At 64.6% G+C, this 57,671-nt stretch carries 48 protein-coding genes and 4 tRNA genes (1 of these 52 only partly in view); 28 read left to right on the forward strand and 24 right to left on the reverse strand.

Features of this window, described 5'->3' with window-relative positions; genetic code table 11:
- From ASF04_RS20535 to ASF04_RS20570, 8 genes are all read left to right on the forward strand, one after another.
- On the forward strand, positions 1–508 hold the 3' end of the coding sequence (locus tag ASF04_RS20535; RefSeq protein WP_056146080.1) for a TonB-dependent receptor. Its footprint begins 1,904 nt before the window's first position; the window shows 508 of its 2,412 coding nt (coding positions 1,905–2,412); its start codon lies off the left edge, out of view; it ends in the stop codon at positions 506–508.
- A gap of 28 nt (positions 509–536) precedes the next feature.
- The gene (locus tag ASF04_RS20540; protein ID WP_056146083.1) at positions 537–1,574 is read left to right on the forward strand and encodes a LacI family DNA-binding transcriptional regulator; all 1,038 of its coding nucleotides are present in this window, start codon (positions 537–539) and stop codon (positions 1,572–1,574) included.
- Between the two features lie 25 nt (positions 1,575–1,599).
- Entirely contained in the window at positions 1,600–2,373 is a 774-nt protein-coding gene (locus ASF04_RS20545; RefSeq protein ID WP_056146086.1) for an SDR family NAD(P)-dependent oxidoreductase, read from the forward strand.
- A gap of 13 nt (positions 2,374–2,386) precedes the next feature.
- Positions 2,387–4,390 (forward strand): DUF4962 domain-containing protein, encoded by a 2,004-nt coding sequence (locus ASF04_RS20550; protein WP_056146089.1) that lies wholly within the window; start codon positions 2,387–2,389, stop codon positions 4,388–4,390.
- Positions 4,383–5,345, forward strand: a complete 963-nt coding sequence (locus tag ASF04_RS20555) for a sugar kinase (protein ID WP_056146091.1) — start codon at positions 4,383–4,385, stop codon at positions 5,343–5,345. The genes ASF04_RS20550 and ASF04_RS20555 overlap by 8 nt, the downstream gene beginning before the upstream one ends.
- A gap of 82 nt (positions 5,346–5,427) precedes the next feature.
- Positions 5,428–6,717, forward strand: a complete 1,290-nt coding sequence (locus tag ASF04_RS20560; protein WP_056146094.1) for an MFS transporter — start codon at positions 5,428–5,430, stop codon at positions 6,715–6,717.
- Positions 6,714–7,475, forward strand: a complete 762-nt coding sequence (locus ASF04_RS20565; protein WP_056146097.1) for a GDSL-type esterase/lipase family protein — start codon at positions 6,714–6,716, stop codon at positions 7,473–7,475. Before ASF04_RS20560 ends, ASF04_RS20565 begins: the two co-directional genes overlap by 4 nt.
- 102 nt (positions 7,476–7,577) lie before the next feature.
- Positions 7,578–8,471, forward strand: a complete 894-nt coding sequence (locus tag ASF04_RS20570) for an NAD-dependent epimerase/dehydratase family protein (protein ID WP_056146100.1) — start codon at positions 7,578–7,580, stop codon at positions 8,469–8,471.
- A 16-nt stretch (positions 8,472–8,487) separates the two neighbouring features.
- Here the strand turns inward: ASF04_RS20570 and ASF04_RS27630 are convergent, their stop codons facing one another.
- The 8 genes from ASF04_RS27630 to ASF04_RS20605 all read right to left on the reverse strand — a co-directional run bounded on the left by ASF04_RS27630 (position 8,488) and on the right by ASF04_RS20605 (position 19,429).
- Entirely contained in the window at positions 8,488–8,661 is a 174-nt protein-coding gene (locus tag ASF04_RS27630; protein ID WP_156368723.1) for a hypothetical protein, read from the reverse strand.
- 130 nt (positions 8,662–8,791) lie between these two features.
- Entirely contained in the window at positions 8,792–9,331 is a 540-nt protein-coding gene (locus ASF04_RS20575) for a GNAT family N-acetyltransferase (protein ID WP_056146101.1), read from the reverse strand.
- Positions 9,332–9,353: 22 nt separating this feature from the next.
- On the reverse strand, positions 9,354–10,658 hold the full coding sequence (locus ASF04_RS20580; protein WP_229205144.1) for a DUF945 family protein: 1,305 nt from the start codon (positions 10,656–10,658) through the stop codon (positions 9,354–9,356).
- A 97-nt stretch (positions 10,659–10,755) separates the two neighbouring features.
- A complete protein-coding gene (locus tag ASF04_RS20585; protein WP_056146107.1) occupies positions 10,756–12,540 on the reverse strand; it encodes a DUF885 family protein in 1,785 nt (594 codons plus the stop codon).
- 7 nt (positions 12,541–12,547) lie between these two features.
- A complete protein-coding gene (locus ASF04_RS20590; protein ID WP_056146109.1) occupies positions 12,548–14,731 on the reverse strand; it encodes a GGDEF domain-containing response regulator in 2,184 nt (727 codons plus the stop codon).
- Positions 14,732–14,782: 51 nt separating this feature from the next.
- Positions 14,783–16,993 carry a HAMP domain-containing sensor histidine kinase gene (locus tag ASF04_RS20595; protein ID WP_056146113.1) on the reverse strand — a complete coding sequence of 737 codons (2,211 nt, stop codon included), beginning with the start codon at positions 16,991–16,993 and terminating at the stop codon, positions 14,783–14,785.
- Positions 16,994–17,079: 86 nt separating this feature from the next.
- A complete protein-coding gene (locus ASF04_RS20600) occupies positions 17,080–18,735 on the reverse strand; it encodes a SulP family inorganic anion transporter (RefSeq protein ID WP_056146115.1) in 1,656 nt (551 codons plus the stop codon).
- A 109-nt stretch (positions 18,736–18,844) separates the two neighbouring features.
- Entirely contained in the window at positions 18,845–19,429 is a 585-nt protein-coding gene (locus tag ASF04_RS20605) for a TetR/AcrR family transcriptional regulator (RefSeq protein ID WP_056146117.1), read from the reverse strand.
- A gap of 161 nt (positions 19,430–19,590) precedes the next feature.
- On the opposite strand from ASF04_RS20605, the gene ASF04_RS20610 reads away from it, so the two are divergent.
- Complete coding sequence (locus ASF04_RS20610; RefSeq protein ID WP_056146120.1) at positions 19,591–20,610, forward strand: SDR family oxidoreductase; 1,020 nt, start codon at positions 19,591–19,593, stop codon at positions 20,608–20,610.
- 2 nt (positions 20,611–20,612) lie between these two features.
- Positions 20,613–21,587, forward strand: a complete 975-nt coding sequence (locus ASF04_RS20615; RefSeq protein ID WP_056146124.1) for a Ku protein — start codon at positions 20,613–20,615, stop codon at positions 21,585–21,587.
- 28 nt (positions 21,588–21,615) lie between these two features.
- Here the strand turns inward: ASF04_RS20615 and ligD are convergent, their stop codons facing one another.
- Entirely contained in the window at positions 21,616–24,342 is a 2,727-nt protein-coding gene (gene ligD / locus ASF04_RS20620) for a DNA ligase D (protein ID WP_056146128.1), read from the reverse strand.
- Between the two features lie 156 nt (positions 24,343–24,498).
- On the opposite strand from ligD, the gene ASF04_RS20625 reads away from it, so the two are divergent.
- Positions 24,499–24,849 (forward strand): hypothetical protein, encoded by a 351-nt coding sequence (locus ASF04_RS20625; RefSeq protein ID WP_056146131.1) that lies wholly within the window; start codon positions 24,499–24,501, stop codon positions 24,847–24,849.
- 100 nt (positions 24,850–24,949) lie between these two features.
- On the opposite strand, the gene ASF04_RS20630 is transcribed toward ASF04_RS20625, so the two are convergent.
- The 5 genes from ASF04_RS20630 to ASF04_RS20650 form a co-directional block, all read right to left on the reverse strand.
- Positions 24,950–26,458 (reverse strand): efflux transporter outer membrane subunit, encoded by a 1,509-nt coding sequence (locus tag ASF04_RS20630; protein ID WP_056146134.1) that lies wholly within the window; start codon positions 26,456–26,458, stop codon positions 24,950–24,952.
- 1 nt (position 26,459) lies between these two features.
- A complete protein-coding gene (locus ASF04_RS20635) occupies positions 26,460–29,654 on the reverse strand; it encodes an efflux RND transporter permease subunit (RefSeq protein ID WP_056146137.1) in 3,195 nt (1,064 codons plus the stop codon).
- A 5-nt stretch (positions 29,655–29,659) separates the two neighbouring features.
- A complete protein-coding gene (locus tag ASF04_RS20640; protein ID WP_019919913.1) occupies positions 29,660–30,910 on the reverse strand; it encodes an efflux RND transporter periplasmic adaptor subunit in 1,251 nt (416 codons plus the stop codon).
- A gap of 157 nt (positions 30,911–31,067) precedes the next feature.
- Entirely contained in the window at positions 31,068–31,964 is an 897-nt protein-coding gene (locus ASF04_RS20645) for an alpha/beta hydrolase (RefSeq protein ID WP_056146138.1), read from the reverse strand.
- Positions 31,961–32,170 (reverse strand): hypothetical protein, encoded by a 210-nt coding sequence (locus tag ASF04_RS20650; protein ID WP_056146142.1) that lies wholly within the window; start codon positions 32,168–32,170, stop codon positions 31,961–31,963. The genes ASF04_RS20645 and ASF04_RS20650 overlap by 4 nt, the downstream gene beginning before the upstream one ends.
- 147 nt (positions 32,171–32,317) lie before the next feature.
- Between ASF04_RS20650 and ASF04_RS20655 the strand changes: the two genes are divergently transcribed.
- From ASF04_RS20655 to trbK, 3 genes are all read left to right on the forward strand, one after another.
- The gene (locus ASF04_RS20655) at positions 32,318–33,283 is read left to right on the forward strand and encodes a LysR family transcriptional regulator (protein WP_056146145.1); all 966 of its coding nucleotides are present in this window, start codon (positions 32,318–32,320) and stop codon (positions 33,281–33,283) included.
- Positions 33,280–34,254, forward strand: a complete 975-nt coding sequence (locus ASF04_RS20660) for a D-2-hydroxyacid dehydrogenase (protein WP_056146148.1) — start codon at positions 33,280–33,282, stop codon at positions 34,252–34,254. Before ASF04_RS20655 ends, ASF04_RS20660 begins: the two co-directional genes overlap by 4 nt.
- A 68-nt stretch (positions 34,255–34,322) precedes the next feature.
- Positions 34,323–34,538 (forward strand): entry exclusion lipoprotein TrbK, encoded by a 216-nt coding sequence (gene trbK, locus ASF04_RS20665; RefSeq protein ID WP_156368724.1) that lies wholly within the window; start codon positions 34,323–34,325, stop codon positions 34,536–34,538.
- Between the two features lie 56 nt (positions 34,539–34,594).
- Here the strand turns inward: trbK and ASF04_RS20670 are convergent.
- The 5 genes from ASF04_RS20670 to ASF04_RS20690 all read right to left on the reverse strand — a co-directional run bounded on the left by ASF04_RS20670 (position 34,595) and on the right by ASF04_RS20690 (position 35,679).
- Positions 34,595–34,671, reverse strand: a tRNA-Arg gene (locus tag ASF04_RS20670).
- A 136-nt stretch (positions 34,672–34,807) separates the two neighbouring features.
- A tRNA-Arg gene (locus ASF04_RS20675) sits at positions 34,808–34,884 on the reverse strand.
- Positions 34,885–35,020: 136 nt separating this feature from the next.
- Positions 35,021–35,097 (reverse strand) — tRNA-Arg (locus tag ASF04_RS20680).
- A gap of 50 nt (positions 35,098–35,147) precedes the next feature.
- Positions 35,148–35,224, reverse strand: a tRNA-Arg gene (locus tag ASF04_RS20685).
- 227 nt (positions 35,225–35,451) lie between these two features.
- Positions 35,452–35,679 (reverse strand): hypothetical protein, encoded by a 228-nt coding sequence (locus tag ASF04_RS20690; protein WP_026636932.1) that lies wholly within the window; start codon positions 35,677–35,679, stop codon positions 35,452–35,454.
- 235 nt (positions 35,680–35,914) lie between these two features.
- Here ASF04_RS20690 and ASF04_RS20695 point away from each other — a divergent pair, with 235 nt between their 5' ends.
- The 3 genes from ASF04_RS20695 to ASF04_RS20705 all read left to right on the forward strand — a co-directional run bounded on the left by ASF04_RS20695 (position 35,915) and on the right by ASF04_RS20705 (position 40,361).
- On the forward strand, positions 35,915–36,742 hold the full coding sequence (locus ASF04_RS20695; RefSeq protein WP_056146152.1) for a response regulator: 828 nt from the start codon (positions 35,915–35,917) through the stop codon (positions 36,740–36,742).
- Between the two features lie 160 nt (positions 36,743–36,902).
- The gene (locus ASF04_RS20700; protein ID WP_229205145.1) at positions 36,903–39,128 is read left to right on the forward strand and encodes an ATP-binding protein; all 2,226 of its coding nucleotides are present in this window, start codon (positions 36,903–36,905) and stop codon (positions 39,126–39,128) included.
- Between the two features lie 258 nt (positions 39,129–39,386).
- Complete coding sequence (locus tag ASF04_RS20705; RefSeq protein ID WP_056146157.1) at positions 39,387–40,361, forward strand: diguanylate cyclase domain-containing protein; 975 nt, start codon at positions 39,387–39,389, stop codon at positions 40,359–40,361.
- A gap of 104 nt (positions 40,362–40,465) precedes the next feature.
- On the opposite strand, the gene ASF04_RS20710 is transcribed toward ASF04_RS20705, so the two are convergent.
- Complete coding sequence (locus ASF04_RS20710) at positions 40,466–40,879, reverse strand: hypothetical protein (RefSeq protein ID WP_056146159.1); 414 nt, start codon at positions 40,877–40,879, stop codon at positions 40,466–40,468.
- Between the two features lie 177 nt (positions 40,880–41,056).
- Between ASF04_RS20710 and ASF04_RS20715 the strand changes: the two genes are divergently transcribed.
- Complete coding sequence (locus ASF04_RS20715) at positions 41,057–42,673, forward strand: response regulator (protein WP_056146161.1); 1,617 nt, start codon at positions 41,057–41,059, stop codon at positions 42,671–42,673.
- 111 nt (positions 42,674–42,784) lie between these two features.
- Entirely contained in the window at positions 42,785–43,504 is a 720-nt protein-coding gene (locus ASF04_RS20720) for a sensor histidine kinase (protein WP_082488911.1), read from the forward strand.
- Positions 43,505–43,608: 104 nt separating this feature from the next.
- On the opposite strand, the gene ASF04_RS20725 is transcribed toward ASF04_RS20720, so the two are convergent.
- The gene (locus ASF04_RS20725; RefSeq protein ID WP_056146610.1) at positions 43,609–44,907 is read right to left on the reverse strand and encodes an NAD(P)/FAD-dependent oxidoreductase; all 1,299 of its coding nucleotides are present in this window, start codon (positions 44,905–44,907) and stop codon (positions 43,609–43,611) included.
- Between the two features lie 135 nt (positions 44,908–45,042).
- Here ASF04_RS20725 and ASF04_RS20730 point away from each other — a divergent pair, with 135 nt between their 5' ends.
- From ASF04_RS20730 to ASF04_RS20745, 4 genes are read left to right on the forward strand one after another with little or no spacing between them, the layout of a single operon-like run.
- A complete protein-coding gene (locus ASF04_RS20730) occupies positions 45,043–45,477 on the forward strand; it encodes a MarR family winged helix-turn-helix transcriptional regulator (RefSeq protein ID WP_056146165.1) in 435 nt (144 codons plus the stop codon).
- Positions 45,474–47,003, forward strand: a complete 1,530-nt coding sequence (locus ASF04_RS20735; protein ID WP_056146168.1) for an MDR family MFS transporter — start codon at positions 45,474–45,476, stop codon at positions 47,001–47,003. Before ASF04_RS20730 ends, ASF04_RS20735 begins: the two co-directional genes overlap by 4 nt.
- An 8-nt stretch (positions 47,004–47,011) precedes the next feature.
- On the forward strand, positions 47,012–48,448 hold the full coding sequence (locus ASF04_RS20740) for an efflux transporter outer membrane subunit (protein ID WP_056146169.1): 1,437 nt from the start codon (positions 47,012–47,014) through the stop codon (positions 48,446–48,448).
- Positions 48,449–48,463: 15 nt separating this feature from the next.
- The gene (locus tag ASF04_RS20745; RefSeq protein ID WP_056146172.1) at positions 48,464–49,615 is read left to right on the forward strand and encodes an efflux RND transporter periplasmic adaptor subunit; all 1,152 of its coding nucleotides are present in this window, start codon (positions 48,464–48,466) and stop codon (positions 49,613–49,615) included.
- A gap of 64 nt (positions 49,616–49,679) precedes the next feature.
- Here the strand turns inward: ASF04_RS20745 and ASF04_RS20750 are convergent, their stop codons facing one another.
- A complete protein-coding gene (locus tag ASF04_RS20750; RefSeq protein ID WP_056146175.1) occupies positions 49,680–51,266 on the reverse strand; it encodes a hypothetical protein in 1,587 nt (528 codons plus the stop codon).
- A 59-nt stretch (positions 51,267–51,325) separates the two neighbouring features.
- Positions 51,326–51,814, reverse strand: a complete 489-nt coding sequence (locus ASF04_RS20755; RefSeq protein WP_019919933.1) for an Lrp/AsnC ligand binding domain-containing protein — start codon at positions 51,812–51,814, stop codon at positions 51,326–51,328.
- Between the two features lie 111 nt (positions 51,815–51,925).
- Here ASF04_RS20755 and ASF04_RS20760 point away from each other — a divergent pair, with 111 nt between their 5' ends.
- From ASF04_RS20760 to ASF04_RS20770, 3 genes are all read left to right on the forward strand, one after another.
- Positions 51,926–53,209, forward strand: a complete 1,284-nt coding sequence (locus tag ASF04_RS20760; RefSeq protein ID WP_056146178.1) for a D-amino acid dehydrogenase — start codon at positions 51,926–51,928, stop codon at positions 53,207–53,209.
- Between the two features lie 114 nt (positions 53,210–53,323).
- Entirely contained in the window at positions 53,324–54,163 is an 840-nt protein-coding gene (locus ASF04_RS20765) for an HDOD domain-containing protein (RefSeq protein WP_056146182.1), read from the forward strand.
- 2 nt (positions 54,164–54,165) lie between these two features.
- Positions 54,166–55,191: a transporter gene (locus tag ASF04_RS20770; protein WP_056146185.1), complete on the forward strand. Its 1,026-nt coding sequence runs from the start codon at positions 54,166–54,168 to the stop codon at positions 55,189–55,191.
- Here ASF04_RS20770 and ASF04_RS20775 read toward each other — a convergent pair.
- Complete coding sequence (locus tag ASF04_RS20775; protein ID WP_056146187.1) at positions 55,139–55,690, reverse strand: hypothetical protein; 552 nt, start codon at positions 55,688–55,690, stop codon at positions 55,139–55,141. The two genes, ASF04_RS20770 and ASF04_RS20775, sit on opposite strands and share 53 nt — an antisense overlap.
- 114 nt (positions 55,691–55,804) lie before the next feature.
- On the opposite strand from ASF04_RS20775, the gene ASF04_RS20780 reads away from it, so the two are divergent.
- Both ASF04_RS20780 and ASF04_RS20785 read left to right on the forward strand, forming a co-directional pair.
- Positions 55,805–57,025 (forward strand): MFS transporter, encoded by a 1,221-nt coding sequence (locus ASF04_RS20780; RefSeq protein ID WP_056146190.1) that lies wholly within the window; start codon positions 55,805–55,807, stop codon positions 57,023–57,025.
- Entirely contained in the window at positions 57,022–57,657 is a 636-nt protein-coding gene (locus ASF04_RS20785) for a metalloregulator ArsR/SmtB family transcription factor (RefSeq protein WP_056146192.1), read from the forward strand. Before ASF04_RS20780 ends, ASF04_RS20785 begins: the two co-directional genes overlap by 4 nt.
- Positions 57,658–57,671 lie beyond the last annotated feature (14 nt).

The following is a 57,671-nucleotide window of genomic DNA, read 5'->3' on the forward strand; positions in this document are numbered from 1 at the left end:
GTCGGCCAACCTGGCCTTCACCCGCGCCACGGTGGTGAACTGGCGCCAGGGGCCGTGCTACAGCGGCGCCAAGGACTGCACCGTGCCGAACGAACTGGTGCCGGGCGCCTTCCTGCGCGACGCCAGCGGCGGCCTCATGCCCAACTCGCCCAAGTGGAAAACCAACGTGGGCGGCGAGTACACGCTGCCGATCAAAAGCTTCAAGACCGCGATCAACGCCAACGTGCGCGCGCAGTCCAAAGTGCAGGGCGCGATCAGCCAGGACCCGAGCCTGAAACGGCCGGGCCATGCTATCGTTGATCTGGGCGCCTCGATCGCCGGCCGCGGTGGAAAATACAAGCTGTCGGTCGGTGTAAAAAACCTGTTCGACCACCACTACTCGGTGGGCAACGGCGGCACCTTCCTGAACTTCAAGCAGACGTCGGGCCCCGACATTCGCTCGTATGGCTGGCAACCTGCGCGCGACGCATTCCGCTATTACACCGCCCGGCTGGACGTCAATTTCTGACCGGCCGCTTACCAGAATCAAGGACACCATGAGCGAACCAAAAATTCAGGATGTGGCACGCCTGGCGGGGGTTTCCCCGTCGAGCATCTCGAATTTCCTCAACAACCGCATGGGCCAGATGCGGCCGGATACGCAAGCGAAGATCCAGCAGGCCATCGAGCAGCTGGGCTACCGGCCCAACAACGCCGCCCGCCAGCTCAAAACCGGCGTGGCGTCGATGGTCGGCCTGCTGGTGCCGTCGCTGGCCAACCAGTTTTTCGGCGCGCTGGCCTGCGCGGTGGAGGCGGCGGCCGCCCGCCACCACTGCCACGTGATGACGTTCAGTACCTTCCGCGATCCCGAGCGCGAACGCGCCGTGATGGCCGACCTGCTGGCGTATGGCGTCAAGGGCATCATCACCGGCTCGGCCCTGAGCGATACCGAGCACCTGGCAGCAGTGACGTCGCGCTGCCCGGTGGTGGCGTTCGACATCAAGCGCGGCGACGAATCGCACCAGCGCATCGCCACCGTCTCGATGGACAACGCCGCCGCCACCACGCTGGCGGTGGAGCACCTGGCCATGCTGGGTCACCGCGCCGTGGCGCTGGTGACGCCGCCGCCGTACACCCTGAATCGCCAGGAACGCATACGCGGCTTCCAGCAGGCTGCCGCCGCTGCAGGTGTCAAGGGAGAGCTGATCATCGCCGACGCCACCGACGGCCCCACCGACCTGCACGGCGACACCCGGCTGTTCGAACTGGGGCGCAGCGCCGCCGCGCGCATCGTCACGTCGTCGGCGCACCCCACGGCGGCGATAGCGATCAACGACATGATGGCGATCGGCGTGGGCGTGGGCCTGAAACAGCTGGGACGGCGCATTCCGGCCGATATCTCGCTGATCGGCATCGACGATATTTTCTTCTGCGCCGCGCACGACCCGCCACTGACCACGCTGCGCCAGCCGATCCAGGCGATGGCCGACGCCGCGCTGCAACGCATCCTGACGCCGGACGAACCGGCCGACGGCGCGCTGTTCGCGCCGGAGCTGATCGTACGGTCATCCACCGCCACACCCCCGCAATCCTGAACCACCAACAAATACGGAGACAAGCATGGAAACCAAACAAAACACTGAACTGCAAGGCAAAAAAGCCCTCGTCATGGGCGGCGCCTCGGGCATCGGCAAGGCCACGTCGCTGGCCCTGGCAGCGGCCGGCGCCGACGTGGTGCTCACCTACTGGAGCAGCGCCGAAGAAGCCGAACAGGTGGTCACGCAAATCCGCTCCCTGGGCCGCCAGGCCCACGCCATCCGTGCCGACGTCGCCGACGCCGACGTGGCCGAGCAGGTGTTTGCCCAGGCGGAAAGTGCGATCGGCGAGATCGACACCCTGTTTGCCAACATCGGTGGCCTGATCCAGCGCTGCCGCGTGGTGGACATGCCGCTGTCGCTGTGGAACGAGTCGATGAACCTCAACCTCACCAGCACTTTTTTGATCTGCCAGGCCGCGCTCAAGCGCATGGAACCGCGCAAAGGCGGCACCATCGTCACCATGTCGTCGCTGGCCGCCTTCGACGGTGGCGGCCCCGGTTCGGCGCACTACGCGTCGTCCAAGGCTGCCGTGGCAACGTTTACCCGCGCACTGGCCAAGGAAGTCGGCCCGCTGGGCATCCGCGTCAACGGCGTGGCGCCGGGCCTGATCGCCACCCGCTTCCACGACACCTTCAACACGCCTGCCAACCGCGCCGCCATTGCCGACCGCACCCCGGCCAAGCGCGAAGGTCAACCGGCCGACGTGGCCAACGTGGTGGTGTTCCTGGCATCGGACCGCGCCGCCTTCCTTGCCGGTGAAATCATCCAGGTCAACGGCGGCCTCGCCCTCTATTAATCCGGGAATCCCCATGAATCCATCGATCACACGACGCCGTTTCCTGGGCGCCGCCGCCCTGGCTTTGCCCGTTTTTTCGTCAAGCAGCCTGCTGGCGCAGGACTCGCGCGAAGCGCTTGGCCCCAGGCAGGGCAAGGCCAGGGGCGGCCCGCACCCGCTGCAGGCACTGATGCAGGCCCACCCGGCGCCGCTGCGCGCCGAACTGCGCGGCGTACATCCGCGCGTCTTCATCACCAGCGCCGGCCTGGCCGACCTCAAGCAACGGGCTGCCACCACCCACAAGGCCGAGTGGCAGCAGGCGCTGGCCGGACTGGTGGCGATGAAGCAGGACCCGGCGCCCTCGCCCGCGCAAAAGCGCCGCGCCCAGAACACGGTGGCCATCGGCATCGCCGGCGCCGCCATGGCGTACCGTATCGAGGGCGACGAGCGCTACCTGGCCGCTGCCCGCAAGTACATGGAAGCAGCGGTCAGCTATCCGGTGTGGGGCTACACATTCAGCAAACCGAATGTGGACCTGGCCGCCGGCCACCTGCTCTACGGCCTGGGCATGGGCTACGATCTGCTGTTCGACGTGCTGACCGAAGACGAGCGCAAACGCTACCGCGACAAGCTGGCGCACCAGGCGCGCCTGCTGGCTGCGCACTTCGCGCCCAAGCCGGGCAAGACCTTCTCATATAGCCAGAACCACTGCTTCATCCCGATTGCCGGCCTGGCCATCGCTGCGTACGCGATCTGGGACGAGGTGCCGGAAGCTGCCGCCTGGGCCGCACAGTCGCGGGCGATCTTCTCGCGCGTGCTGGACGTGGCCTCGCCCGACGGCTATTTTTACGAAGGCGTGGAATACTGGGTGTTCTCGATGCCGTGGATTATCCACGCGCTCGACGCCTTTGCCCACGCGGCCGGCGACGACCTGTACGACCACCCGGCGCTGCGCAAGGCCCACCTGTACATGGCCCATTCGCTCACGCCCAACGGCCAGGACATCTTCGACTTCGGCGACGCCTTCGAGGGCCCGCTTACCCGCTCGCGCCACGGCGACGAGGCGGCGCGCACCCACCCGAACGGCAAGCTGCATTCCAACTACAACCTGATCTACCGCCTGGCCGCGCGTTTCAAGAGTGCGGAGGCGCAGGGCGTGGCGGACTGGATGAAGTCCCTCGGCCACGTATGCGCGGAAGACTTCTGGACCCTGCAATGGCGCGATGCGACCATCAAGGCCGCGCCGATCACCGCACTGGCGCCGCACCACCACTTCGACGACCTGGGCACCGTGTACTGGCGCAGCGACTGGACCGACCAAGCCACCGCGTTCGCCTTCCGCGCCGGCCCGCCCGAAGGTCACCACGCAGCCACGCTATTCGACAAGCTGCCCGACTGGCACCTGTCGATGGGCCACTCGCACCCGGACGCGGGCAGTTTTATCCTGTACGCCAACGGCACGTATCTATCGGGACCGATGGGCTATGCCGGCATCCCGCGCAGCAACCTCAGTAACACGGTGCTGATCGACGGCCAGGGCCAGGCCAACGAGGGCCATGGCCACGACGCCTTTGCCGACTACCCCTATGCGCGGCTCGACAGCATTCGCCTCACCACCGTCAAGCTGGCCGCCGACCGCGCCGAAATCGTGGCCGACCTCACCGGCGCGTTCCGGCAGGAGCTGGGCGTGGACAAGCTGGAACGCCGCTTCACGTACGAAGGCGGCGCCTGGACCACGACCGACCGCCTGCGCGCATCGCGCCCAGTCGCGCTGACGGCGCAAGTACACGGCGATACGACGATTGCCGCCGGCGGCCAGCAGCGCTACGTGGTGGCCGGCAAGCCGGCCGCGCTGCAAGTGGACGTCAAGACCGCCGGCGCCAGGGCAGTGATCGAAACAGGCGTGGTCACGGCGGCCGGCCCGCCGGGCAACGTGGACAAGGGCCCACGCGAGGAGCGCGGCTCGGTGCTGCGCATTTCGATGCCGGCTGCGCGCGAAACGTCGATCATCACCACCATGAGGCCTGTCAATGGATAAACGCACACCCGATGTTGTGACCGTAGGCGAAGCGATGGCCTTGTTCATCGCCCGCGAAGCGAAGCCGCTGGCAGAAGTGCGCGACTTCGAACGCGCCACCGCCGGCGCCGAACTCAATGTGTCGGTGGGCCTGTCGCGGCTCGGATTCCGGGTGGGCTACCTGTCCGCGCTGGGCGACGACAGCCTGGGCGCCAACCTGCTCGCCTTCATGGATGCCGAAGGCATCGACCGCAGCCACGTGCGCATCGATGCGGCGCACCCCACCGGCTTCATGCTCAAGGCAATGACCGACGACGGCAGCGACCCGCAAGTGGAGTACTTCCGGCGCGGCTCGGCGGCCAGCCGGCTGTCGCCAGCGGACCTGCGCGACCCCGATCCGTGGCAGCAGGCGCGCCTGCTGCACCTGACCGGCATCTCGGCGGCGCTGTCGGACGGCTGCCGCGAACTGGTGTTCGCCATGGCGCGCCAGGCCCGCGCGGCCGGCCGCCCGGTGACGTTCGACCCCAACCTGCGGCCGCGCCTGTGGCCCTCCGAAGCCGCGATGATCGCCACCATCAACGATCTCGCGAGCCTGGCCAACGTGGTGATGCCGGGACTGTCCGAGGGCCGCCTGCTGACGGGCCGCAATGACGCTGCCGGCATCGCCGATTTTTACCTGGAACGCGGCGCGCGCCAGGTGGTGGTCAAACTGGGACCGGACGGCGCGTATTACGCCGATGGCGACAATCGCGGCACGGTACCCGGCCAGCCGGTGGCCAAGGTGGTCGATACGGTGGGCGCCGGCGACGGCTTCGCTGTAGGCGTCATCAGCGCCCTGCTCGACGGCTTGCCGCTGGCGCAAGCGGCCGCGCGCGGCAACGCGATAGGCGCGCGCCAGGTGCAGTTCCGAGGCGACTGCGACGGCCTGCCCACGCGCGAACAGCTGGCGCACGCCATGGCACCACCGCCCGCCTGAAACATCAGCGCCCCAATAAGAACCTGAGCAGCGCCTCATTCCCTGCCGAGACAGGTTCTAAAACCAACAAGGAGACAAGGGCATGACAACCAAAAAAGGGCTGCGCTGGCTGGTGATCACACTGGTCGCCGCTGCCACCATCATCAATTACATCGACCGTTCGGCACTGGCGGTGATGTGGCCGGGCATCGCCGCCGAACTGGGGCTGGACAAGCGCGACTACGCCAACATCATCACGGTGTTCCTGATCGGTTACGCGATCGGCCAGTCGCTGTTCGGTAAAATTTTCGACGCGCTCGGCACCCGCATCGGCTTCCTGCTGTCGATCGTGGTGTGGTCGGTGTCGATCGGCCTGCATTTCGTCGCGCGCAGCGCATTGTCGTTCGCGCTGTTCCGCGCCCTGCTCGGCATCGGCGAGGCCGGCAACTGGCCCGGCGCCACCAAGGCCATCGCCGAATGGTTTCCGGTGCGCGAACGGGCGCTGGGCCAGGGCATTTTCGGCGCCGGCGCCTCGGTCGGGTCGATCATCGCGCCGCCGCTGGTCGCCTTCCTGTATGCGTACGTGGGCTGGAAAACCACGTTCATCCTGATCGGCGCGCTCGGTTTCATCTGGATCGTGCCTTGGCTGATCGTGTACAAATCCGGCCCGGATTCGCACCCGTGGGTCAGCGCCGACGAACGCGCGTATATCCTCGGCGGCCAAAAAACCACGCAAGCTGCCGCTGACGAATACGTGCCCACCATGGCCGAGTTGCTGCGCCACCGCCAGAGCTGGGGCGTGATTGCCGCGCGCTTCTTCATCGATCCCGTGTGGTGGCTGTTCGTGGGCTGGCTGCCGCTGTACCTGAACGAGAAATTCGGCTTCGACGTCAAGCAGATCGGCCTGTTCGGCTGGGTGCCGTACGTGGGCGCCGGCATCGGTGCGCTGGCCGGCGGCTGGTTCTGCGGCCGCCTGCTGCAGCGCGGCTGGTCGGTCAACCGGGCCCGCAAATTCGTCATCGCACTCGGCTTGATCGTGATGTTCCCCGCCCTGCTGCTCACCACCGTGGCCGCCACGCCACTGGCCGCCGTGCTGTCGATTGCCGTGATCCTGTTCGGCTTCCAGGCAGCGATCACCAACATCCAGACCCTGCCCAGCGACTTCTTCTCAGGCCGCACCGTCGGCTCGCTGGCAGGTGTGAGCGGCACCGCCGCCGTGCTGGGCGTGATCGGCTGCATGCAGCTGGTGCCGGTGCTCACGGCCGGCGGCAACTACACGCTGTTCTTTGTCCTCGGCGCCGCGCTGGTGCCGCTGGTGTACCTGTCGATCTGGCTCGGCGGCGCCGTGGAGCCGGTGCGTCCCCATGCCGTTCAAGTAAAGGAAAACCCATGATGTCGTTGACTTCCCGCGCACTGCTGCTGTCGCTGGCATTGCTCACCGCCCCTGCGCTGGCGCAAACCAATCCGCGTGAAAGCGCATCCATCGCCTCGCCCAAGCAGGACGATGGCAAGTTCCTCAAAAAGCACGAGATCAACCTGGCCCGCGCAAAGAGCGGCCCGGTGGGCCTGCTGTTCCTGGGTGACTCGATCACCGACAACTGGCGCAAGGCGCCCGAGATCTGGGAAAAATACTATGGCAAGTACCAGCCGGCCAATTTCGGCATCGGCGGCGACCGAACCCAGCATGTGATCTGGCGCATCGAGCACGGTGAGCTCGATGGCATCGCGCCCAAGGTCACCGTGCTCATGATCGGCACCAACAACAGTCTCGATTACAGCGCGGCCGATATCGCGGCGGCCAACCGCAAGGTCGTCGATATGGTACGCGCAAAACTGCCGGGCACCAAAGTGCTGCTGCTGGGCGTGTTCCCGCGCGGCCCGCGTGACCGCTTCGGCGGTCCGGTCACGCCGGCCTTCGTCGCGGAAGCGGCCAGGCGCATGGAGACCATCCGCGCCGTAAACCAGGAACTGGCGCGGATGGATGACGGCAAGACGGTGCGCTTCCTCGATATCACCGGCGTGTTCTTGGACAAGGATGGCAAGATTCCGGATGCCGTCATGCCCGACCAGCTGCATCCGAACGCTGCAGGCTACCAGTTGTGGGCCGATGCGATGGCGCCGCTGCTCGACGAGATGATGGCCACGCCGTAAGTGCATTGTTGCGCCGCAGTCAAAACAGCTTTGTGCGTGCGCACCTTGGTGCGCACCGCTATCGCTCCCATACTTGATCATTCAATCAAACGGGAGCACGGCATGAAAGTATTCGTCACAGGCGCGGCAGGTTTTATCGGCGGTTCGATCGCAGCGGGGCTGGTCAAGGCGGGCCACCAGGTGATTGGCCTGGTGCGCAATCCGGACCAGGTGGCGGAAGTGGCCAAAATCGGCGTGACCGGCATCGTCGGCACGCTGGCCGACCACGACCTGCTGGTGGCGCAAGCACGCGCGGCCGACGCCGTCATCAACGCCGCCAGCAGCGACAACCGCGCCGCGGTTGAAGCCATCATCGAAGGCCTGGCCGGATCGGGCAAGCCGTTCCTGCACACCAGCGGTTCGAGCATCGTCGGCGACGCTTCCGGCGGCCTGGGTACCGACAAGATCTACTACGAAGACCAGTTGCCGGAACCCACGGCCGACAAGACCGCGCGCGTGGCGATCGACAACCTGGTGCTGGCCGCTGCCGGCCAGGGCGTTCGTTCGGCCGTGCTGTGCAACACCCTGATCTACGGCCACGGCGCACTGCCGCGCGACAGCGTGCAGCTGCCACGCCTGCTCAAGCAGGCCAAGAAGAGCGGCATTGTGCGCCACGTCGGTCCGGGTCAGAACATCTGGTCCAACGTCCATATCGACGACGTGGTGGACCTGTATTTGCTGGCCCTGGAAAAGAGCCCGGCAGGCGCATTCTATTTCGTGGAAAGCGGCGAGGCATCGTTCCGCGACATGAGCGCGGCGATTGCCAGGGCGCTGGGCCTGGATGCGCCGCAAGACTGGCCACTCGAGGAGGCAAAAGAGGAATGGGGCTACGAGATGGCGTCGTACGGCCTCGGTTCCAACAGCCGCGTGCGCGGCAAAAAGGCGCGCGAGCTGCTGGGATGGCAGCCGCACGGGCCGTCGGTGATGGACTGGATTGCGAACGATATGCTGCGCTAAGCGGTGTCGCTCGGCATCAGCCGTTGAAGATGGTATTGAGCCTGGCACACCACCGTTGGGCGGCTGCTTCGCCCTGCATCGGGAACGTGAAGATCGGGTTCTTGACGTCGGCTGTCTCCAGCACCAGCTTGAAGTTCTTTTTATATTCGGTGTGGGAGGTGTCGGCCTGCGGCATCGTCAGAGCGAACAAGGCGGAGAAGCCGGCAATAGGGAGAGGTTGCGTGCAGTGGACATGGTGACCTGAGACAGTGAATTAATTGAAATTAATGCAATCCATAAGTAATAACATTCAAGTCACGCACCAGGCAAACGTGTTTGCCTTATTCCGGCACCAGCGAAAACACGTGCGCATCCACCGCACGGCCATCGATGCACAGGCGGTTGCGCGCCACCCGCTCGTCAAACGCACCGCACTTTGCCGCCACCGCCAGGCTGGCTGTATTGCCGACCGCAACCACGATCTCCACCCGGTGCAGCGCCAGCGCGTCAAACGCATGCGCGGCCAGCGCCTGCACACTGCGTGACGCCACGCCCTGCCCCTGGCGCGACTGCCGCACCCAGTAACCGAGGTTGCAAAACCGGTGCAGCGGTCGGATGTCGTTGAGACCCGCGCCGCCTAGAAAATCGCCCGTTTGTCCGCAAAAAATGCCGAACTCGAACGCGGTGCCCGCTGCTTCGCTGGCGCGGCACATGGCAAACCACTCCAGCGCATCGGCAGCGGTGTAGTCGCTGGCGCACCACGCCATCCAGGGCGATACCGAAGGCACCGACTCCACCACGGCCGCGGCAAAGGCGTCGGCGTCGGTATCGGCAAACGGGCGCAGCACGAGGCCGGAGAAATGGATGTGAGCGTCTGTCATGGTGGTCCTGGATCGGTCGGTGTTACCTGGCCTGCATCGGCATCGGCGTCGGCGTCGACGGCATCGGCAACTTGCCGTTCTTCAGGCCGAACATCGACGGCCCTTTGCCGTTCAGCGTGAGCACGCCATTTTTCAATTCGATCACCGTGCGCACCTCGTCCTTGTCCACGACCGCGAAGCCGGACTGGCGGATATCGGTCATCACCTTGTCGGCCATGTTCTGCTCCAAGGCAGCCATTTGCGCCGGGTTGGCGGCCTGCTCGGCGGGCGACCGGGCTTTGACTGCCTTGGCGGCGTTGGCCCGTGAAATTTCTTCGATGATCACCACCGGCACCCGCACTTCCAGCCGCACCGCGAGCTTTTTCACGATCGCCGGCAGCGAGTTCAATTCGGCGTCGGTGGCTTTGGCAAAATCGATGCGGCCCTTGATCGAGGCAACCTGGCCTTTCCAGGCGGCGCTGATGTCGTCGATGACCACACTTACGCCACCCTTGAGCAGCGCCACGCCCAGCTCCTTGAACTTGCGCAGCATTACCTGGGTTTGCGCCGCCGGGGCCAGTTGCTGCAACTGCGGCGAGCTGGCGAACCGGGTGAAATCGGCCATCACCTGGCCGTCCATGCCCAGCACCCGCGTGGCGACGTTGACGCGTTCGACCTTGTGCTCCCCCGCGCCGGCCGAGCGTATCGACAAACCGTACGCCAGGTCCACGGTCTTGCCGCGCCGTTGCATGTCCGTCTTGAACCGCAGGTCCTCCATCAGCAGCTTGCCGGTAATGCCGTCTTCGACAGCGATGCGGGCCACGCTCAAGTTCACCGCGCCATACCACATGCCATCGCTGGCACGCGCCTGACTGCCTCCCAGGCGCAGGTCGGACAGCTGCAGGCGGCTGGCGACGCCCACATTCAGCGACGCCATCTCGCCCGTGTAGTTCATCTGGTTGCCGGCCGCGCTGGTGTCGCCCTTGAGGATGATATCGCTCCACGCGGCATGGCCCTGCGCATCGGTATGGCTGCCGGCTTTGAGCACGCTCTGGTAATGCTGGCGCCCACGGCTGTCGGGCAGCCGCTGCGGCGCGAACGGTTTGTCGGTGCCAAAGACGGCTTTCAAGCGCGGCTTGAGTTCGGGCGAGAACGAGAATTTTTCGTAAGCGGCAATGCGCTTGTTGATGTTCGGTTCCGTGGCGTCGAGCGCGCTCACTTCCCTCGCTGCCTCGGTGTAGACCTGGGCGATCTCGGAAGGAGGTTCAGCCTTGTCCGGCTGCTGCGCCTGCGCGCCGAGACTGAAGAACAAGCTTGATACGGCGAGCGCAACGGATTTTTTATACACGGGGATGCCTATGAAAACGGATGAAGTCGGATTATTCAAAAGAACAATATTACTTCATCCGCCGTGATCAAAAATGCGCCAATTGTCACCGTTGGCGTTAATCCAGGTTCGGGTACGGGCTCTTGCCGCCTTCCTTGATGAACAGGTCGATGCGCGCTTCCAGCACCGGCAGCGGCACCGACCCCAGTTGCAGCACGGTGTCGTGGAAATGGCGGATATCAAACTTCTCGCCGAGCGCGGCTTCCGCCTTGCGGCGCGCCTTGATGATGCTCATCTGGCCCAGGTAGTACGACAGCGCCTGCCCCGGCCACGAGATGTAGCGATCGACCTCGGTTTCGATTTCGTGATCCGACAGCGCGGTATTGGCGCGCAGATAGTCCTGCGCCTGCTTGCGGGTCCAGCCCTTGCTGTGGATGCCGGTATCGACCACCAGGCGCGAAGCGCGCCAGGCCTGGTAACTGAGCATGCCGAAGGTTTCGTACGGGGTCTCGTAAATGCCCATCTCGGCGCCGAGGCGTTCGGTGTACAGCGCCCAGCCCTCGCCATAGGCCGAGATGTACGCGTTGCGGAACGACGGCCGGCCTTTCTGCTCCATCGCGACCGGCATCTGGAACGCGTGGCCCGGCGCCGACTCATGCAGCGTCAACGCCGGCATGCTGTACAGCGCGCGCGATGGCAGGTTGTAGGTGTTCACCAGGTACACGCCCGGACCGCCCCGGCCCGACGTGTAGAACGGCGCCTGGTCGGGCGGCACCGGGATGATGGCGAAGCGGCGGCGCGGCAGGTAGCCGAAGTACTGGGCCACCTTGCCGTCGAACTTCTTGGCCACCCAGGCCGAGCGCATCAACAGCTCTTCCGGGGTCTTGGCGTAGAAGCGCGGATCGGTGCGCAGGAAGTGCAAAAAGGCCGGCAAATCTCCCTCGAAACCGGTCTGCTTTATCACGTCCTGCATCTCGGCGCGGATCTTGGCCATTTCCGCCACGCCGATCTGGTGGATCTCGTCGGCGGTCAGATTGGTGGTGGTGAATTCGACGATCTTCGACTGGTAATAGGCTTTGCCGTCGGGGAGGTTCTCGGCAGCCAGGTCTTCGCGCGCCTTGGGCACGTACTCGTCGCGCATGAAACCGAGCAGCTTGACGAACGACGGCTGCACCGCCGTGGCAATGGCTTTCACGCCCTGCGCACGCAATTCGTTCTGCAGCGCCGCCGGCATGGTGGCCGGCATGGTTTTGAACGGCTCGTAGTAGATGCTGTCCTGCGGCGTTTTCGCGTCGGCCACCGAGGAGATCGACGAATCACGCCCCACCAGCGTCACCTTGGGCGGGGTGAAGCCGCGCGCCAGACCGGCGCGCATGTTGACGACTTCCTCGTCGAAGTAGCGCGGCACATCGTTCAACTGGCGGATGTAGGCGCGATATTCCTTCTCGGTGGTCATCGGGCGGCGCGCGGAATACGCCAGGTTGGACCAGAACGCGGTATCGGCGTTGAGCGGCTTTTCGTATTCGCGGAAGGCGATGTCCGCCACCAGCGCCGCAATCTGCGCCTTGTACACCTGGTAGTTGATATGCTCTTCACCGGACAGGCTGGCCGGGTCGATGCCGTCCAGCTTTTTCAGCACGCCCTGCCAGTAGGCCAGCCGTTTGGCCTGGGTGGCCGCGTCAATGCGCGGCAGCGCGGCGGTCACACCATTGTCGTCGTCCTCGTCGCTTTCCTGCTTCTGCGTCTGGCGCCACTTCAGTTCTTCGGTGTAGATGGCCTTGAAGCGGGCGTCGGCCGGTCCGGGCCTGGCGGCCGCCTGGGCGTTCATCGACAATACCAGGCAGGCGCCGGCAACCACGCCGGCAATGGTGCTGAACTCGATGGTGCTGAACTTCTTGTGCATAAGGCTCCTAGACGTCAAACAGATTGCGCCGCTCGCGCAGCAATTCGGTGAACTCGCCGGCGCTGACCGGCCGGCTGAAAAAGTATCCCTGCATTTCGTCGCAGCCGCGTTCGGTGAGGAACTGCACCTGCTCGCGCGTTTCCACGCCCTCCGCGATCACCTGCATATTGAGGTTGTGCGCCAGCGAGATGACCGACAGCGCGATCGCCGCATCGTTGGCGCTGGTGGTAACGTCGTCGACGAACGACTTGTCGATCTTGAGGGTGTCGATCGGGAAGCGCTTGAGGTAGCCGAGGCTCGAGTAACCGGTGCCGAAGTCGTCGAGCGAGATCGACACGCCGATGTCCTTGAGCCGGTGCAGCGCGGCCACCGCCTTGTCCGGGTCGCCCATCACGGTACCCTCGGTGATCTCCAGGCCCAGGCACGACGGCGCGATGCCGAAGTGGCGCAGCGTACTTTCCACGTACGGCACCGTGGCGTCATTGGCGAACTGGCCGGCGGCCAGGTTGACCGATACCTTGACCTCGCCGAGCCCCTGGTCCTGCCAAGCGCGAATTTGCGCGCACACGCTTTCCAGCACCCAGTCGCCGATCGAATTGACCAGGCCATATTCTTCGGCCAGAGGGATGAAACGGTTCGGCGGCACCCGGCCCAGCACCGCGTTATTCCAGCGCAGCAGCGCCTCGGCGCCCGCCAGCCGGCCACTGCGCAGGCACATTTGCGGCTGGTAGTGGACCTCGAATTCGTCGCGGGCGATGGCGCCGCGCAGCTGGCTCTGGATCGCCAGCTTGTCGCGGATCTCGGCGTCCATCCGCTCGGTGAAGAAGGCGTAGTTATCGCGACCGGTTTCCTTGGCACGGTACAGCGCGGTGTCGGCGCTGCGTATCAGTTCGTCGAAGCTGTCGCCGTCGGTGAGGCTGACGGCGATGCCGATGCTGGCGGTGACCGTGATCTGCTGGCCGTCGATCACCAGCTCTTTGCGCAAGCCGGCCAGGATTTTCTGCGCCAGCGCCATGGTGGCGCCCAGCTGGCTGTCGTCCTGCACCACGATCTGGAATTCGTCGCCGCCCTGGCGGGTGACGATGTCGCCCTCGCGCACGCTGTCGGTGAGGAAGTGCGACACCACCTGCAACGCCTTGTCCCCTACCTCGTGGCCGTACGAGTCGTTGATGCTGCGGAAGCGGTCGAGGTCGAGGCACATCACGGCGACGCAGCGGCCGTCGCGGCGGGCGCCGGCCAGCGACTGCTCGAAGCGCTGGCGCGCCAGCAGGCGGTTGGGCAGCCCGGTCAGTGCGTCGTGGTGGGACAGGAAGTCGATCAGGTGCTGCTCGGCCTTGCGCTCGGTGATATCGAGGAACAGCGCCACGTGGTTGGTGACCTCCCCCGCCGCATTGCGCAAGGTGGAGGCGCTGAGCAGGCCGGGATAGGTTTCACCATTCTTGCGCCGCGCCAGCAGCTCGCCCGACCAGTGGCCGCTCCTGGCCATGGCCTGCACCACCACGCCCAGGTTGGCGGCATCCTGTTCACCGGCATGCAGCATGGTGACATTGCGGCCCAATACTTCTTCCCGCGTGTAGCCGGAAATTTGCGTAAAGGCGGGATTGGTGGCGACGATGCGCGCCTCGGGATCGGTGACGACGATGGCGTCGCGGGTGGCCTCGAACACCTGGCTCGACAGGCGCATGAATTCCTCGTTGGCGCGGCGCTGCTCGATCTCGCGCGCCAGTTCGGCCGTGCGCTCGGCCACCCGCTGTTCGAGCGTGGCGCGCTCCTGCGCCAGCGCGTGCTGGGCGCGGCCCAGGCGCACGTGGGCGTCGGTGCGGGCCAGGATTTCCTCGGCCTGGAACGGCTTGGCGATGAAGTCCACCGCGCCCAGGGCAAAGCCGCGCACCTTGTCGTCGGTGTCATGCTGGGCCGAGAGGAAAATCACCGGCACCTGGCGCAGTTCCGGCGACTCCTTCAGGCGCCGGCATACTTCGAAGCCGTCGATGCCGGGCATGCGGATGTCTAGCAGGATCAGTTCCGGCGGGCGCGATTGCGCGGTCCACAAGGCCAGTTCGCCATTGGGCGCCTGCCGCACGGAGTAGCCCGCGTCGGTCAGCAGGTCGCTGAGGAGCTTGAGCGAGGCCGGCGTGTCTTCCACGATCAGCACTTCACCCTTGGTGTGTTGTTCCGATAAGTCCCGGTGCATGAATACTCTCTATCGCGCCAAATGCGTGTGATCCAAACGTCATCATATACCTCAACTGCCTTGTGCTCCAGCCTGGTCCAACAGCGTGCACAGTTGCGGGTACTGGTGCAGCCGTACCATGTGTTCGATGCCGTCGACCACGGCGTGCAGCTCGGGTGGCAGCGGCTCCAGCAGCAGCGCCACGCGGGCCAGGTTCAGATCCTGCAACGCCGCCTTGAGCTGGGCGCGCAGGTCCGGCCCCAGCTGCGCCAGGTCGGCGGCGGCCAGCGGCACGGCGGTGCGCAGACCGGCGCCCTCGGGCGGCGCGGTCAGCAAGCGGCGCGCACGCTGCATTTCCTGCGAGCTGATGCCGCCCGCCGCCGCCAGCTGCGCTGCGTCGGCGACCGGCGCGCAGATGGTGAACCGGAAGGTGGCGCCGGCGCCGCGCACCGACTGCACCGACAGTACGCCGCCCATCAGTTGCACGAATTCGCGCGAAATGGTCAGGCCCAGGCCCGTGCCTTCCTTGGCGCCCGGCCCTTCCGCCTGGATGAACGGCTCGAAGATGCGGGTCTGGTCGATGGGCGAGATGCCGGGGCCGTCGTCGATCACGGCAAACGCCAGCTCGCACTGGCCGCCATCGACCGGCGTGCCGGCCACGCGCAGCGTGACATTGCCCTGGCCGGTGAATTTGACCGCATTCGACATCAGGTTGAGCAGCACTTGCCGCAGCTTGGTGCCGTCCACCCGCGCGCCCGGCGGCAAACCGACGGCGTCCAGCGTCAGGTGCACGCCGGTCTGGCCCGCGCGCATGCTCACCATGTCCATCACTTCCTGCAGCACGTCGTCGATGCGCACCGCCTCGGTTTGCAGCGTGGCGCGCCCGGCCTCGATGCGCGAGAGTTCGAGGATGGCGTTGATCAGCGTGAGCAGGTGTTCGCCCGAGCGGTGGATGATGGCGAGATTGCGCTTCTCTTCGGGCAGCATGTGCTTGGAATCGGCCATCAGGCGCGAGAAGCCGATCACGGAATTGAGGGGCGTGCGCAGCTCGTGGCTCATATTGGCCAGAAAAATGCTCTTGGCCTGGTTGGCCGCCTGCGCCTGGCGCACTGCCACCGACAGCGCGTTGGTGCGTTCGGTGACCAAATCTTCCAGGTGGATGCGGTGGCGGCGCAGCTCCTGCTCGGCGATTTTCTGCTCGGTGACGTCGTAACATACCCCCACCATGCGCGCGGGGCTGCCGTCCGGGTCGCGGAAGATCACCGCCTCGCCGTGCAGGTAATGCAGCGAGCCGTCCGGCCACCGCACGCGGTATTCGCTGTCGAAGTCGCCGGCGCCGGCCAGCGCGCGCGTGAGCAGTTCGTGCAGCGGCACGGCGTCATCGGGGTGCACCATCAGCATCCAGTTTTCGACCGCCGACCGGTGCGGCCCGGTGTGGCCGTCCGCCACCCCGTAGAGCCGGTGCATCTGCTCGTCCCACACCATCTTGTCACTGTGGATATTCCAGTCCCAGATCCCGATCGAGGCCGCGCTGCTGGCGATCTGCAGCCGCTCCTCGCTGTCGTGCATGGCCTTGTAGCGGCTGTCCATCAGCTGCACCATCTCGCGCATCGAGGCGTTGAGGGTGCGCAGTTCGCCGAAGAACCAGTCGCGCGGCGGCAAGGCGCCCGGGTTCTGGCCGGCCTTGACGTTGGCGGCATAGCGTTCGATGGTGGTGATCGGCTTGAAGATCATGTGCGACAACAGCAGGTACAGGCAGAACACCAGCGTCACGTCGAGCACGAAAATCATGCCGGCAATAGTATAGAGGCGCTGGCGCAGCTGTTCGATCATCGCCTCCGGCGAGGCGTACACGGTAATGGCGCCGATCAGTTGCCCGGCGGCGACGATGTCGCGCCGTTCCGACAGCAGGTCGGGGTTGTCGGGCAGGCGCGTGGTTTCGTGCAGCTGCCCCTGCTCGTTGCGGGCAAGGATGAAGGCCTTGCCGCCGGTGGCCGGCGTGACCGCGCCGGCATACAGGTCGCGGTTGCTCAAGCCGCTCTTGATGATGGTGGTGATCTGGTTGTCGTCGAAGTTCCAGGCCGGCAGTGCCACGGCGGCCGCCAGTTCGTCGGCGCTGTTGGCCAGGGTCTTGTGCAACTGCTCCCAGCGCTGCGCGCGTTCGAGCGAATAGAAATACAACGCGAAGGTGGCCAGCACCACGGTGACGACGGCAGTCAGCGTCACGCTGACGAAGGTGGCAATCGAAATTCGTCCCGCACGGCGGGCAAGTCGGTGCAGCATCGGTAGATTATCAGCGGGCCAGCGGTGGGTGGATTTGGAACGTTGCCCTTGATCATATTGTCAATCCGGCCGGAAGTCCATGCGTATTATTGCTGGCCGGCCTGGATGTGGTCGCAGGCCATCGCCGTGCTGAGGAACAGTTTGCCGTTCAGGTCGCGCAGCAGGTCGCTGTGGCGCAGGCGGTCCATCACCGGCCCCTTCACCTCGGCCAGGTGCAGGCCGATGTTGCGCCGCTTGAGGCTCTGATTCAGTTCCGCCAGCGCGTACAGGGCGGTGGTGTCGATCGAGCTGACCGCCGTCATCACCAGCAGCAGGTCGCGCGCGCTCTGGTGGGTGCGCAGTTCGCACTCGATCCGTTCGCTCACCGATTCCACGTTGCCGAAGAACAGATTGGCGTCGATGCGCAGGATCAGCAGTTCCGGCTGGGTGGCGGCCGGATAGCGCTCGATATTGCGGAAATGCTCGCTGCCCGCGATGCGGCCCAGCACCGCGATATGCGGGCGGCTGGCGCGCCAGATCAGGGTGCCCATCGACAGCGCCACGCCCACGATCACGCCCGCCTCCACGCCCAGCACCAGCACGCCCAGGCAGGTGGCGGCCCACGCCAGCACGTCGCTGCGGTCGTACGACCAGGCGGTGCGCACGATGCCCAGTTCCAGCATGCCCAATACGGCAACGATGATGGTGGCGGCCAGCACCGGCAGCGGCAGCAATGCCAGCCAGCCGGTGGGCGCCAGCAGCGCGCAGGCCAGCAACGCCGCCGTGATCAGGCTCGCCAGCGGGGTGTTGGCGCCGGCCGCGAAATTGACGGCGGAGCGCGACAGGCTGCCGGTGACGGGAAAACCGCCGGACAGTGCGCTGGCCACGTTGGCCGCACCAAGGCCAATCAGTTCATGGTTGCTGACCAGCTTTTCATTGCGCTTGAGGGCCAGCGACTGCGCCGCCGACATCGACATCAGGAACACCATGAAGCCGATCAGCAGGCCCGGTTGCAGCAGCGCCGGCCAGTGCGCGCTGGACGTGGCGAGATTGAGCCCCGGCAGCCCGGCCGGCACCGCGCCGGTGGTGCGCACGCCCAGGTCGTGCAGGCCGGTAAAGGCCATCAGGGCGATCCCGCCCAGCACCACCAGCATCGGCGCGAGCTTGGTGCCGATGTCGGCCGCCAGCGGCGGCAGGCCGCAGGCGCGCAGCACGCCGGCCAGGTACCGGCGCGCCAGCAGCAGCAACGCCAGCGAACCCACGCCCAGCAGCGCACTGGGCAGATGCACGTGCAGCTTCAATACGTCGGCGATCGGGACGCCCAGCAGGGTATGTACCTGGTCGAACGCGATCACAATGGCCGAGCCGACGGTGAAGCCGCTCATCACGGGACGCGAAAAGAAATTGGCGAGAAAGCCCATGCGCAGCAGGCCGCACAGCAGCAGAGTGGCGCCGGCCACCACCGCCAGTTGGGCCGCCAGCACCGCAGCCAGGGTGGAACCGGGTACGGCCAGCGGGCCGATGGCGGCGGCTGTCATCAGCGAGATGATGGCCATGGGGCCGACCGATTGCGTCATGCTGCTGCCAAACAGCGCATACACCACGGGCGGCATGATGCTGGCGTAGAGGCCCACCACCGGCGGCAGCCCGGCCACCATGGCGTAGGCCATGCCCTGCGGGATCATCATCATGGCCACGACCAGGCCGGCGCTGATATCGCCGGGCAGGAGCGCGCGCCGGTAGTGCTTCAACCAATGCAGCATGCTGGAATTCGAAAAACGGGGAAAGCGACAGGGTACGCGATAGACCCGCGGCGGTCCAGCGCCAAATGCGTTTTTCGCATTTGTTAATACGGAAAACACATAAGCAGAATCAGCTCGCGTCGCTTGCCGATATTTGTGCGCGCACCGCCGCCAGGATTTCCTGCGACAGCGCTTCGTCATTGACCGCGCGGGCCAGTACCATCGCGCCCACCATGGCGGCGTAGGTGGCCAGTGCTTGCTGGCGAACGGCGGCGACATCGGCACCTTCCCCTGCCAGGCATTTTTCCACCACCGCGACCTGCCCCACCACGCCAGCTGTCATCGCACTGCGTGCGGCCGGCCCCAGCCGCGCCACGTCAGGCCCCAGCGCGGCGATGGCGCAGCCGTTTTCGGGATGGTCGCGGTGGCGCGTGGAGAGGTAACCGCTGGCGAGTTCGGACAGGCCGGCGACCGGATCACTGGCCGTCTTTTCCTGCCAGCGCTGCACCGACCGCTGCAAGGCGTGCGCGGTGGCCTCGGCCAGCAAATCCTCTTTCGAGGCGAAGTGGCCATAAAAGCCGCCGTGCGTGAGGCCTGCGCCTTTCATCAGGTCGGCCACGCCGATGCCGTCATAGCCCTTCTGGCGAAACAGCCGGGCGGCGGTTTCCACGATGCGCTCGCGGTTGAGCGCCACTTGTTCCCTGCTGACTTTCATGCGCGGCCTCCCGTTCAAGATGCTTCGATTATACATGACGAGGATAATCTATAGGCCGGCATGGCCGGCAGCGCCGCGCAAATCCGGGCTTATGTGGCGAAACGCACCGTCATCGTAAGGGACGGCGCCAATACTGGCAGTTCATTGCAATCGGAGGCAGCATGGACAACCAGCATAATCGAGGTAACCGCAGCGGTAGTACCAACGGCACCGCCAGCCAGCAGCGCGAGATCCAGCAGCGTCAGGACCAGGCCGACCAAAAGAAAAAACAACGTTCGGGCGGCAGCCAGTCCGGCGAGCGTCAGGGACCGGTGCAAACTACCGACCATGACTACCCCGGCACGCCCCTGCCCGCGCAGCACCTGGCCAAGCCGGGGCTCGAAGCCCAGATGGAACTGCAACCGGAATTCATGGCCCCCGACTACCAGGGCAGCGGCAAGCTCGAAGGCATGGCCGCCATCATCACCGGCGGCGATTCGGGCATCGGCCGCGCCGTGGCGGTGCTGTATGCCCGAGAAGGCGCCGATGTCGCCATCGTCTATCTCGAGGAAGACCAGGATGCGATCGACACGAAGCGTTACGTGGAAGCGGAAGGCCGCAGCTGCCTCCTGATGCGCGGCGACGTGCGCGAGGCGCAATTCTGCCGCGAGGTGGCCGAACAGGTGCACAAGCGCTTCGGCCGCCTCGACATCCTGGTCAACAACGCCGCATTCCAGGAGCATGCCGAGAAAATCACCGACCTCACCGAGGAACGGTTCGACATGACCATGAAAACCAATGTGTATGGCTACTTCCACATGGCCAAGGCGGTGGTGCCCTTCCTGAAAAAAGGCGGATCGATCATCAACACCGGTTCGGTAGTGGGCCTCAAAGGCTCGGCCCACCTGATCGACTACTCGACCACCAAGGGTGCGATCCACGCTTTTACCATGTCGCTGGCGTCGAACCTGCTGGAGCTGGGCATCCGCGTCAATGCGGTGGCGCCCGGCCCGGTCTGGACGCCGCTCAATCCGGCCGACCAGTCGCCCGACAAGATCACCGAATTCGGCGCGCAGGCCGACATGCGCCGTCCGGCCCAGCCGCAGGAGCTCTCACCCGCTTACGTGTTCCTGGCTGCGCCTTCATGCGCGAGCTACATCACCGGCATCGTGCTGCCGGTAACCGGTTCGGTGGGGAGCTGACCGTGGCCGCCCGCGCGTTGTGGAAAGGCGCCATCAGCTTTGGCCTGGTGCACATCCCGGTGGACCTGTACACGGCCGTGCAGGAGCACGACCTCGACCTGTCGATGCTGGACCGGCGCGACTTTTCGCCCGTGGGCTACAAGCGCTATAACAAGAAGAACGGCAAGGACGTCGATTGGGACGATATCGTCAAGGGCTACGAGTACGAAGACGGCGAGTACGTAGTGCTGTCGGACGAAGACCTCAAGCGCGCCAACGTGGAGGCCACCGGCACCATCGACATCCAGGCCTTTGTCGATGCGGCCGACGTGCCGCTCACCTATTACGAGCACCCCTATTATCTGGCGCCTTCTAAGGGCGGCGCCAAGGTGTATGCTCTGCTGCGCGAAACACTGCGCAAGGCCGGCAAGATCGCCATCGCCACGGTGGTGATCCGCACCAAGCAACACCTGTGCGCGCTGGTGTGCATGGACGACAAGATCGTGCTCAATACGCTGCGGTTCGAGACCGAGATCCGCGACAGCGAAGACCTCAAGCTGCCACCCGTCACGCTCAAGGGCGCCGGCATCAGCGACAAGGAATTGAACATGGCGCTGTCGCTGGTCGAAGGCATGACCGAGGAATGGAAGCCGTCGCAATACCACGACACCTACAAGGAAGACGTGATGGCGCTGATCAAGAAAAAGATCAAGGCTGGCCAGACCAAGACCCTCACCGCACCGGAACCGGAACGCAAGGCGCCCAAGTCGTCGAACGTGGTGGATTTGGTGGCATTGCTGCAGGACAGCCTGGGCAAGCGGCCGGGCAAAGCGCCCGCCAAGGCCAGACCGGCTGCTGCAGACGAAGATGAGGCGGAAGAAAAGGCGCCGGCGCCGCGCAAGCGGGCTGCCGCTGCCAAGTCGGCCCCTGCCAAAGCCAAGGCGGCGGCGCCTCGCAAGCCTGCGGCCAAGTCATCGACTGCGCGCAAGGCGGCTTGACGCAATGGCTGGACGAGAACGGTGCTCCTCACTTCTCCGGTTTAAAGTCGAGCATCTTCATCGCCGGCGCCAGTCCCTTGGCGGCCTTGGCATAGCCGTCCCACGGCGCATTGCCCACGTCCAGCCGCGTGTGCACAGTGGCGACCGTCCAGTGGTCGCCGCCGCGCAGCTCGCCCAGTTCTTCCCAGCTCACGGGCACCGAAATCCCCAGCCCGGGCCGCGCCCGCGCCGACCAGGCGCACGCGGTGGTGGACCCGCGACCGTTGCGCAGGTAATCGATAAAGATCTTCCCTACCCGGTTGCTCGGTCCACTTTTGAGCACGAAGCGCTCGGGAATATTCTGCGCCATGTGCGCGACAATCGCCTGCGAGAACCCCTTCACGTCATCCCAGCCGTAACCGGGCTTGATTGGCACCACCACGTGCAGCCCCTTGCCGCCGCTGGTTTTTAAAAATGCCGGCAAGCCCAGGTGATCGAGGAAGGCCTTCATCAGGGTGGCCGCCTCCTGCACCTGCTTCCAGTCCACGCCCTTGCCAGGGTCTAGGTCGAACACCATGCGATTGGGCTTGTCGTACGACGCGGCATTGGCGTTTTGCGTGTGCAGTTCCACCATGTTCCACTGCGCTGCCGACAGCAAGCCCTTTTGCGTCGCAACTTCCAGCATCGGCGCGTGCCCGGGATCGAGCGACTGCTTGAGGTTCTTGACGCCGTCCATTTTGTCGGTATCGGCGTGCTTCTGGAAAAACAGCTCGCCACCGACGCCTGCCGGCGCGCGCACCAGCGAGACGGGACGGCCTTTCAGGTGCGGCAGCATCAGCGCGCCCACCAGCGCGTAATAGCGCACCAGGTCGATCTTGGTGGCGCCGGTTTGCTTGTCGATCACGCGATCTGCGTTGGTGACCTTGAGAGATGCGGGCAGCTTGCACGCCACCATCGGTTCAGTATCGGTATCTGTCACAGCTTGTTCCTCCTTCAGGTGCGCAGGCAGCTCACGCACGATGGACGTGGCCTGCTTGTCCTTGCGCAGTCCCTTGAAGACCGCGTGCCGGATCGAACCGGCGCTGGTCCATTCGCCGAACGCCACTTCCGCCACCAGCGTGGGCTTGAGCCAGTGCGCTTTGCGGTCGATCTCGCGGCTCGGCGCAAACGGGCTTTTTTCGACCGCCAGCTTGTCCATTTTCGCCTTCAGGTCGCGCAAGGCAGCGCCATCGAAGCCGCTGCCCACATTGCCGGCGTAGCGCAATGTTCCGTCGGCGTCGTAGGTGCCCAGCAGCAGCGAACCAAAGCCGCTGCGCGCGCCCTGCGGATCGGTATAGCCGCCGATGACGAACTCTTGGCGCTGGCCGCATTTGAGCTTGATCCAGCTGCCGCTGCGCCGCGCCGTGTAAGACGCATCGCGCCGTTTGCCGATAATGCCTTCGAGGCCCATGCTGCACGCGGCGGCAATCATGTCCTCCGGCGCTGCGGCCAGTGCGGCGCTGTAGCGTACCGTGTCGCTGGGGCGTTGATCGAGCACCGCTTGCAGCTGCGCGCGGCGTTGTTCGAGCGGCGTGTCGCGCAGGTCGCGGCCATCGAGGTATGGCGCGTCGAACAGAAAGTAGACGACGTCGCCCGGGGCGTTGGCGTCAAAGGCGTTTTGCAGCAGGCCGAAGTCGGGTCGGCCCTCGTCGTTGTGCACGACGATTTCGCCGTCGTACCAGCCGGGCGGCAGCTTCATGCTGGCCAGTGCCTTTTGTAAGGGCTGCAGCTTGTGGGTCCAGTCGTTGCCGTTGCGGGTAATCAGGCGGATATCCTTGCCATCGATGCGCGCCAGAATGCGGTAGCCGTCGAACTTGATTTCAAACAGCCAGTCGTCACGGTTCGACGGTGGGCCGTCCACCAGCGTGGCCAGTTGTGGCGACAGTTTTTCGGGCAGCGCGACTTTGGGTGGCGCCTTGCCCGCTTTTGCCGGTGTGGCTGCCGTTGCGACGCTGCTGCCGCTGTTGCCCTGAGCCGCCTCGGCGGCATCGTTGGCCTTGGCCGCTTTCGTGGCCTTGACAGTCTTCGTGGCCTTGACAGTCTTCGTGGCCTTGACAGTCTTCGTGGCGTTGCTGGCCTTGGCCGCTTTCGTGGCTTTGCTGGCCTTGGCCGCCTTTGTCGCTGCGGTGCCGGGGCCGGTATCGGACGCCTTTGCTGCCGCCGGCGTCAACCTGCCCGCCCCCTCGGGCATTGGCAGCGCCTTCACGCTGTCGGGCATTTCATCGATCACGGAAAATTCGGTGGCCGGCCGCGCATAATCATCCTTCTCCTTGATCAGCAGCCACGGCTCCTGCTTTTCGCCCTTGCCGCGCATGCGCACCAGTACCCAGCGGCCGCGCAGCTTGTGGCCGTGCAGCGTGAACTTGAGGTTGCCGGCGGCGAGGCCCTTGCGCGGATCATCGTGCGGCTGCCAGCTGCCCTTGTCCCAGATGATCACCTTTCCGGCCCCGTATTGCTTGGCCGGGATCGTGCCTTCGAAGTCGTTGTACGAAATCGGGTGGTCTTCCACGTGCACGGCCATGCGCTTGTCGTGGGTGTCGTAGCTGGGGCCCTTGGGCACGGCCCAGCTCATCATCACGCCGTCGAGTTCCAGGCGGAAGTCGTAGTGGAGGCGGCTGGCCCAGTGTTTCTGGATCACGAACGCCAGGTGCTCACCGCCCTCGGCGCCGCCTTCGGCCGGTTCCGGGGTGATGGTGAAGTCGCGCTTGGACTTGTAGGTTTTGAGGGAGGCTGTCATTCCTCCAGCGTAGGCCCGGCGCTGCTTGGACTCTGTGCGATGGCGAACATGTAAGCGATTGTAAAGGCCGTCAACGACGGCGAATCGGGCCGCGTTTTACGCTCAGAGACACGGGAATAGTCCCGGGCCCTATCAACCGAAACGAGGAACTTCATCATGAAAAAACTTATCGCTACCGTGATCGCCGGCCTGTTCGCTACCGCAGCTTTCGCTCAAACGCCTGCTACTACCCCGGCTGCACCAGCTGCTGCCAAGGCCGAAGCGAAAGAAGCCAAGGCTGATGCCAAAGCTACCGCCAAGGAAACCAAGGCCCATATCAAGGCCGATGCCAAAGCCGCCAAGGCAGAAGCCGAAGCCAACAAGGACGTCGCCGTAGCGCAGGCCGATGCCAAAGCCGACAAGGCCGACGCCCACGCCAAGGCCCACAAAACCAAGGCCAAAGCCCACGAAAAAGCGGTGAAAGCCGATGCAGCGGTCACCCCTGCCCCGGTTACCCCAGCCAAGTAATTCATCTCCATTCAGCCCCGTACCGGGGTTGAAGCGTGAAGTAAAAACGGACCCTCGCGGGTCCGTTTTTACGTTGAGACCTTCTCGGGTCTTGTCGCCGTTACTGCTGCGCCACCGTCTGCACGGTCGGGCTGTCCCAGCCGCCGCCCAGCGCCCGGATCAGCGCCACCGTGGTTACTGCGCGGTTGCCGCGCAGTTGCACCGCCGTGCGCTCCACCGCTGCCAGGTTGCGCTGCGCGTCCAGCAGGTCGATATAGCTCGACCGGCCTGCCGCGTACAGTTTTTGCGCCAGGTCGGCCGAACGGCGCGCCGACACCAGCGCCGCTTCCATCTGCGCGGTTTGTCCGGCCAGGATGCGCAGGCCGGCCAGGTTGTCTTCCACCTCGGCGAATGCCACCAGTACGCTCTGGCGATACGCGCCGACCGATTCTTCCAGCGCACCTTCGCTGCGCGTGATGTTGGCCTTGTTGCGGCCGCCGTCGATGATCGGCATCGACATCAGCGCACCCAGCACCCACGAACGGCTGCTCCACTCGAACACGTTCGAGAACGACTGCGCCGCCGCACCGCCGCCGGTGGCGCTCAGGTTCAGCGCCGGGAACATGGCCGACCGGGCCACACCGATGCGGGCGTTGGCCGCTTCCATGGTGCGCTGCGCGGCAGCGATGTCGGGACGGCGCTCGAGCAGCGACGACGGCAGGCCGGCCGGTACCACCGGCAGCAGCGCGGTGTCGAGCAGCGGGCTGGCGCCGGCCGTGTAGCTGGCCGCCGGTTTGCCCAGCAGGACGGCCAGAGCATGCTCGGCCGTCACGCGCTGGCGTTGCAGGCCGATCGCTTCGGACCGCACTGTCGCCAGTTCGGTCTCGGCGCGCGACAGGTCGAATTCACCGATATCGCCCAGGTCGAAGCGGCGCTGGTTGACCTTCACATCCTCTTCCCGCGTTTGCACGGTGCGGGCCAGGGTTTCCAGTTCGGCGTCGGTGGCGCGCAGACGGAAATACGTCTGCGCCACGTCGGCTTGCACCGACAGCAGCACCGAGCGGTACGTCGCTTCGACCGAGGCGGCGTCGTTGCGGGCCGCCGCCACGTTGGACGACACGCGGCCGAACAGGTCGATCTCGTAGCTGGCCGACAGGTTGGCGCTGTAAGCGTTACCGGGACGGACCGGTGTGCCGTCCGGCAGGCCGAGCGACGGCGCCGAAGCGCGCTGGCGCTGGGCGCCGAGGTTGGCGCCTACTTGCGGAATGCGGTCCGCTTCGGCCACGCCGGCAATCGCGCGGGCCTGCTTGACGCGTGCGGCCGCCACGGCCAGGTTGGCGTTGGCGCGGGTGGCTTCGGCGATCAGCTCATTCAAAGCGGTATCGTTGAAGGCGAGCCACCATTCGCCGCGCGGCTGCGCTTCGGCGGCTTGCGCCTGTTTCCAGGTGCTGCCGTCGGCAGCGGTCTGGATGTGGGTGGCCACTTCCGACGGCACCGGCGCCTGCGATTCCTTGAAGGCGGTCGGCACGTCGATGGCCGGTTGCTTGAACTCGGGTGCGGCGCATGCGGTCATCAGCAATGCGGCCAGCACGGGAGCCACGCCTTTGGCGATCATCTGCAGCTTGTTCATATTAGTGGGTCCCTTCCAGTTTTGGTGCGGTGACGACGGTCTCGCCGGTCACCACGGTTTTCTTGCGTTCCAGCCTGACCGACAGTTTGCGCAGCAGGACGTAGAACACGGGCGTCAGGAACAAGCCGAAGAAGGTCACGCCCAGCATGCCGGCAAACACCGCCACGCCCATCGCATGACGCATTTCCGAACCGGCGCCGCTCGAGAACACCAGTGGCAGCACGCCCATGATGAAAGCGATCGACGTCATCAGGATCGGACGCAGACGCAGGCGGCACGATTCCAGCGCCGCTTCCACGATGGTGCGGCCGTGCAGTTCCAGTTCGCGGGCGAATTCCACGATCAGGATCGCGTTTTTCGACGCCAGCCCCACCAGCACGAACAGGGCGATCTGGGTAAACACGTTGTTGTCGCCAGCGGTCAGCTTCACGCCGATCAGGGCGCACAGGATCGACATCGGCACGATCAGGATCACGGCCAGCGGCAGGGTCCAGCTTTCGTATTGGGCAGCCAATACCAGGAATACCAGCAGCACGCACAGCGGGAACACGTACATCATGGTGTTACCGGACAGGATGTCCTGGTAGACCAGTTCCGTCCATTCATACGAGATACCCTTCGGCAGCACTTCCTCGACGATTTTGGTCATCTCGGCCTGCGCTTCGCCCGACGACACGCCAGGGGCCGGTGCGCCGTTGATCTCGGCGGCGACGAAGGCGTTATAACGCTGCACGCGGTCCGGGCCATAGCTGTCTTTCACGCGCATCAGCGACGACAGCGGGATCATTTCGCCACGGTCGTTGCGGACCTTGAGCTGGCCCATGTCTTCGGCGTGCGAGCGGAACTGCTGGTCGGCCTGCACGCGCACCTGGTAGGTACGGCCAAACTGGTTGAAGTCGTTCACGTACAGCGAACCGAGGTTGATCTGCAAGGTCTGGTAGATCGTGTTGAGCGGCACACCGAGCTGCTTGGCTTTCACGCGATCGACGTCGGCGAACAATTGCGGCACGTTGATCTGGTAGCTCGAGAACACGCCAGCGAGTTTCGGGTTGGTCGCAGCCTTCGCTTGCACCGCCTGCACCGCTTTATACAGCGCGTCGTAACCGAGGTTGTCGCGGTCTTCCAGCATCAGCTTGAAGCCACCGGTGGTACCGAGGCCGTTGACCGGCGGCGGCGGCAGCACCATCACGAACGCACCTTCGATGGCGCCCATGCGCTTGTTGATTTCGCCGGCGATCGCTTCGGCCGACTGCTCCTTGCCGGTGCGCTCGTGGAAGTCCGACAGGCCCACGAACACGATACCGGCGTTCGGCGCATTGGTGAAACCGTTGATCGACAGGCCCGGGAATGCGATCGAGTTGGCCACGCCAGGGATGTCCTTGGCGATGTCCGACATCTTGCGGATCACGGCGTCGGTACGGTCGAGCGAGGCGGCATCAGGCAGCTGGGCAAAGCCGATCAGGTACTGCTTGTCCTGCGCCGGCACGAAGCCCGGCGGCACGACCTTGAACATGAAACCGGCAGCGACGGCCAGCACGGCGTACACCACCAGCGAACCACCCTTGCGTTTCAGGACGCCGGTCACGCCTTTTTCATAGTTGTTCGACGCGCGGTTGAAGAAGCGGTTGAACCAGCCGAAGAAGCCGCCGAATACCTTGTCCATGCCACGTGTGACGATGTCTTTCGGGGCGTCGTGCGGTTTCAGCAGGGCTGCAGCAAGGGCCGGGGCCAGGGTCAGCGAGCTGAATGCCGAAATCACGGTGGAAATCGCAATGGTCAGCGCGAACTGCTTGTAGAACTGGCCGGACAGGCCGGAAACGAAAGCGATCGGCACGAACACGGCGCACAGCACCAGGGCAATCGCAATGATCGGACCACTGACTTCTTTCATCGCCTGGATCGTCGCATCATGCGGCGACAGGCCGTCGTGGATGTTACGTTCCACGTTTTCCACCACCACGATCGCATCATCGACCACGATACCGATGGCCAGCACCAGGCCGAACAGCGACAGCGTATTGATCGAGAAGCCGAAGGCCAGCATCACTGCAAAGGTACCCACCACCGATACCGGCACGGCCAGCAGCGGAATGATCGAGGCGCGCCAGGTTTGCAGGAAGATGATCACGACCAGCGCCACCAGCACGATCGCTTCGATCAGCGTGTGGATCACCGACTTGATCGATTCGCGCACGAACTGGGTCGGGTCATAGACGATGTCATACGCCACTCCCTCCGGGAAGTCTTTCGACAGGCGTTCCATGGTGGACCGTACGTCGGCCGACAGTTGCAGCGCGTTGGCGTTCGGCGCTTCGAAAATCGGAATCGCGGCAGCCGACTTGTTGTTCAGTAGCGAGCGCAGTGCGTACGAGTTCGACCCCATCTCCAGGCGCGCCACGTCCTTGAGCAGCGTGACAGCGCCGTCGGCGCTGGCCTTGACGATGATGTTGCCGAATTCTTCCTCGCTTTGCAGGCGGCCGTGGGTGTTGACGGTGAGCTGGAAGTCCGCGCCCTTGCTCGGGCCCTGGCCAATCACACCTGCCGCGACCTGCACGTTCTGCTCGCGGATCGCATCGACGATGTCGCCGGCAGTCATGCCGCGCGCAGCGACTTTTTGCGGATCGAGCCATACACGCATGGCGTAATCGCCGGAACCGAACAGCTGCACCTCGCCCATGCCGGGCAGGCGCGCCAGTTGATCCTTGACGTTCAGCACCGCGTAGTTACGCAGGTACAGGTCGTCGTAGCGGCCATTGGGCGACAGCAGGTGGACCACCATGGTCAGATTGGGCGACGACTTGACGGTCGTCACGCCGATCTGGCGCACTTCTTCCGGCAGCCGTGGCAAGGCGCGCTGGACGCGGTTCTGCACCTGCGTTTCAGCCTGCTCGACGTTGGTGCCGATCTTGAAGGTGACGGTCAGCGCTAGGGCGCCGTCGGACGTGTTTTGCGAGGACATGTACAGCATGTTCTCGACGCCGTTGATCTGCTCTTCCAGTGGCGCGGCCACGGTTTCGGCGATGATCTTGGGGTTGGCGCCCGGGTACTGCGCGCGCACCACCACCGATGGCGGCACCACGTCCGGGTACTCGGAGATCGGCAGCTTGAAGATCGAAATCAGGCCGGCCACAAAAATAATGATCGACAGGACGGCCGAGAAAATCGGCTTGTCGACAAAAAATCGGGAGATGTTCATTTTAATTATTCCTTGGTAGTGCCGGCTTTCGCATCAGCGACTGCGGCGACTTTTTCATCTTTTTTGGCTTCCGGCTGCGCCACGTTGGCGGCCAGCGGATCGGCGTCCATCGCCACCATGGTCGGCGTGATCGGTGCGCCGGGGCGCACGCGCTGCAGGCCGTTGACGACAATCTTCTCGCCGGTTTTCAGGCCGGAGCGCACCACGCGCAGGCCATCGACCTGCGGGCCCAGCGTGACCGGACGGTACTCGGCCTTGTTGCCGGCACCGACCACGAACACGAACTTGCGATTCTGGTCGGTGCTCACGGCGCGGTCGTTGATCAGCATGACCGGCTTGGCGCCGGTCGAACCGGCCAGTTGCACGCGGGCGAACAGGCCAGGTACCAGCGAACCGTCGTCATTGGCCAGGCGGGCACGCATGCGCACCGAACCGCTACGCGCATCGAGCTGGTTGTCGACGAATTCGAGCTTGCCTTCGTGCGGGAAGCCTTCTTCGTTGGCCAGGCCGATACGCACCACGGCCGGCTGGCCCTTGTGGGCGGCGGCGCCCACGCGCAAATAGGTTTCTTCGTCGCCGTCGAACGACGCGTAGATGTTTTCCAGCGAGACCACGGAAGTCAGCACGGCCGACGCATCGACCAGGTTGCCCAGCGTGATTTCCGCTTTCGACACGCGGCCGCTGATTGGCGACGTCACGCGCGTGTAATCGACATTGAGCTTGGCCGCTTCGTACTGGGCCTGGGCGGCGCGGGCATCGGCGTCGAGCTGCTTGAAGTTGGACGAACGCTCGTCGAATTCGCGCTGGGCGATGGCTTTATCGGCCAGCAGCTTTTCGGCACGGTTCATTTCGAGCTTGGCCAGTTCGGCCTTGGCGCGCGCCGAACCGGCAGCCGCTTCGGCGCGGTTGGCTTCTGCCTGGAATGGACGGGCGTCGATCACGAACAGCACGTCGCCCTTTTTCACCTGGCTGCCCGGCTTGAAGTTGATCGCGGTAATAAAACCGGCCACGCGTGGACGGATCTGCACCTGCTCGATCGCTTCGAGGCGGCCCGAGAATTCCTGGGTTTCGGTCAGCGTCTTCTCGACCACCGCCGCGGCGGACACCGGCGGGCCGCCTTGCGGCGCGCCCTGGGCCTGGGCATTCTTGCTGTTGGCTTCTTCGCAACCGGTGAGGCCAATGGTGGCCAGGCCCGCCAGCGCCATGGCGGCGGCCAGCGGCCCTGCCAGAGCGGTCATTTGTTTAATGGTTTTCATTTTATATCCTTTTTGAATGAAAATTATTAATAGAAAGGGCGGCGCCGGGCGCAAGCACGGACGTAGCACGAAAAACAAGACAACAAGAGTCGGGCGCCCCGCCGGCAAGCCAGTGGGGACGTGAAGGGTACTAATCAGGTATCAGACGTACGGGCAGCTATTCCTGTGACAACGGTGCCGCGTCGGCGCGGTCCAAACCGGCGATAAAGGTGGCGATCTCGCCGAGCGCGATGCACTTGCACGCGCACTCGTTGCGCTCGCCCGCTTCGGACTGCAGCGCGGGGGGCATGCGGATCACCGATGTCTTGACGCCGTTGGCAATCAGCTTGGCGCCATACTGTTCGGCCTCATCCCGCAGCGGATCGTCCTCGGCGGACAGGATCAGGGCGGGGGCCAGGTTTTTCAGGCGGCTCGACTGCAGCGGCGACGCATACGGGTGGGTGCGGTCGGCGCAGTTGGGCAGGTAGCCGGCGTAGGCGGCAGCGCAGGCATCGGCCACTTCCAGCAGTTCCGGCGCCTGCTGCATTTCGCGCATCGAGCAGGTGGTGAGGCCAGGGTCGAGCATGGGCATGATCAGGATCTGGCCAGCCAGTGCCGGGCCGCCACGGTCGCGCGACATCAGCGCGCAGACCGCGGCCAGGTTGGCGCCAGCTTCGATGCCGCACACCAGCAGGCGCTTGCCGGTCCATGCCGCCTTGGCCTTGTTCTTCTTGGCCCAGTTGAGCACCGCGTGGGCATCTTCCACCGCTGCGGGGAACGAACGTTCGGTGGCCAGCGTGTAGCTCGAGGACAGCACGGCAACGTGCGGATTGTCGTCGGCCATATGGCGCAGGAAAATGTCGGCGCCTTCCAGGTCGCCGCCCACGAAACCGCCCGGGTGGAAGAACACCAGCAGGGTGTCGCGCTTGCCGGCACCGCGTTCGCCTGAATCACCACTGGTGTACAGGCGTGCCGCGAGCGGGCCTTCGGCGCCGCCCACTTCCAGCGCCCGCACCTTGATGCGGTCGGACAGTTCGGGCAGCGGCTGCTCTGCCGGGTTCATTTGAGCGCTCATCGGGTGACCGTCAAGACGTCGCTGGCGACCAGCGAGGTGTCGGCACATGCCAGCACGTCGCCGCTGGCCACCTCGGTCAGGGCACGAACGCCTTGCACTTCGGCCTTGGCCGTCTGCATATAGGCATCGGTGGAGACGACGCCCGCCAGCATGACCGTGGTCAGCGCAACGGCGATCGTGGCAAAAATTCCATCCCGATTTTTCATGATTGATCCTTTCCTTCAACTGTGGCCTGCCGCCGGAATCATTTCTTTTTCTTTGTGCAGTACAGCAATCTTAAACATGTTCTACAATCCGATAAAGACGGCAAAACTGAATTGATTGTTCAGAATCTTGAACAATGGGAGTATTACATGAATAAACTACAAGCGATGGAAGTTTTTGTGGAGGTGGTGGACACCGGCGGCTTCACGCGTGCGGCGGAAAACCTGCACTTGCCCAAAGCCACCGTCTCGACCTTGATCGCGTCGCTGGAAACCGCGCTGTCGGTCAAGCTGCTGCACCGGACCACGCGCCACGTGAGCGTCACCGCCGACGGCGCCGCCTATTATGAACGCTGCCTGCGTATCCTGTCCGATGTGCGCGACGCCGAGGAATCGCTTTCGCGCACGCGCCTGAGCCCCAGCGGGCGGCTGCGGGTGGATGTACCCACCGGCCTGGCGCACGACGTGCTGATCCCTGCCATGCCCGATTTTTTCACGCGCTACCCGGACATCCAGATGGAGATGGGGTGCAGCGACCGCAGCGTGGACCTGATCGAGGAAGGCGTCGATTGCGCGGTGCGCGGCGGCCAGTTGGTCGATTCGAGCCTGATCGCACGCCGCGTGGGCATGCTCAATTTTATTACGTGCGCGGCGCCATCCTATTTGCAGCGCCAGGGCGTTCCCGTGCATCCGCAGGAATTGCTGCAGCACCAGTGCGTCAATTATTTTTCGTCGCGCAGCGGTAAACTCCTCGACTGGGACTTTACCCGCGACGGCGAACGGCTGCAGGTCACCCTCCCCGGCCTGATCGCCGTCAACGACACCAACGCCTATATCGCGGCCGGCGTGGCGGGACTGGGCATCATCCAGACCCCTGGCTTCGTGATCGAGGCGATGCTGGCCGACGGGCGCCTCACCACCATTCTCGACGACTGGACCATCGATCCGTTGCCGGTGCACGTGGTGTACCCGCAAAACCGCCACCTGTCGGCCAAGGTGCGGGTATTCGTGGAGTGGGTCGCCGAACTGTTTGCCAACCACCCGGGCATGCGCCTGCCGAAAGCGCCGCCGCCAGCGGCGCGCACCGCGCCCTCACCATTGGAGTTAGCCGTATGACCTCTGTAACTGATGATCAACACCGTATTGTTTTCCTCGACCGCGACAGCGTCATCGCCAACGTGCGCAAGCCGTCGTTTGCGCACGCGTGGAGCGAGTATCCGGCCACCAAAGCGGCCGACGCGGTCGCACGCCTGCGCGACGCCCGCGCCACCATCGCCATCACCAACAAGGTGCCGCTGCGCGCGGACGCGCTGGACCAGTTGCCCGACCTGAAAATGATCGCGGTATCGGCCACCGGCACCGACATCATCGACCTGGCCGCATGTCGCGCGCGCGGCATCACCGTCGCCAACATCCGCAACTACGCGGTCAACACGCTGCCCGAGCACACCTTCGCGCTGATGCTGGCGCTGCGCCGGCAACTGATGGCGTACCGCGCCGACATCGAGGCGGGCCTGTGGCAAAAGGCCGAACAATTCTGCCTGTTCGGCCATCCGATTGCCGACCTGGCCGGCAGCCGCCTGGGCCTGGCCGGCTACGGCGCGCTGGGCAAATCGGTGGCAGCCATCGCGCGCGCGTTCGGCATGGATGTGGTGGTGTTCAACCGGTCGCCGGTCGAGGACGAAGGTGTTGCGCAGGTGTCGTGGGACGAGCTGCTGGAAACGTCTGACGTACTGAGTTTGCACCTGCCGTTGAACGACAAGACCCGCAACATGATCGGCGCCTCGGAGCTGGTACGCATGAAGCGCAGCGCCCTGTTGATCAACACCGCGCGCGGCGGCCTGGTGGACGAACAGGCGCTGGCCGACGCGCTGCGCGCCGGCGTAATCGGCGGCGCCGGCTTCGACGTGCTGACGCAGGAACCGCCGCCAGCCGACAACCCGCTGCTCAACCTGCGCTTGCCGAATTTTATTCTCACGCCCCATTCGGCGTGGGCCAGTACGCAGGCGATGCAGGTGCTGGCGGACCAGTTGATCGACAACGTGGAAGCCTGGGCGGCGGGCGCTCCGCGCAACGTGGTGGCATAAGCCGGAGGAGAAGACAGGGCGCCTGATTAACCTTCGGGCGCCAGTATTCAAATACTAGAGGAGCGGCATTGAAAATCCAACCCAGTACGGTGATGACCTTGATTGCAGTGGTGCTGCTGTCGGCGTGGGCCTGGCACCAGCTTGGCAAGACGCCGAAAGTGCCGGAGGCAACGGCTGCCAATTGTTCGCAGGAAGCGATCCGCGCGGTGGCGGATTCGATTGAGCGGGCGATCCTGTCGGGGCGCTGCGCAAAGCAGGCGGCCCCGGCCAAACCCGAAAACTAAGGAATAAAGAAAAAAGGCCTGACGATCACTCATCAGGCCTTTCATCTTACGAATTTTGGTGCGGCTGGCAGGAATCGAACCCACGACCCCTTGGTTCGTAGCCAAGTACTCTATCCAGCTGAGCTACAGCCGCGAAAGACAACATTGTAACAGCATCCAGTCGTCCGGTGAAGCTGCCGAGAGAGGAAATTTTCATTTACTTTCAAGGGCTTACACTTAAAGAAAAAGGGCCTGATGATTACTCAACAGGCCCCTTCACTTACGAATTTTGGTGCGGCTGGCAGGAATCGAACCCACGACCCCTTGGTTCGTAGCCAAGTACTCTATCCAGCTGAGCTACAGCCGCGAAAAACAACATTGTAACAGCGTTTCGACATCTGGTGAAGCTGTCGAGAGAGGAAATTTTCATTTACTTTCAGGCGCTTACACTTAAAGAAAAAGGGCCCGACGATCACTCATCAGGCCCTCCCACTTACGAATTTTGGTGCGGCTGGCAGGAATCGAACCCACGACCCCTTGGTTCGTAGCCAAGTACTCTATCCAGCTGAGCTACAGCCGCGTAAAACAAGATATTAACAGCGTTTTCTTGTCTGGTAAAACATGAATTTTTGGTGCGGCTGGCAGGAATCGAACCCACGACCCCTTGGTTCGTAGCCAAGTACTCTATCCAGCTGAGCTACAGCCGCCAAAATTTCATGTGCAACATTGTATCAGATAAACTTTATTTTGCAAAGTCCGACATTTCTATCGATTTGTTTGCCTGGCGCACGAAACACCGAACAAACCCTGTACAAAAACCTTACCCTTACTTTGCTGCACTTCTCTCGTCCAGCATGCCGTTCGAAAGAAGCAGCATTATAGGGACGGATTCCGCGCTTGTCCACCCGTAAATTGCGATCGCCTCATACGCCATTCAAACGCCATATTCGGCAGCCGCCTTCGCCGTCCACAATGCTTCGTTGTAGGACGGATACGGCTGGCCATAACAATCGATGGCGCCGCCGTCGCCGATGAACTTGATCCACCACCCCTGCTCGTCCTCGATCAGACCGATGTCGCCGGCTTTGCAAACTTGCAGCAACTGCTCGCCGGCACCGAGCACGACGATCTTGACGCCCCGGTGTTTAACTATTGTCGTCATGATTCCTCCTGGTTAATCGAATGCCTGCCGTGCACTGCAACATGAGCAAAAAAGCATACCATTCACGCCACTTATCGCGATCATCATGAATAAAAATTTGCATTCGTTTGCGCATTGCAGCATTATTGAGCTGTCTCCTCTATTCTCCTCCAAGGAAATAGATTTAGCCCGCTCCCGTAGCGGGCTTTTTTTTTACCGTGTACGATGCGTTCATCTTGTGAAGAGGTCAACTCGTATGTCATTTCCCGATTCGATCGCAGCGCCCGCCCCTGACTGGACGCGCACCGCCCTTGGCGATCATGCCAGCTGGCCAGCCAGTTTGCGGCTGACGGTCGATATTCTGCTCAACTCCCCGCTGGCCATGGTGCTGCAATGGAGCGAGCAGCAAATCATGGTCTATAACGATGCGTATGTCGAGCTGCTCGGCCTGCCCAGCCTGAGTGCGCCGGGCGGTCACGTGCCGCCGATGCAGCCGTCGGCGTGGAGCTGGAATCCCGAAGCGATCGCCCATGCGCGCCAGGGTCATAGCGCCAGCTACCGCGGCCGCAACCTGCCCGTGTGGCGCGACCACGCGTTTACCCAGAAGCCGCTGGACTTGTATTACACCCCGGTGCGCGATGACAACAATGTCGTGCAGGGCGTGCTGTGCGCGTTGGCGCCAGCGCAGTCGATGCCGGCAACACAGTCCGGGCGCGCCCTGACGCTGCTGGTGGTGGAAGACAATGCCGACGCCCGCTACCTGGTGTGCGAAACCCTGCGCGCGCTGGGCCACGAGGTGGAGACGGCTGCCAGCGGCGAAGAGGCGCTGCCGCAACTGGCCAGCCAGCAGTTCGACGTGCTGTTTACCGATGTCAGCCTGCCCGGCATGTCGGGCGTGGACCTGGCGCGCCAGGCGCGCCGCGACAAACCGTCGCTGGAAGTGCTGTTCGCTTCCGGCTATGGCGACGAGCTGACCCGCCACCTGGAGTTTCCCGCCCGCTCGCTGCAAAAGCCCTACGATCTCGATGTGCTGCAAGACGCTTTGCAGCAGATTGTCCAGAGCGTGCAGGCCAAAGCGGCGTAAGCGCCACCGGCGATTCAACCGTGCGGAGGCGGGGCGAACTATCACGCTAGAATGGTCAAACCGTTAACTTTCCAGTGTTAGCTTCGCGCTTCTCGTCCGCCAGTCGGCTGACGGGATAGCGCCAGGCCTGCCGCCATCGATGATTTCTCCTAATGAGCCTGTGAGCGCCACCTCTGCCGTCCCGGTGGAAGACGCTGCGCTCACCGATCCACAACGCGCGCTGGACGAACTGCGCAGCGCGCGCGAGTTGCTGCGTCAAAGCCGGCACGAGCTGCGCGCGCTGGCGGAGTCCATGCCGCAACTGGCATGGATTGCGGAACAGGACGGCGCGATGATCTGGTACAACCAGCGCTGGTACGACTACACCGGCGCCACCCCGCAGGACATGGCCGGCGACGGCTGGCGCCGCGTGTACGCGCCCGACTGCGTAGCGGCCCTCGAACAATTATGGCAACAATGCCGCGCCAGCGGCGAGGCGCTCGAGCTCGAAGTGCCGATCCGCAGTGCCAGCGGCGAATTCCGCTGGTTCCTGGTGCGCGCCAACGCCGTGCGCGACGCCGATGGCCGGCTGGTACGCTGGTTCGGCACCAGCACCGACGTCGACCAGGTCAAGCGCGCCCAGGAAGCCTTGCGCGAAGAAACCGCCGCACTCGAACTGGTCAACCGCACCGGCACCGCCCTCGCGTCGCGGCGCGACCTGCACCCGCTGTTGCAGGAACTGACCAACGCCGCCACCAGCATCAGCGGCGCGCGCTACGGCGCCTTCTTTTATCAGGCCGACGACACCGGCGCCACCGTGATGCGCCACACCCTGTCCGCCAGCGCGCCTGCCAGCTTTGGCGGTTTTTGCGCCCCGCGCGCCGAAGCCCTGCTCGCCGACGGGCAACCTTTTGCCTCTGGTCATGCTGCCATCCGCAGTGTCGATTTACCGGCGGAAGCGGGCGACGAGCAGGCCAGCCCCAATCACGGCTTGCCGCCGGGTACGCCACTGGTACGCAGTTACCTGGCCGTGCCGGTGGCGCTTGGCACGGGCACGGTGATCGGCTGCCTGTTCTTCGGCCATCCCGAGCCGGCCATGTTTACCGAGCGCACCGAACGGATTATCAGCGGCATTGCAGCCCAGGCCGCGATCGCCATCGACAACGCGCGCCTGTACGAAGCTACCCAGCAGGCAGCCGAAGAGCGCAAGCAGCTGCTCGACAGCGAGCGCGAAGCGCGTGCCGAAGCCGAACGCAACAGCCAAATGAAGGACGAATTCCTGGCCACGCTGTCGCATGAACTGCGCACCCCGCTCACGGCCATCCTGGGCTGGTCGCAGGTGTTACGGCGCGGCACCCGCGACGAAGCCGACCTGCATCGCGGCCTGCAAACCATCGAGCGCAACGCCCGCGCGCAGGCGCAACTGATCGAAGACTTGCTCGACATGAGCAGCATCGCGTCCGGCAAGGTGCGGCTCGAATTGCTGCCGCTGTCGCCGTCGGCAATTGCCACCGCCGCCATCGACACCGTGCGTCCCGCCGCCGAGGCCCGCAGGATCAGCCTGATCACCGAGTTCGACAGCGCGGCCGGCATGGTGTCCGGAGACGCCAGCCGTCTGCAGCAAATTATCTGGAACCTGCTCACCAACGCCATCAAGTTTACGCCGGAGGGCGGCGCGGTAACAGTCGCCGTACGGCGCGAAGACAGCCAGGTTGCCATCGACGTGCGCGACACCGGCGCTGGCATAGCTGCCGACTTCATTGGCCACGTGTTCGAGCGCTTCCGCCAGGCCGACGCCACCACCACCCGCAAGCACGGCGGCCTGGGCCTGGGTTTGGCAATCGCCAAGCACCTGGTGGAACAACACGGCGGCACCATTGCCGCCCACAGCGACGGCCCCGGCCTGGGTTCGTGCTTCACCGTGCGTCTGCCGCGCCGGGCCGGCAAGAACGATGCGGCGCCCGGGCACGCATGTGCTGCGCCGCACGATCTGGCCGGTTTCCAGGTGCTGGTCGTGGACGATGACGACGATTCCCGCGAGCTGATCCGCCGTATCCTGCACGATTGCCACGCCCATGTACTGACCGCCGCCAGCGCTGCCGAAGCACTGTCGCTGCTCGAACACCTGCGGCCGGGACTTCTGCTTACCGACCTCGGCATGCCAGAGATGGACGGTTACGGCCTGCTCGAACGGGTGCGGGCGCTGGGCCCGGCGCACGGCGGCGACGTGCCGGCGATCGCGTTGACCGCGTTTGCACGCGCGGGCGACCGCGTGAAAGCGTTATCAAGTGGTTTTTTCGCACATGTTTCGAAACCGGTGGAGCCGGCAGAACTGATAGCCAAAGTCGCTTCCGCGCGATCCGCACGCACGGGCTTTTCCACGCCCCCCCACTCTGAGCGACGATGACATGCAATAAACACACGTAAATATTATTGCCATAAAGCATTTTTCCTGCTCCTACTTATAGACGCGGCAATGTCCTACAAGCAATCAGACGCATGCTTGCTACACTTGGAAAATCATGGAAAGCAGGTAGAATTGTTTCCTTATAGAAATTAATCGCAGATGTGTGCGCCGCAGCACAGAGGTTTGCGATATTATCTAATTATTATGCATTTATTATGCGGCCGGGACCCCGCCGCTTAGATGAGACTGAGAAAAAATATGCCGAGCCGTGACGATATTCTGCACGCCAAGATCCTGGTGGTAGATGACAGCGCCGACAATGTCGAGCTGATGTTGGAGATCCTGCGCGAAGCCGGTTACACCGACGTGTCCTCGACCATGCTGCCCGAGCAGGTATGCCCCATGCATCGCCAGCATTGTTACGACCTGATCCTGCTGGACCTGCAGATGCCCGGTTTGAACGGCTTCCAGGTCATGAAGGGTTTGAAAGAAATCGAGCAAGGCGGTTACCTGCCCGTGTTAGCGCTCACTGCACAGCCTAGTTTTAAAATCGCCGCGCTGGAAGCAGGCGCACGCGACTTCATCAGCAAACCGTTCGACCTGCTCGAAGTGCACAAGCGCATCCACAACATGCTCGAAGTGCGGCTGCTCTATAAAGAACTGGCGCAGTACAGCAAGCAGCAGCAGGAACTGGCGCTGCACGATCCGCTAACCGGCCTGCCCAACCGCCGCCTGCTCGAAGACCGTATCGCCACCGTGCTGCAACACGCCACGCGCCAGCAGAACAAGGCGGCGGTCATGTACCTCGACCTCGACGGTTTCAAGCCCATCAACGACACTTACGGCCACGCGGCCGGCGACGAAATCCTCAAGCTGGTCGCGCAGCGCCTGGTCAGTTGCGCCCGCAAGGAAGATACGGTCGCGCGCGTCGGCGGCGACGAGTTCGTCATCGTGATGGGCAATATCTCGCACGTCGGCGATACCCAGGAACCTGCCAACAAGCTGATCGAATCGGTCTCGCAGCCGTATATCGTCAACGGCCATACGCTGCAACTGTCCACCAGTATCGGCATCGGGATTTTCCCGGACGACGCCGACGCGGTGGCGGCCGTGATCGCGGTGGCCGATGCCGCGCTGTACGAAGCCAAGCGCTCCGGCAAGAACCGTAGCTGCACGGCGCAAGCCCTGCGCACGCGGTCTGCGGCCCAGCCGGTGCTGTCCACCACGGTGTAATCGATGCCAACGGGTCGCCTGCACCCGCGGCGCGCAATAAACTAAAAGCCGTCATTCCTCTGCAGGAATGACGGCTTTAAAGTTTTACGGCCAACGACGAGCGGTTACGCTGCTGCCTTGTCTTTCGCTCCTGCCTTGCCTGCCGGCTTGGCGCTGCTGTGACGATGATCATCCTTGGCATCGACCATTTCCGGCGGCACTTCGATGCGCGTGATGCCGGCATCGACCGAGACCGGATCGCTGGCCGGGAAAGTCATCTCCAGGCCATCGTCGAGCAGGGTTTCCTTCGCTTGTTCGGCCGGGGTGGCTTGCTCGAGGTCGGCCAGGGTAGTGATCGCTTGCGCCCATTTGACGAAGTCCATATTGGCCAGGTCGCGCACCGAGTGCACGTTGAATGCCTGCGCCAGCGCCTTGGCGTCCTTTGCGCTCACGCCGCGCAGCGCGCTGACCGGTGCCGCCGCCAGTGCGCGGAAGCTCTGGCCCAGATATTCTTTGTCCACGACAGTATCGATATTCATGATGTGTTCCTTGAGTGGGTGGATACGGCTTGACTTTGACAGCACCGGCCCGACGGGTCTGTGCGGGAGCAAACATAGAGCGGCGGCCGGTAGGAAGGTTCTATTGACTACCGGTCTTTTGACATTCATACAAGCAATTGTTATGATCGTGCGGTCCCCTCGCCGTCAGCAGACATCGTGCCCATTCCAGCCCAACCCAAGATCCTGGTCGTCAATGACGACGCCAACAGCCTGTTCGCGTTGACCAGCCTGCTTGGACTATGGGCCGAGCAGGAGTCCTACGAAGTGCTGTCCGCGCGCACGGGACAGGAGGCGCTGCGCCAGGTGCTGCTCCACGATTTCGCGGTGATCCTGCTTGATGTGAACATGCCCGGCATGGACGGCTTCGAGACCGCCGAGGCGATCCACGCGCGGGCGCGCTCGGCCGACATTCCCATCATTTTCATCACCGCCTTCCTGGCCGACGAACTCGACCGACTGAAGGCGTACCAGCACGGCGCGGTCGATTTCCTGTTCACGCCGGTGATCCCGCAAATTCTGTACGCCAAGATTTCAGTGTTCGTGGCGCTGGCGTCGAAAAGCGAGGAACTGAAAAAGCAGGCGCGCGAACTGAGTTCGCGCAGTGCCGAGCTGACTGCCTCGAACAAGCGCCTGCGGCGCGAAATCGAAGAGCGCCAGGTGGCCGAGCGCGAAAACCACGCCAAGGACGAATTCCTCGCCATGCTGGGCCACGAGCTGCGCAATCCGCTCAGCGCGATCAGCAGCGCGGCGGCGCTGATCGGCTTGCAGGGCGTCAGCGTCGATGGCGTCCAGCGCGCCAAGAAAATCATCGAACGCCAGAGCCAGCACCTCGGCCGCATCGTCGACGACCTGCTCGACCTGTCGCGCGCCATGTCCGGCAAGATCCTGCTCGACCGCGCACCGGTGGACCTGGCCGCGCTGGTCGCAGGCACCCTGGAAACCTTTCGCGCCACGGGCCGCAGCAACGGCTACCACCTGGCGCACGACCTGGCCGGCGGCTGGGTCGAGGGCGACGCTACCCGGCTCGAGCAAATTGCCAGCAACCTGATCGACAACGCGCTCAAGTACACCCCCAGCGGCGGCCGCATCGAGGTGCGTACCTGGGCCGAGAACGGCGAAGTCGTGCTCTCCGTGCGTGACAATGGCGTCGGTATCGCGGCCGAGCTGCTGCCCCACGTGTTCGATGTATTCGTGCAAGGTTCGAGCACGCTCGACCGCTCGCAGGGCGGCCTCGGCATCGGCCTGTCGCTGGTGCGGCGCCTGGCCGAATTGCACGGCGGCGACATCGAGGCCGACAGCAAGGGCCCCGGCGCCGGCAGCGTGTTTATCCTGCGCATGCCGCGCATCGAACCGCCGGTGCAACTCGCTACAGTGGCGCCGCCGGCCGCCGATGGCAAGCCCACCCTGCTGCTAATCGAGGACAACGAAGACGGCCGCGAAATGATGACCATGATGCTCGACTGCTATGGCTACCAGGTGCGCGCCGCCGAGGACGGCTTGCGCGGACTGGACGCGGTGCGCGAGTTTCGGCCCGATCTGGCGCTGGTCGATATCGGCCTGCCCGGCATCGATGGCTACGAGGTGGCGCGGCGCCTGCGCGCCGACCCGGACACCCGCCACATCAAGCTGATCGCCCTCACCGGCTACGGCCTGGCAGAAGACCTGGCGCGCGTGATGGCAGCCGGCTTCGACCGCCACCTGGTCAAGCCGGTCGGCATTGAACAGTTGATGGAAACAATCGCCAGTTGCATGCGAGAACCATTGAAATTGTAACCATGGGTAATTGATTTCCCAGCGGAGCGCCGTCTCATGGAAAGCTCGGGTATGATCGGCAACGAGACTCCTTCTTTACAACTTACACCAAGTCTTTCCATACATACAGAGATGCCCATGTCCGTACCGGCCCCACAAGAACATCACGACGCCCAGCGCAGCGCCGACCTGAGCGAGTTGCTCGGTCATGTCCACACCTGCTGGGACAACGAACGACGCTCGCTGTCGCGCCAGTTGCACGACAGCCTGGGCTCGTCACTGACGGCGCTGACCATGCACCTGGGCTTGCTGATGCAAAAGCTGCCTGACGACCAGGCGCTGCAGGACCGCGCCGGCCACATGAAAAAGCTGCTGGGGCAAATCGTGGAAACCAACCGGCAAATGCAGATCAAGCTGTGGAACGACAAGCTCGAATTCCTCGGCGTGCGCGTGGCGCTGGGCGAACTGGTCGAGCAATTCGGCCAGCAGCACAACATCAAGGCCCGCAGCAGTTTGCCCGACGACGAGCTCGACTGCCCGCGCAGCCACGGCATCGTGCTGCTGCACACGCTGGAAGAAGCGCTGCGCAACATCGTCGCCCATGCCGGCGCCACCGAGGTGGACGTGATCGTGGACGACAATGAAGACGAAGTGATGATGACGGTGAAAGACAACGGCGTGGGTCCTGCAGCCAGCGGTTCCGTCGCTGCGGGCGGCGCCGACGCCGTCAAGTTCGGCCTGCGCATGGCGCGCGAACGGGCCGCCTACCTGGGTGGCACCCTCACCCTGGCGCCGGGCGTTGCGGGCGGCGCCACCCTGACCATGATCCTGCCAAAACCGCAGAAAACTTAGCGCCTGGCGAACCTCCAGGGCTGCGTGGCCGCTCCTCGCCCTACCTTCGTATTGTCGTCGTCGCTGCGCCTTGCGGCTGACGGTTCGCCAGCCGCTCCTGGTTGCTAGTGCAGTTTCACCAGCGGAGTGCTGCGCTTGATCAGGAAGCGGGCCAGCGCCAGCACCCCGGTGCGCACCGTGCCCAGCACGGCCTTGTGGTGCAGCAGGTGCAGGCTCACGTACATCAGCCGCGCGACAAAACCTTCCACGAACCAGCTCAAGCCCTTGAGCGAACCCATCAAACTACCGACCGACGTGGTCTGGCCGAACGATACCAGCGAACCGTAGTCCTTGTATTCGTAGGGCTTGGTTTGCGCCGGCTTGTTGTCGCGCTGGCGCAGGAATGTGTCGAGCAGGTAGTCGGCCTGCTGGTGCGCGGCTTGGGCGCGCGGCGGCACCGGCTTGCCGTCCGGCCCGATACAGGCAGCGCAGTCGCCCAGTGCGTAAATCCCCGCAAAACCTTTTACCTGCAAGTGCTGGTCCACGTCCAGCGCACCCGACTTCACGGTAGGCAGGCCCAGTTCCCTGAGGAAGTCCGGCGCCTTGATACCGGCCGCCCATACCACCAGCTGGGCCGGATAGACGATGTCGCCGGCCGTCACGCCGTCGGCCGCAATCGCGGTCACGCGGGTATTGGTGACCACCGTGACAGCGCGCTGGTGCAGCAGGTTGAGCGCGGCGCTCGAGACTTTTTCCGGCAGCGGCGCCAGGATGCGCGGCGCGCCTTCGAGCAAGGTGATGCGGATATCGCGTTCGGCCTTCAGCTGGCCGAAGCCGTAGGTGGCATACACGCCGCTGGCCTCGCGCAATTCGGCCGCCAGCTCGACGCCGGTGGCGCCGCCGCCGATGATCACCACGTCCACGCCAGCCTCGACGTTGTGTTCTTTTTTCAGAGACGCCAGCGTCAGCAGTTTGAGCAGCGTGAGACGGAAGCGTTCCGCGTCCTCGGTGGCGTTCAGTGAAATCGTGTGCTCGGCCGCACCGGGCACGCCGAAATAATTGGAGGTGCTGCCCACTGCGATCACCAGCGAATCGAAGCCCACCTGGCGTTCGGGCAGCACGACTTCGTCGCGCTCGTCGCCGGCAGTGATGGCGCCGATGGTGATGGAACGCTGCGCATGGTCCAGCGCCAGCATGGGGCCGTAGGCAAAGGTAAAGCCGTTGTCGTGCGCCAGCATCTGGTACGACAGGCCTTCCTGGTGGACGTCGAGGGTGCCGGCAGCCACTTCGTGCAGCGACGGCTTCCAGATATGGTACAGGCGGCTATCGACCAGCATCACCTCTCCCGGCATTTTGCGGCCCAGTTTGCAGGCCAGCTCCAGGCCACCCGCGCCACCGCCCACGATCACAATTTTGCTATGCAAGTCTTTCTCCCAGTTTTTGCTCAATATGTATAGCCCCATGATACCAAGGCTGGCGAAATCTTTCCTTCTGCCACCGAATGTCGCCAAAGCTGCTACAATAATCGTTCGATATCTAACCATTAACCACCGAATCATATGTTCACTATCGAAGAGCGATTTTCGGCCGCCCTGCATGGCAGCGCCCGCGCCTGGCGCCTCGCCATCGACCGCCGCCTGCGCCACCTCGGCATCAGCCAGTCGAGCTGGATGGCGATTGCCCTGACCGCCAAGGAAAAAGAGCCGCCGTCGCAAACCCGGCTGGCCAATCGCGTGGGGGTTGAAGACCCGACCATGGTGGCCACCATCGACCGCCTGGTCAAAGCCGGCTACATGATCCGCACGCCGTCCGCGACCGACCGCCGCGTCAAGCTGCTCAGCCTGACGGAGTCCGGCATGCAGGTGTACCGCAGCGTCAAGCAGGAAGCCGACGCGGTGCGTGGCGAACTGCTGGCCAAGGCCGATCCGGCGGTGCTGGCCATCGTCACCGGCTTCCTCGAGCAAATGCAAAGCGATATCGAGTCCGGCATATGAATGCGGTAGCACCACCCGTCACGGACGCCGGCATCAACCGCACCATGATCACGGTGTCGATCATGCTGGCCACCATCATCCAGGCGCTCGACGGCACCATCGCCAACGTCGCCCTGCCCCATATGCAGGGCAGCCTGTCGGCCTCGCAGGACCAGATCACCTGGGTGCTGACTTCCTTTATCGTTGCCACCGCGATTGCCACCCCGCTCACCGGCTGGCTGTGCGACCGCTTCGGCCAGAAGAATATTTTCCTCACCGCCGTTGCCGGCTTCACGCTCGCTTCGGTGCTGTGCGGGTTGTCGATGAACCTGGGCGAGATCGTTGCCGCGCGCATGCTGCAAGGCGTGTTCGGTGCGGCGCTGGTGCCGCTGTCGCAGGCCACGCTGCTCGACATCAATCCGCGCGAAAAGCATGGCTCGGCCATGGCGGTATGGGGTATGGGCGTGATGATCGGTCCGATCCTCGGTCCCACGCTGGGCGGCTGGCTCACCGATGCCTATAACTGGCGCTGGGTGTTCTTCATCAACGTGCCGATCGGCGCGATGGCGTTCTACGGCATCTGGCGCTACATCGGCAAGACCACCGCGCCGCGCAAGATGAAGTTCGACGCCTTCGGTTTTATCACGCTCAGCGTGGCCATCGGCGCCTTGCAGATGCTGCTCGACCGAGGCGAACAGAACGACTGGTTTGCCGCCACCGAAACCTGGATCGAAGCGATCGTGCTGGCGCTGGCGTTTATTTATTTTGCCGTGCACACGGCGATGCAACCGCCCGGCAAATCGTTCTTCGACTACCGGCTGCTGAAAAACGCCAACTACGTCAGCGGCTTGCTGTTCATCTTCATCGTGGGCCTGGTGCTGTTCGCTACCCGCGCACTGACTCCCACCATGCTGCAAAGCCTGATGGGCTATCCGGCCGCCATCGCCGGCCTGGTGACGGCGCCCAGCGGCATCGGCACCATGATTGCCATGCTGATCGTCGGCAAACTGGTGGGCCGGGTGGACCTGCGCCTGCTGCTGGGCGCCGGCTTTGCCATCACCGCCTTCTCGCTGTGGCAGATGACGCGCTACACGCTGGTGCTGTCGCAAAGCGACATCATCTGGCCCGGCGTAATCCAGGGCCTGGGCCTGGGGCTGGTGTTCGTACCCTTGTCCGCAGCCACGTTTGCCACGCTGTCGCCCGAGATGCGCGCCGAAGGCACGGCCATCTACAGCCTGATGCGCAATATCGGCAGCTCGATCGGCATCGCCCTGGTGCAAACGCTCCTGGTGCGCAACACCCAGACCATGCATGCGACGCTGACCGAAAAAATCACCATCGCCAATCCGGCCGCGCTCGATGCTCTCGCTGCGCCCAACGGCGCCGCGCTGCTCAACAACGAGATTACCCGGCAGGCGTCGATGATCGCGTACGTGGACGACTTCTGGCTGATGCTGATCTTGACCCTTTGCGTGCTGCCGCTGCTGCTGTTGATACGGCCGGCCGCCAGACACGAAACACCGGCGGTGCACGCCGCCCACGATTGAAGTCAACCATGAACCAACACGTGAAAAAATCCTTACTGAGCATAGCGGTCCTGCTGCTGGCCGGCTGCGCCGCGATTCCACCCGATGCGCACATCCCCGTCAAACGCGACATCGCCAAAGCCGACCTGGCGGCCGACATCCACCTGGCGCGCGAAGGCTGGCCGCAGGCGCGCTGGTGGACAGCGTATGGCGACGAACAGTTGAACGCGCTGATCGAGCAGGCACTGCAGGGCGGCCCGAGCCTGGAAGTGGCGGCGGCGCGCATCGGCAGCGCGCGCTCGGAACTGTCGCGAAGCATGGCCGACACCGGCATCGACATCAGCGGCTACGCCAACGCCAACCGCCAGCGCTATTCCGGTACCGGCCTGTTCCCGGCGCCGATCGGCGGCGCGTACTTCACCACCGAGACGCTGCGGCTCGAAGCGCGCTACAACTTCGACTGGTGGGGCAAGCACCGCGCCCAGGTGGCCGCTGCGGTTGGCTCGCTCAACGTGGACCGGGCCGCCTACGCCCAGGCCGAGCAGGCGCTGGCCGCCGCCATCGCGCAAAGCTATTTCAGGCTGCAAGGCGATTTCGCGCGGCAGGACAACCTCGCGCAACTGACCGCCGTGCAGACCGCGCTGGCGCAGGACCGCACCCGCCGCATCGACAGCGGCCTGGCCAACGCCGATACCGGCCACGCGGCGCAGGCCGACCTGGCGCAACTGCGCAAGCAGGCGGCGCAGCTGAACACCGATATCGGCGTCGAGCGCGAGGCGCTGCGGGCCTTGCTGGGCGCCGACCACACGGCGCTGGCCGACCTCAAGCCCGTGCCAGCCAGCGCGGTGGCGCACACCCTGCCCGCGCAGCTCGGCATCGACCTGTTGGCGCGCCGGCCCGACTTGCAGGCCGCGCGCTGGAAGCTCGAATCGTCGTTGAGCCGCATCGATGCCGCCAAGGCCGCGTTCTACCCGGACGTCAACCTGACCGGCTCGATCGGCCTCGACACCATCAAGCTGGAAAACCTGCTGCAGGCAGCCAGCCGCACCGTGTACCTGGGCCCGACCCTGACGCTGCCGATCTTCGACAGCCGCCGGCTGGACGCCCAGCTCGACGCCACCCGCACCGCGCGCGACGAACGCATTGCCGAATACAACCAAGCGGTAGTAGAAGCAGTGCGCGAGGTGGCGCAGGACGCCTTGCAGGTGCAGGGCATCGAACAGCAGATCGCCGAACAGGCAGCCAGCAGCGCAGCGACCGGGGCGCAGCTGGCCTCAGTACAGAAGCGTTTCGAGCGCGGCCTGGCCGACAACGCCGGCGTTTTGAATGCGCGGCTGGCCGTGCTGCGCGAACGCGACGCCGACCTCTACCTGCAACAGGTGCAGCGCCTGGCCGAAGTGGCGCTGACCAATGCCCTCGGTGGCGGCTACCACGAGCAGGCGCCGCTGGCCACTGTACTGAAGTAATTCAACGAGACCATCATGACCACTGAAACCAAGCCAAGCAATAACAAGAAACGCAACACCGTCCTGGCCGGCATTACCGTGCTGTTCCTGGCCGTGGGAGGCGCCTATGCCGTGTATTACCAGACCGTGCTGTCGAAAATCCAGGAGACCGACAACGCCTACGTGGGCGGCAACCTGGTCAACCTGTCGTCGCAAGTAACCGGAAACGTCACCGAGATCCGCGCCGAAGAAACCCAGATGGTGCAAGCTGGCGCGCCGCTGGTCATGCTCGACGCGGCCGACGCCGACGTCGCGCTGGCGCAGGCCGATGCGAAGCTGGGCGCCGCCGTGCGCCAGCAGCGCCAGCGCTACGCGGACGTGGCGCAATACGACGCCACCGTCGCCCTGCGCCGCCTGGAACTCAAGAGCGCCGAGGACGACCTGGCGCGGCGCCTGCCGCTGGCGGCCGACCACACGATTTCGGGCGAGGAAGTGGCGCACGCGCGCCAGGCCGTCAACAACGCCCGCGCCGCCGTGGCAGTGGCAGTGAAACAGGAACAGGCGGCGCAGGCGTCGGTGACCGGTGTCGATGTGTCGCACCACCCGGACGTGCTGGCGGCCAAGGCCGACTACCAGAGCGCCTGGCTGGCTGCGCGCCGCAACACCATCGTCGCGCCAGTCTCCGGTTACATCGCCAAGCGCGCGGTGCAAGTGGGTGCACGCGCCACGCCAGGCACGGCGCTGCTGGCGATCGTGCCGCTGGACCAGTTGTGGGTGGACGCCAATTTCAAGGAATCGGAACTGCGCAACATCCGCGTGGGCCAGCCGGCATTGGTGGAAGCGGACATGTATGGCAGCAAGGTGGAATTCCACGGCAAGGTGGCGGGATTATCGGCCGGTACCGGCAGCGCCTTTTCGCTGCTGCCGGCGCAAAATGCCGGCGGCAACTGGATCAAGGTGGTGCAGCGCCTGCCGGTACGCATCGCCCTGGACGCCGCCGAGCTGCGCGCCCATCCGCTGCGCATCGGCCTCTCGACCACCGTCAAGGTGGACATCAGCAAAACCGACGGCCCGGTACTGGGCGCCGCCATGCCGCAACAACCGGTGTACCAGACCGCCGCGCTGTCGCAACCGCTGCAACAGGCCACCACGGCCGCCGACACCATCATCAGCCGCAACCTGCACTAGGCTGCAAGCCAGCCCGACAGCGATAGGGCTCGGTTCGTGTCCGGATGCCGGAACTGGCCCCGGACTATTTGCGCAGTTCGGCGTCGAGCTGGGTGATCGCGGTTTGGGCCTGCGTGATCACGCGGTCGGCAATGCGCTGGCGCATGCCGGGCACACGGCCGGCCGCTTCGGCTTCCAGCAGCAGCGGCATCAGCATCTGTTCGGCCGACTCGCGGAAGCCTTGCGCCACCAGGTCCAGCTGGGCGTTGAACGTGTGTTCCGCGCCTTGCAGTTGCTTGCGCAGTTCCGCTTCGAAGGCGGTGCGCTTGTCGCGAATTTCGGTGCGTTTGCGCTTGCCGGCGTCGGTGAACCATTTGAAGGCGCCCGCCAGCAGCACCGCGCCACCGACAAATGGGGCCGCCGGCGCCACCACTGGCAACACCACGGCCGCGCCGATCAGGTAGGCGGCGGTGCCGGTGCCGGCGGCAGCCACCACGCCGCTCATCAAGGTCACATTGGCGGCGGTTTCGGCGCTGTTGGCCAGCCGCGTGCCGATGCGCAGACGCGGCATCAGGCGGGCCAGCGTGGAATGGTGCTGGCGCTCGAACATCGACACCTGCCCCAGCCGCATGCCGGACTGGAACAGCCGCAGGTCCTCTTGCAGCAAATGCACCGCCTGCTCCTTGCGCCGCACGATGCGGTCGAGCCGGCGCTCCATCTCCTGGCCGAACTGGTTGCGGCCGATGCTCTCCCACACCTCGTCCTCTTTCCACTTGTCGGTGGCCAGGCGGTCGGCGATGGCCAGTTCGATGGCATTGCCGGCGTCGTGCACGGCGTCGTCGATTTCTTCGGTCAGCAGGCGCCGTTCGTAGGCGATGCGCTGCTCGACCAGCACCAGCCGCTGCATCACCTGGCTTTTCATTTCGTTGGCAGTGGTCACCAGGGTGGCGGCGATCGACTCGTCGAGCCCCATCTGCCGCGCCTGGTCCAGGTACGCGGCGATGTCTTGCAGGATGACCGTGGTGGTGCTGCTCACCAGCGTATGCAATTGCGCGTGGTCGATGTCGCCCGCTTGATAGTTGCGCGCATGTTCGACCAGCACCGGCTGGCCGGCGCTGCGGCCGAAATCGGCCACCGCGTCGGACAGCGAACGCCCGCGCACCAGGCGCCGCGCCTGCTCGCCCAGGTTGGCCAGCAAGCCCTTCTCTTCGGCGGCCGGCAGGCGCTCGAAGTCCTCGGGCGCCAGGCGCACCGACAGGGCCTTGGCCAGCCGCTGGGCCAGCGACCGGGCATCGCCGCCGTGCAGCGCCAGCAGCGGGACCGCCATGGCCAGCGCGTTTTCGCGCGCGGCCTGGTCGATCGGTGTAGCGCTGCGGGCCAGGGCCGCAAAGGCCCAGTCCACGTCGACGCCGGACTCGATGGCGTTGAGCACCAGCGCGGTGAACACGGCCGATGATTTGCCGTCGCCGGCCAGCTCGGTGACGGCGGCAAACTGCGCCAGCGTGAGCTTGCCGTCGCGGCCGGCAATGGCGCCGACCGCGCGCGCGTAGGCGGAGCTGAAGCTCTGGTCGGCGGAAAGATGTTCGTCGAGGGACCGCACGTGGATGGCGTCGGCGCTGCTGCCGACGCTGGTGCTGGTGCTAGTGCTGGTGGGAGTACCGTGGGTGTTCACACTTGCTCCGTCTGGTTGTATTTCATGCCCGCTATTTTAGCGGATGACGGCGGAGGACATCACGCACCGGTGGCCAGCGCCAGCGTCTCCTTGATCTCTTCCATCACCACGTAGCTTTTCGACTGCGCCGCGCCGGGCAAACTGAGCAGCATATCGCCGAGCAGCTTGCGGTACTCGGCCATCTCGTGGATGCGCGCCTTGATCAGGTAGTCGAAGTCGCCCGACACCAGGTGGCACTCCTGCACCTCGGGAATGCGCAGCACTTCGCGGCGAAACTGCTCGAACACCGGGCCCGATTTCTGGTTCAGCGTAATCTCGACGAAGACCAGCAACTTGGCGCCCAGCGCCGGCGGGTCGATGCGCGCATGGTAGCCGGTGATGACGCCGTCGCGCTCCATGCGTTTCACCCGTTCGATGGCGGGCGTGATCGACAGGCCCACCTGCTCGCTCAGGTCTTTCATCGAGATGCGGCCGTCCGCTTGCAGGATGTGCAGGATCTTGCGGTCGAGTTTGTCCAGGGTTCGGACAGATTCCTTCTGTATTCGCATGAAATTCCACTGAATTTATCGATTTTTACAGTAACAAAAGCTAGTGTTTCAAGCATACCATAGCGGATTATAGGGGCGCGCTGCGTCCAACCACAATATTCGGGGGCTCACATGCGCGTACTCATACTCGGCAGCGGTGTCATCGGCGTCACCAGCGCCTATTACCTGGCCCAGGCCGGCCACGACGTTACCGTGATCGACCGCCAGCCCGGCCCCGCACTGGAAACCAGCTTTGCCAATGCCGGCCAGATCTCGCCCGGTTATGCGTCGCCGTGGGCCGCCCCCGGCATCCCCCTGAAAGCCGTCAAGTGGATGATGCAGCGCCACGCGCCGCTGTCGATCACGCCCGACGGCACCCTGTTCCAGCTGCAGTGGATGTGGCAGATGCTGCAAAACTGCACGCCCGAGCGCTACGCCGTCAACAAGGAGCGCATGGTGCGCCTGGCCGAGTACAGCCGCGACTGCTTCAAGGTATTGCGCGCCGCCACCGGCATCGAATACGAAGGCCGCCAGCAAGGCACCACCCAGCTGTTCCGCACCCAGAAGCAGCTCGATGATGCGGCCAAGGATATCGCCGTTTTGCAGGAAACCGGCGTCCCGTACGAACTGCTGAACCGCGCCCAACTGGTCGGCGCCGAGCCGGGCCTCGACCAGACCAAGCTGGTCGGCGGCCTGCGCCTGCCCAACGACGAAACCGGCGACTGCCAGCTGTTTACCACGCGCCTCACCGCCATGGCGGAAGAGCTCGGCGTCAAATTCCGCTACAACATCGAGATCGATGCACTGATCAAGGCAGGCGACCAGATCCGCGGCGTGCAGACCGGCAGCGAACTGCTGACCGCCGACTCGTACGTGGTGGCGCTGGGCGCCTATTCCACGCCGCTGCTCAAGGGCCTGCTGGACGTGCCCGTTTATCCGCTCAAGGGCTACTCGATCACGGTGCCGATCGTCAATGCCGACGCTGCGCCCGTCTCGACCATCCTCGACGAGACCTACAAGATCGCCGTCACCCGTTTCGACGACCGCATCCGCGTCGGCGGCATGGCCGAGATTGCCGGCTTCGACAAGCGCCTCAATCCGCGCCGCCGCGAGACGCTGGAAATGGTCGTCAACGACCTGTTCCCCGGGGCCGGCGCCACTGCCGAAGCGAGCTTCTGGACCGGCCTGCGGCCGATGACGCCGGACGGCACGCCGATCGTCGGTCGCACCGGCCTGCGCAACCTGTACCTGAACACCGGCCACGGCACGCTGGGCTGGACCATGTCGTGCGGCTCGGCGCAACTGCTGGCCGATATCATCTCGGCGCGCAAGCCGGCGATCCTGGCCGACGATCTGTCGGTAGCGCGGTATGGCGCAGCGCCGGCGCAGCGCCAGCCGCAACTGGCCAGCGCTTAACGATTATCTTTTAAACACCGGGACTGTCGCATCCCCGCCTCTATTCGTGAATCAGAGCCCGCGCAGCCCAACATGGCGTTGAGCTTGTGCGCCGGGCTGCGTATAATTTTGATCATGAATAAATTAGAAGCATTCGGCCACATTGCGGCCATGGCCATCCGCGGCGAACTGGTGTTCCCCACCAGCGTCAACGCCGCCCTGCGCGTGCAGCTTGCGCTCGACGATCCCGACTGCCCGATCGACAAGGCCATCAGCCTGGTACTGGCCGAACCCACGCTGGCCGCGCGCACCGTCGCCATCTCCAACTCCGCCATGTTCGCGCGCGCGGGCGCGCCCGTGGTCACCAACGTCCGCGGCGCCATCATGCGCATCGGCTACCAGAACCTGTTCGCACTGGCCGCCGCCATGGTGGTGCGCCAGTTCGGCAGCAAGCTGATCGACCCGGCGCTGCGCGTCAAGGCCGAAAAACTGTGGGACCACACCATTGCCGTGGCCGCGCTGGCGCGCCTGATCGCGCGCGACGTCACCGGCGTCAACGAGGACACCGCGCTGTTCGCCGGCATCGTCCACGAAGTCGGTGGCTTCTACCTGCTCTCGCGCGCGGACGAATTCCCGGGCCTGCTCGAGGAAGACCCGGAAAACTGGCACTCGGCCAGCGAAGAAATCATCACCCGCGAAGTGATGCGCAAGCTGTGCATCCCCGAGCCGGTGGCAGACGCCATCGAGGGCCTGCGCGACGCCTTCATGTCGATCCCGCCCGATACCTTGCTGGACACGCTGCTGCTGGCCAACCTGCTCACGCCGGTGCGCTCGCCGCTGCAGGAGGCCGAGCGCGAACTGCCGCCGCATTCCGAATCGGCCATCGACCTGTTCATCGACGCCGAGCGCCTGCAAGTGCTGCTCAAGCAGGCGCATGACAACGCCGCCGAGATGAGCGCCGCGCTGCTGGTGTGAGCATGCAGCAAGCGCCCCTGTCTTACGGCTCCGATGCGTCCGGCCTGGTGTGCGGCTACGTGTTCGGCCGCGCGCAGGAAGGCGTGGGCGTGCCGCTAAACGCCGACGAAGCGTGCGCCTGGCTGGACCACCGCGACCTGCATCCCTCGGAATTCATCTGGCTGCACTACAACCTGGCCAACACCGCCAGCGAGAAGTGGCTTAACGAGCACCTGTCGCTGCCCGAGGAATTTTACGAAAGCCTGCACGAGGGGCCGCGCTCCACCCGCATCGAGGTGGCCGACAATACGCTGATCGCCGTGGTCAACGACGTGCTGCACGATTTTTCGTTCGACCCGTCCGACATTTCCACCTTGTGGCTCAGCGTGGACAAGCAGGTGGTCATCAGCGCGCGCCGCAAGCCGCTGCGCGCCATCGACAGCCTGCGCAACGCCGTGCGCAACGGCGAACCGATCCGCTCGTCGGTGGAACTGCTGATCCACCTGCTGCGCGACCAGGCCGACGCCCTGATCAAGATCGTGCGCCATGCGATCGCCACGGTCGATGGCATTGAAGACAATCTGCTCGCCGGCAAGCTCAACACCAAGCGCGCCAGCTTGGGCGAGTTGCGGCGGGTACTGGTGCGCCTGCGCCGGCTGCTGGCGCCCGAGCCGGCCGCGCTGTTCCGCCTGCTGCAACGGCCGCCACGCTGGGTGGCCGAGATCGACGCCCAGGAACTGCGCCAGTCCACCGAGGAATTCTCGATGGTGCTGGCCGACATGGCGTCGCTGCAGGAACGCATCAAGCTGATCCAGGAAGAGATCGCCGCGCTGGTCAACGAGGGCAACAACCACAGCCTGTTCGTGCTGACCATCGTCACCGTGCTGGCCCTGCCGATCAACATCATCGCCGGCCTGCTGGGCATGAACGTGGGCGGCATCCCGCTGGCCGACGCGCCGCACGGCTTCCTGGTGGTGGTGCTGATCGTGGCCAGCTTTACGGCAATCGCCGGCTGGCTCGCCTTTCGCCGCCAGCGCGACCTGAGGTGAGAGACTCGTCGCGGTAGATATACAGGCGCTGCGCACCCAGCAGCATGAACACCAGCCCCATCACCAGTGCGACGAGATTGTCGCGCCGGTAGCTGGCGCGCACGTCGGCCAGGCTGGTGACCTCCTTGCCGCCCACCGACACGCCGTATGCCACGTGGAAGTCGCCGGGCAAAAAACCGGGATGATTGACTTGGGCCGGATTGAAGCGCACCGTCACCGGGTACAGCTTCGTGGCCGAGCGCAGCGCCGCGCGCAGGCGGCCATCGGCATCGCCCTTGACGTGCACGACGAACTGCTGCGGCGTGGTGCGGGCGGCAAAATACATGGCGCCGCGGCTGTCGTAAGTCCAGTCCACGCGGCCGGTCACGGCCTGCAATTGCGCCGCGCTTGGGAAGCGCAGTTCGAGTGCGATAAAAATTCCGATGATGCCGATACCGAGCAGCAGGAAAAACACCCCGCCGCGCCGGCCGCCGAACCAGTTACGCCACTTGCTGATCATGCTCCGTCGTGCTCCGGTCTGTAAGAAGAGCGCCATCATACCGCGCAGTCAGAGGTCCAACAATTAATAAACATTTTCGTTTACTTATTCTGATCGGGCCGTTACAGTAACGCCATGAAAAATTCCCTGCTCATCAGCAGCGCCTGCCTGCTGGCCCTGCTCTCCACCGTCGGCGCCGCGCTGCCGTATCCGATCCTGGCGCCCCTGTTTGCCGACGGCACTGCCAACGGCCTCAACACTTTCCTCGGCCTGCCGCCCAAGCTGCTGTTGGGCCTGGCATTGACGATCAACCCGCTGGGCCTCCTGATCGGCTCGGCCCTGCTCGGCCCCATGTCCGACCGCTACGGTCGCCGGCCGGTGCTGCTGGTGACTGCCGTCGGCGCGGCCATCGGCCATGCCATCACGGCGCTGGCCCTGGTGATCGAATCGTTCCCGCTGTTTATCGTGGCGCGCTTCATCACCGGCCTGCTGGAAGGTAATGGCTCGGTAGCGCGCGCCATGCTGGCCGACAAGCTCGAAGGCGATTTGCGACGCAAGGCGCTGTCGTGGCTGAACGGCGCGTTCTACATGGGCTGGCTGGTGGGGCCGCTGATGGCCGGCTTTACGCTGGGGTACGGCGTCACCACGCCGTTCTGGATAGCCGTCGCGCTACTGCTTGGCACCGCCGTGCTGGTGGCCAGGGCGCTGCCGCGCGAAGCGCCGTCGGCTGCCACCACGTCGTGGTGGCAGGTGGCGCGCCACCGCTATGCCTTGAATCTGCTGCGCGAGCCGGAGCTGCGCACGCTGTTCATCATCACGCTGGCCTACAGCTGCTGCGTCACCGGCTTCTACGAGTTTTATCCGCTGTGGCTGGTGGAAGTGCCGGGCTACGGCCCGCGCGGCATCGCCTGGGCCACGGCGGCAATGTGCGGCGTGATGACCGCCACCACCATCGTCGCCGGTGGCAAGTTCGCCGGCGAGCCGCTGCTGCGGGCGCGCGGCTTTGCGTATGCGACCGCCACGCTGATCGGCGTGCTGGCGGTCAGCAACGCCAACGTCGGCCTGGCTGCCATCGTGCTGTTCGGGATACCGCACGCCTTCCACAGCAGCATCGTGCCGCACTGGTGCGCGGAGCGCTTCGGCGCCCATGGCCAGGGCGCGGTGATGGGCCTGATCTCCACCACTTTCTGTCTCGCCAATATCGTGATGGCGCTGATCGGCGCGGTGCTCACCCTGATCGACACGCGTTTGATCCTGCTGCTCTCGGCCGCGCTGGGCGCGTGGTCGGCGTGGCGGCTGCAACGCTGGCACTACAGCCTGCAACACGCGGCGCCGGCGGCGGGAGCGCTGTCATGAACACCGCCGACCAGACCCTTTTCCTGATCAAGACGCGCGGCCCGCAAACCGCGCAACAGCTGGCCGCGCTGCTCGGCCTGACGTCGATGGGCGCGCGCCGCCAGCTCGAAGCATGGCAGGAGAAGGGCATGCTTACCTACGAGGACGTGGCCGCGGTGAACGATGGGCCGGGGCGGCCGTCGCGGCGCTGGCTGCTGACCGAAGCGGGCCACGCGCGTTTCCCCGACCGCCACGCCGACCTGACCGTGCAACTGATCGACCAGGTGCGCCAGCTGTTCGGCGACGCCGGGCTCGACAAGTTGATCGCCTCGCGCGAGCAGGCCAGCGAACAGCAGTACCGCCAGCACCTGGCCGGCGCCCGCGCCCTGCCCGACCGGGTGGCGGCGCTGGTGCAGGCGCGCTCGGTGGAAGGCTATATGGCGGAAGTACAAACGGCCGGCGACGGCGCCCTGCTGCTGATCGAAAACCACTGCCCGATCTGCGCGGCCGCGCGCCAGTGCCAGCAATTCTGCCGCTCGGAGCTGGACCTGTTCCAGCGCGTGCTGGGCAGTGATTGCTCGGTCGGGCGGGTGGAACACATGCTCAACGGCGCCAGGCGCTGCGTATATCTCATCAAACCTGTTACCAAGTAAGTTTGGCAAACGGA

Source organism: Duganella sp. Leaf61 (assembly GCF_001421905.1).
In the GTDB taxonomy this organism is placed as follows: domain Bacteria; phylum Pseudomonadota; class Gammaproteobacteria; order Burkholderiales; family Burkholderiaceae_D; genus Rugamonas; species Rugamonas zoogloeoides.

Excerpts from the sequence above, each read along its gene's own strand:
- ASF04_RS20540 (WP_056146083.1), top strand. The coding sequence starts at position 537 with ATGAGCGAACCAAAAATTCAGGATGTGGCACGCCTGGCGGGGGTTTCC.
- ASF04_RS20545 (WP_056146086.1), top strand. The coding sequence starts at position 1,600 with ATGGAAACCAAACAAAACACTGAACTGCAAGGCAAAAAAGCCCTCGTC.
- ASF04_RS20550 (WP_056146089.1), top strand. The coding sequence starts at position 2,387 with ATGAATCCATCGATCACACGACGCCGTTTCCTGGGCGCCGCCGCCCTG.
- ASF04_RS20555 (WP_056146091.1), top strand. The coding sequence starts at position 4,383 with ATGGATAAACGCACACCCGATGTTGTGACCGTAGGCGAAGCGATGGCC.
- ASF04_RS20560 (WP_056146094.1), top strand. The coding sequence starts at position 5,428 with ATGACAACCAAAAAAGGGCTGCGCTGGCTGGTGATCACACTGGTCGCC.
- ASF04_RS20565 (WP_056146097.1), top strand. The coding sequence starts at position 6,714 with ATGATGTCGTTGACTTCCCGCGCACTGCTGCTGTCGCTGGCATTGCTC.
- ASF04_RS20570 (WP_056146100.1), top strand. The coding sequence starts at position 7,578 with ATGAAAGTATTCGTCACAGGCGCGGCAGGTTTTATCGGCGGTTCGATC.
- ASF04_RS20575 (WP_056146101.1), bottom strand. The coding sequence starts at position 9,331 with ATGACAGACGCTCACATCCATTTCTCCGGCCTCGTGCTGCGCCCGTTT.
- ASF04_RS20585 (WP_056146107.1), bottom strand. The coding sequence starts at position 12,540 with ATGCACAAGAAGTTCAGCACCATCGAGTTCAGCACCATTGCCGGCGTG.
- ASF04_RS20590 (WP_056146109.1), bottom strand. The coding sequence starts at position 14,731 with ATGCACCGGGACTTATCGGAACAACACACCAAGGGTGAAGTGCTGATC.
- ASF04_RS20595 (WP_056146113.1), bottom strand. The coding sequence starts at position 16,993 with ATGCTGCACCGACTTGCCCGCCGTGCGGGACGAATTTCGATTGCCACC.
- ASF04_RS20600 (WP_056146115.1), bottom strand. The coding sequence starts at position 18,735 with ATGCTGCATTGGTTGAAGCACTACCGGCGCGCGCTCCTGCCCGGCGAT.
- ASF04_RS20605 (WP_056146117.1), bottom strand. The coding sequence starts at position 19,429 with ATGAAAGTCAGCAGGGAACAAGTGGCGCTCAACCGCGAGCGCATCGTG.
- ASF04_RS20610 (WP_056146120.1), top strand. The coding sequence starts at position 19,591 with ATGGACAACCAGCATAATCGAGGTAACCGCAGCGGTAGTACCAACGGC.
- ligD (WP_056146128.1), bottom strand. The coding sequence starts at position 24,342 with ATGACAGCCTCCCTCAAAACCTACAAGTCCAAGCGCGACTTCACCATC.
- ASF04_RS20625 (WP_056146131.1), top strand. The coding sequence starts at position 24,499 with ATGAAAAAACTTATCGCTACCGTGATCGCCGGCCTGTTCGCTACCGCA.
- ASF04_RS20630 (WP_056146134.1), bottom strand. The coding sequence starts at position 26,458 with ATGAACAAGCTGCAGATGATCGCCAAAGGCGTGGCTCCCGTGCTGGCC.
- ASF04_RS20635 (WP_056146137.1), bottom strand. The coding sequence starts at position 29,654 with ATGAACATCTCCCGATTTTTTGTCGACAAGCCGATTTTCTCGGCCGTC.
- ASF04_RS20640 (WP_019919913.1), bottom strand. The coding sequence starts at position 30,910 with ATGAAAACCATTAAACAAATGACCGCTCTGGCAGGGCCGCTGGCCGCC.
- ASF04_RS20645 (WP_056146138.1), bottom strand. The coding sequence starts at position 31,964 with ATGAGCGCTCAAATGAACCCGGCAGAGCAGCCGCTGCCCGAACTGTCC.
- ASF04_RS20650 (WP_056146142.1), bottom strand. The coding sequence starts at position 32,170 with ATGAAAAATCGGGATGGAATTTTTGCCACGATCGCCGTTGCGCTGACC.
- ASF04_RS20655 (WP_056146145.1), top strand. The coding sequence starts at position 32,318 with ATGAATAAACTACAAGCGATGGAAGTTTTTGTGGAGGTGGTGGACACC.
- ASF04_RS20660 (WP_056146148.1), top strand. The coding sequence starts at position 33,280 with ATGACCTCTGTAACTGATGATCAACACCGTATTGTTTTCCTCGACCGC.
- ASF04_RS20690 (WP_026636932.1), bottom strand. The coding sequence starts at position 35,679 with ATGACGACAATAGTTAAACACCGGGGCGTCAAGATCGTCGTGCTCGGT.
- ASF04_RS20695 (WP_056146152.1), top strand. The coding sequence starts at position 35,915 with ATGTCATTTCCCGATTCGATCGCAGCGCCCGCCCCTGACTGGACGCGC.
- ASF04_RS20705 (WP_056146157.1), top strand. The coding sequence starts at position 39,387 with ATGCCGAGCCGTGACGATATTCTGCACGCCAAGATCCTGGTGGTAGAT.
- ASF04_RS20710 (WP_056146159.1), bottom strand. The coding sequence starts at position 40,879 with ATGAATATCGATACTGTCGTGGACAAAGAATATCTGGGCCAGAGCTTC.
- ASF04_RS20720 (WP_082488911.1), top strand. The coding sequence starts at position 42,785 with ATGCCCATGTCCGTACCGGCCCCACAAGAACATCACGACGCCCAGCGC.
- ASF04_RS20730 (WP_056146165.1), top strand. The coding sequence starts at position 45,043 with ATGTTCACTATCGAAGAGCGATTTTCGGCCGCCCTGCATGGCAGCGCC.
- ASF04_RS20735 (WP_056146168.1), top strand. The coding sequence starts at position 45,474 with ATGAATGCGGTAGCACCACCCGTCACGGACGCCGGCATCAACCGCACC.
- ASF04_RS20740 (WP_056146169.1), top strand. The coding sequence starts at position 47,012 with ATGAACCAACACGTGAAAAAATCCTTACTGAGCATAGCGGTCCTGCTG.
- ASF04_RS20745 (WP_056146172.1), top strand. The coding sequence starts at position 48,464 with ATGACCACTGAAACCAAGCCAAGCAATAACAAGAAACGCAACACCGTC.
- ASF04_RS20755 (WP_019919933.1), bottom strand. The coding sequence starts at position 51,814 with ATGCGAATACAGAAGGAATCTGTCCGAACCCTGGACAAACTCGACCGC.
- ASF04_RS20760 (WP_056146178.1), top strand. The coding sequence starts at position 51,926 with ATGCGCGTACTCATACTCGGCAGCGGTGTCATCGGCGTCACCAGCGCC.
- ASF04_RS20765 (WP_056146182.1), top strand. The coding sequence starts at position 53,324 with ATGAATAAATTAGAAGCATTCGGCCACATTGCGGCCATGGCCATCCGC.
- ASF04_RS20770 (WP_056146185.1), top strand. The coding sequence starts at position 54,166 with ATGCAGCAAGCGCCCCTGTCTTACGGCTCCGATGCGTCCGGCCTGGTG.
- ASF04_RS20775 (WP_056146187.1), bottom strand. The coding sequence starts at position 55,690 with ATGATCAGCAAGTGGCGTAACTGGTTCGGCGGCCGGCGCGGCGGGGTG.
- ASF04_RS20780 (WP_056146190.1), top strand. The coding sequence starts at position 55,805 with ATGAAAAATTCCCTGCTCATCAGCAGCGCCTGCCTGCTGGCCCTGCTC.
- ASF04_RS20785 (WP_056146192.1), top strand. The coding sequence starts at position 57,022 with ATGAACACCGCCGACCAGACCCTTTTCCTGATCAAGACGCGCGGCCCG.